Annotated in this window: 43 protein-coding genes and 1 pseudogene; 23 read left to right on the top strand and 21 right to left on the bottom strand. The window is 38.9% G+C overall.

Annotation, left to right across the window (positions count from 1 at the left end; genetic code table 11):
• Positions 1–354 precede the first annotated feature (354 nt).
• Positions 355–924, bottom strand: a complete 570-nt coding sequence (locus BLV99_RS14190) for a peptidylprolyl isomerase (protein ID WP_092691856.1) — start codon at positions 922–924, stop codon at positions 355–357.
• A 101-nt stretch (positions 925–1,025) separates the two neighbouring features.
• Between BLV99_RS14190 and BLV99_RS14185 the strand changes: the two genes are divergently transcribed.
• Positions 1,026–1,694, top strand: coding sequence for an acetoacetate decarboxylase family protein (locus tag BLV99_RS14185; RefSeq protein WP_092691853.1), 669 nt, complete (start codon positions 1,026–1,028; stop codon positions 1,692–1,694).
• A 57-nt stretch (positions 1,695–1,751) separates the two neighbouring features.
• On the opposite strand, the gene BLV99_RS14180 is transcribed toward BLV99_RS14185, so the two are convergent.
• Positions 1,752–2,822 (bottom strand): alpha/beta hydrolase, encoded by a 1,071-nt coding sequence (locus BLV99_RS14180; protein WP_092691850.1) that lies wholly within the window; start codon positions 2,820–2,822, stop codon positions 1,752–1,754.
• Positions 2,823–3,022: 200 nt separating this feature from the next.
• Here BLV99_RS14180 and BLV99_RS14175 point away from each other — a divergent pair, with 200 nt between their 5' ends.
• From BLV99_RS14175 to BLV99_RS14155, 5 genes are all read left to right on the top strand, one after another.
• Positions 3,023–3,520: a hypothetical protein gene (locus BLV99_RS14175; protein ID WP_092691846.1), complete on the top strand. Its 498-nt coding sequence runs from the start codon at positions 3,023–3,025 to the stop codon at positions 3,518–3,520.
• A 615-nt stretch (positions 3,521–4,135) separates the two neighbouring features.
• Positions 4,136–4,684, top strand: a complete 549-nt coding sequence (gene grpE / locus BLV99_RS14170; RefSeq protein WP_092691844.1) for a nucleotide exchange factor GrpE — start codon at positions 4,136–4,138, stop codon at positions 4,682–4,684.
• Positions 4,685–4,804: 120 nt separating this feature from the next.
• Positions 4,805–6,751, top strand: a complete 1,947-nt coding sequence (gene dnaK, locus BLV99_RS14165) for a molecular chaperone DnaK (protein WP_086185415.1) — start codon at positions 4,805–4,807, stop codon at positions 6,749–6,751.
• Positions 6,752–6,993: 242 nt separating this feature from the next.
• Positions 6,994–7,905, top strand: coding sequence for a matrixin family metalloprotease (locus BLV99_RS14160; RefSeq protein ID WP_092691841.1), 912 nt, complete (start codon positions 6,994–6,996; stop codon positions 7,903–7,905).
• A 120-nt stretch (positions 7,906–8,025) separates the two neighbouring features.
• Positions 8,026–8,403, top strand: a complete 378-nt coding sequence (locus BLV99_RS14155) for a hypothetical protein (RefSeq protein ID WP_086185440.1) — start codon at positions 8,026–8,028, stop codon at positions 8,401–8,403.
• Positions 8,404–8,482: 79 nt separating this feature from the next.
• Here the strand turns inward: BLV99_RS14155 and erpA are convergent, their stop codons facing one another.
• From erpA to BLV99_RS14135, 4 genes are all read right to left on the bottom strand, one after another.
• The gene (gene erpA, locus BLV99_RS14150; RefSeq protein WP_086166511.1) at positions 8,483–8,818 is read right to left on the bottom strand and encodes an iron-sulfur cluster insertion protein ErpA; all 336 of its coding nucleotides are present in this window, start codon (positions 8,816–8,818) and stop codon (positions 8,483–8,485) included.
• Between the two features lie 117 nt (positions 8,819–8,935).
• Positions 8,936–9,946: a putative solute-binding protein gene (locus BLV99_RS14145; protein ID WP_092691868.1), complete on the bottom strand. Its 1,011-nt coding sequence runs from the start codon at positions 9,944–9,946 to the stop codon at positions 8,936–8,938.
• Between the two features lie 215 nt (positions 9,947–10,161).
• A complete protein-coding gene (locus tag BLV99_RS14140) occupies positions 10,162–11,172 on the bottom strand; it encodes a putative solute-binding protein (RefSeq protein ID WP_092691839.1) in 1,011 nt (336 codons plus the stop codon).
• A gap of 231 nt (positions 11,173–11,403) precedes the next feature.
• On the bottom strand, positions 11,404–12,411 hold the full coding sequence (locus tag BLV99_RS14135) for a putative solute-binding protein (RefSeq protein ID WP_092691866.1): 1,008 nt from the start codon (positions 12,409–12,411) through the stop codon (positions 11,404–11,406).
• Between the two features lie 237 nt (positions 12,412–12,648).
• On the opposite strand from BLV99_RS14135, the gene BLV99_RS14130 reads away from it, so the two are divergent.
• Positions 12,649–14,583, top strand: a complete 1,935-nt coding sequence (locus BLV99_RS14130) for an ATP-binding cassette domain-containing protein (RefSeq protein ID WP_092691836.1) — start codon at positions 12,649–12,651, stop codon at positions 14,581–14,583.
• A 367-nt stretch (positions 14,584–14,950) separates the two neighbouring features.
• Here BLV99_RS14130 and BLV99_RS14125 read toward each other — a convergent pair whose 3' ends face one another.
• The 5 genes from BLV99_RS14125 to dnaA all read right to left on the bottom strand — a co-directional run bounded on the left by BLV99_RS14125 (position 14,951) and on the right by dnaA (position 21,734).
• Positions 14,951–15,292, bottom strand: a complete 342-nt coding sequence (locus BLV99_RS14125) for a hypothetical protein (protein ID WP_092691833.1) — start codon at positions 15,290–15,292, stop codon at positions 14,951–14,953.
• A gap of 171 nt (positions 15,293–15,463) precedes the next feature.
• Positions 15,464–17,935: a DNA topoisomerase (ATP-hydrolyzing) subunit B gene (gene gyrB / locus BLV99_RS14120; RefSeq protein ID WP_092691831.1), complete on the bottom strand. Its 2,472-nt coding sequence runs from the start codon at positions 17,933–17,935 to the stop codon at positions 15,464–15,466.
• Between the two features lie 53 nt (positions 17,936–17,988).
• Positions 17,989–19,071 (bottom strand): DNA replication/repair protein RecF, encoded by a 1,083-nt coding sequence (gene recF, locus BLV99_RS14115; protein WP_086185421.1) that lies wholly within the window; start codon positions 19,069–19,071, stop codon positions 17,989–17,991.
• Between the two features lie 27 nt (positions 19,072–19,098).
• Positions 19,099–20,244: a DNA polymerase III subunit beta gene (dnaN, locus tag BLV99_RS14110; protein ID WP_092691827.1), complete on the bottom strand. Its 1,146-nt coding sequence runs from the start codon at positions 20,242–20,244 to the stop codon at positions 19,099–19,101.
• A gap of 110 nt (positions 20,245–20,354) precedes the next feature.
• Positions 20,355–21,734 (bottom strand): chromosomal replication initiator protein DnaA, encoded by a 1,380-nt coding sequence (dnaA, locus tag BLV99_RS14105; protein ID WP_086185423.1) that lies wholly within the window; start codon positions 21,732–21,734, stop codon positions 20,355–20,357.
• Positions 21,735–22,396: 662 nt separating this feature from the next.
• On the opposite strand from dnaA, the gene rpmH reads away from it, so the two are divergent.
• From rpmH to BLV99_RS14070, 7 genes are all read left to right on the top strand, one after another.
• Positions 22,397–22,531 carry a 50S ribosomal protein L34 gene (gene rpmH, locus BLV99_RS14100; RefSeq protein WP_000831329.1) on the top strand — a complete coding sequence of 45 codons (135 nt, stop codon included), beginning with the start codon at positions 22,397–22,399 and terminating at the stop codon, positions 22,529–22,531.
• A gap of 29 nt (positions 22,532–22,560) precedes the next feature.
• Positions 22,561–22,950, top strand: coding sequence for a ribonuclease P protein component (gene rnpA, locus BLV99_RS14095; protein WP_086166503.1), 390 nt, complete (start codon positions 22,561–22,563; stop codon positions 22,948–22,950).
• A gap of 9 nt (positions 22,951–22,959) precedes the next feature.
• On the top strand, positions 22,960–23,283 hold the full coding sequence (gene yidD / locus BLV99_RS14090; RefSeq protein ID WP_086166502.1) for a membrane protein insertion efficiency factor YidD: 324 nt from the start codon (positions 22,960–22,962) through the stop codon (positions 23,281–23,283).
• 5 nt (positions 23,284–23,288) lie between these two features.
• Positions 23,289–25,043, top strand: coding sequence for a membrane protein insertase YidC (yidC, locus tag BLV99_RS14085; protein ID WP_092691825.1), 1,755 nt, complete (start codon positions 23,289–23,291; stop codon positions 25,041–25,043).
• Between the two features lie 99 nt (positions 25,044–25,142).
• Positions 25,143–26,498 (top strand): tRNA uridine-5-carboxymethylaminomethyl(34) synthesis GTPase MnmE, encoded by a 1,356-nt coding sequence (gene mnmE, locus BLV99_RS14080; RefSeq protein WP_092691864.1) that lies wholly within the window; start codon positions 25,143–25,145, stop codon positions 26,496–26,498.
• A gap of 207 nt (positions 26,499–26,705) precedes the next feature.
• The gene (locus tag BLV99_RS18750; protein ID WP_425283560.1) at positions 26,706–26,954 is read left to right on the top strand and encodes an Arm DNA-binding domain-containing protein; all 249 of its coding nucleotides are present in this window, start codon (positions 26,706–26,708) and stop codon (positions 26,952–26,954) included.
• Between the two features lie 920 nt (positions 26,955–27,874).
• On the top strand, positions 27,875–28,165 hold the full coding sequence (locus BLV99_RS14070; RefSeq protein WP_092691822.1) for a helix-turn-helix transcriptional regulator: 291 nt from the start codon (positions 27,875–27,877) through the stop codon (positions 28,163–28,165).
• 32 nt (positions 28,166–28,197) lie between these two features.
• Here BLV99_RS14070 and BLV99_RS14065 read toward each other — a convergent pair whose 3' ends face one another.
• Together BLV99_RS14065 and BLV99_RS14060 are read right to left on the bottom strand one after the other, a co-directional pair.
• On the bottom strand, positions 28,198–29,376 hold the full coding sequence (locus BLV99_RS14065; RefSeq protein WP_092691858.1) for an MFS transporter: 1,179 nt from the start codon (positions 29,374–29,376) through the stop codon (positions 28,198–28,200).
• A 121-nt stretch (positions 29,377–29,497) separates the two neighbouring features.
• Entirely contained in the window at positions 29,498–29,764 is a 267-nt protein-coding gene (locus tag BLV99_RS14060) for a metal/formaldehyde-sensitive transcriptional repressor (RefSeq protein ID WP_092691819.1), read from the bottom strand.
• A 56-nt stretch (positions 29,765–29,820) separates the two neighbouring features.
• Between BLV99_RS14060 and dmeF the strand changes: the two are divergent.
• A pseudogene (dmeF, locus tag BLV99_RS14055) lies at positions 29,821–30,794 on the top strand (CDF family Co(II)/Ni(II) efflux transporter DmeF).
• Positions 30,795–30,901: 107 nt separating this feature from the next.
• Entirely contained in the window at positions 30,902–31,603 is a 702-nt protein-coding gene (locus BLV99_RS14050) for a DsbC family protein (protein WP_092691817.1), read from the top strand.
• Between the two features lie 87 nt (positions 31,604–31,690).
• On the opposite strand, the gene BLV99_RS14045 is transcribed toward BLV99_RS14050, so the two are convergent.
• The 3 genes from BLV99_RS14045 to guaD all read right to left on the bottom strand — a co-directional run bounded on the left by BLV99_RS14045 (position 31,691) and on the right by guaD (position 34,205).
• Positions 31,691–31,948 carry a GlsB/YeaQ/YmgE family stress response membrane protein gene (locus BLV99_RS14045; RefSeq protein WP_086166497.1) on the bottom strand — a complete coding sequence of 86 codons (258 nt, stop codon included), beginning with the start codon at positions 31,946–31,948 and terminating at the stop codon, positions 31,691–31,693.
• A gap of 190 nt (positions 31,949–32,138) precedes the next feature.
• Complete coding sequence (gene hpt / locus BLV99_RS14040) at positions 32,139–32,666, bottom strand: hypoxanthine phosphoribosyltransferase (protein ID WP_086166496.1); 528 nt, start codon at positions 32,664–32,666, stop codon at positions 32,139–32,141.
• A 222-nt stretch (positions 32,667–32,888) separates the two neighbouring features.
• Entirely contained in the window at positions 32,889–34,205 is a 1,317-nt protein-coding gene (guaD, locus tag BLV99_RS14030) for a guanine deaminase (RefSeq protein ID WP_092691812.1), read from the bottom strand.
• 104 nt (positions 34,206–34,309) lie between these two features.
• Between guaD and BLV99_RS14025 the strand changes: the two genes are divergently transcribed.
• Entirely contained in the window at positions 34,310–34,882 is a 573-nt protein-coding gene (locus tag BLV99_RS14025) for a nucleotidyltransferase family protein (RefSeq protein ID WP_092691809.1), read from the top strand.
• Positions 34,883–35,030: 148 nt separating this feature from the next.
• Here BLV99_RS14025 and BLV99_RS14020 read toward each other — a convergent pair whose 3' ends face one another.
• Positions 35,031–35,990, bottom strand: coding sequence for a TerC family protein (locus tag BLV99_RS14020; protein ID WP_092691807.1), 960 nt, complete (start codon positions 35,988–35,990; stop codon positions 35,031–35,033).
• Positions 35,991–36,307: 317 nt separating this feature from the next.
• Positions 36,308–37,501: a sugar transporter gene (locus BLV99_RS14015; RefSeq protein WP_092691803.1), complete on the bottom strand. Its 1,194-nt coding sequence runs from the start codon at positions 37,499–37,501 to the stop codon at positions 36,308–36,310.
• A 542-nt stretch (positions 37,502–38,043) separates the two neighbouring features.
• On the opposite strand from BLV99_RS14015, the gene BLV99_RS14010 reads away from it, so the two are divergent.
• Positions 38,044–38,328, top strand: a complete 285-nt coding sequence (locus tag BLV99_RS14010; protein WP_086185431.1) for a GNAT family N-acetyltransferase — start codon at positions 38,044–38,046, stop codon at positions 38,326–38,328.
• A gap of 35 nt (positions 38,329–38,363) precedes the next feature.
• Here the strand turns inward: BLV99_RS14010 and BLV99_RS14005 are convergent, their stop codons facing one another.
• On the bottom strand, positions 38,364–39,434 hold the full coding sequence (locus tag BLV99_RS14005) for a zinc-dependent alcohol dehydrogenase family protein (protein WP_092691800.1): 1,071 nt from the start codon (positions 39,432–39,434) through the stop codon (positions 38,364–38,366).
• A gap of 537 nt (positions 39,435–39,971) precedes the next feature.
• The gene (mpl, locus tag BLV99_RS14000) at positions 39,972–41,336 is read right to left on the bottom strand and encodes a UDP-N-acetylmuramate:L-alanyl-gamma-D-glutamyl-meso-diaminopimelate ligase (RefSeq protein WP_092691798.1); all 1,365 of its coding nucleotides are present in this window, start codon (positions 41,334–41,336) and stop codon (positions 39,972–39,974) included.
• A 254-nt stretch (positions 41,337–41,590) separates the two neighbouring features.
• Between mpl and BLV99_RS13995 the strand changes: the two genes are divergently transcribed.
• From BLV99_RS13995 to BLV99_RS13980, 4 genes are all read left to right on the top strand, one after another.
• A complete protein-coding gene (locus BLV99_RS13995) occupies positions 41,591–41,929 on the top strand; it encodes a DMT family protein (RefSeq protein WP_004650919.1) in 339 nt (112 codons plus the stop codon).
• A 418-nt stretch (positions 41,930–42,347) separates the two neighbouring features.
• The gene (gene purE / locus BLV99_RS13990; protein WP_092691795.1) at positions 42,348–42,872 is read left to right on the top strand and encodes a 5-(carboxyamino)imidazole ribonucleotide mutase; all 525 of its coding nucleotides are present in this window, start codon (positions 42,348–42,350) and stop codon (positions 42,870–42,872) included.
• 15 nt (positions 42,873–42,887) lie between these two features.
• Positions 42,888–44,009 (top strand): 5-(carboxyamino)imidazole ribonucleotide synthase, encoded by a 1,122-nt coding sequence (locus BLV99_RS13985; RefSeq protein ID WP_092691793.1) that lies wholly within the window; start codon positions 42,888–42,890, stop codon positions 44,007–44,009.
• A 664-nt stretch (positions 44,010–44,673) separates the two neighbouring features.
• Complete coding sequence (locus BLV99_RS13980; RefSeq protein WP_092691789.1) at positions 44,674–45,957, top strand: lytic murein transglycosylase; 1,284 nt, start codon at positions 44,674–44,676, stop codon at positions 45,955–45,957.
• Positions 45,958–46,036: 79 nt separating this feature from the next.
• Here the strand turns inward: BLV99_RS13980 and BLV99_RS13975 are convergent, their stop codons facing one another.
• Positions 46,037–47,164 carry an anhydro-N-acetylmuramic acid kinase gene (locus BLV99_RS13975; protein ID WP_086185438.1) on the bottom strand — a complete coding sequence of 376 codons (1,128 nt, stop codon included), beginning with the start codon at positions 47,162–47,164 and terminating at the stop codon, positions 46,037–46,039.
• Between the two features lie 80 nt (positions 47,165–47,244).
• On the opposite strand from BLV99_RS13975, the gene tyrS reads away from it, so the two are divergent.
• Positions 47,245–48,459 carry a tyrosine--tRNA ligase gene (tyrS, locus tag BLV99_RS13970; RefSeq protein WP_092691786.1) on the top strand — a complete coding sequence of 405 codons (1,215 nt, stop codon included), beginning with the start codon at positions 47,245–47,247 and terminating at the stop codon, positions 48,457–48,459.
• Positions 48,460–49,754: the final 1,295 nt, after the last annotated feature.

The following is a 49,754-nucleotide window of genomic DNA, read 5'->3' as shown; positions in this document are numbered from 1 at the left end:
GTAATTTCTACCATCAATCAATGAAAATAATTTCGATTAATCAACCAGTAAAAATCCACACAAGTTGTTCTTCATAATCTCTTAATGATCTTCTTAATACTTCGTCAGTAATTAAGTCGCTCAACTTGATATTCCTTAACAACTCAGCACCTCGTGCTTCGTTTGTTTCCGGCTATCTCGTCGGGATGAGCACAGTATAGGGCAATTTCGTACACACGCAAGCGCTTTTAACTGACTGTTTTATCGAGTGTTGCATTTTTACGCACTATTTTGGCTCATTTTTACTCTATTTCAAGCATAAATATCTAATTTAAAAGCAAAAACATGACCAAAATATTTCTGCTTTATTTTTTATTAATTTTTCACCACTGCTGGTTTAATACTCACACTCACAATTTTTACAGCCTGTTGCGGTACATTTTGGTGCATACCGAAGTTTGCCGTTGGAACTTTGGTAATTTTATCGACTACATCCATACCTTTGGTCACTTTACCAAACACGGCATAACCTGCATTCATCTGACTTTTATTTAAGAAGTCGTTATCTACTGTATTAATGAAGAATTGGCTACTGGCTGAATTAGGATTGTTGGTACGTGCCATCGCTAAAGTGCCACGTACATTTTTCAAACCATTATAAGATTCATTTTGGATAGGAGCTTTAGTTTGTTTTTCTGCCATGTTGGCATCCATGCCACCGCCCTGAATCATAAAGCCTGGAATAACGCGGTGAAAAATGGTGCCATTATAGAAGTTATCTTTTATATAGCCTTCAAAGTTTTTTGCTGAAATAGGTGCTTTGTCATTAAAGAGTTCTATTTCAATATTTCCCATTGATGTTTTCATTTCTACAATGCTATTTGCAGCCATCGCTTGTAAACTTATACATATAGCACCTACAGCGAATAGGGTTTGTTTTAACATTTCTTTACTCTTCTATTTCAAGTTGTCATTGTGAATGACTATATATTAATCTTTCAATATAAATAAAACAGTATCTCTTTTTGGGATAAATGAGAATTACAATGAATGAAGCATTAAGTACAGTGACTTTTCATCATGATCCGCCTTGGCATTTACATGGTGATGCTTTTATTTTGAATTATTGGTTAACGCCAAACTTTATTAAACACAATCACGCTTTTCACATTGCCCCCTCTCCAATTGGTCGAGTGGTACAGATCATATTGATTCGTTATCATGAGTCCCCTATTGGCCCATATGATGAACTGCTCCTTTTAGACCACCCCTTAATCAGTAAAAGACACTTATCTTCGATTGCTAAAATTTATGTGTCGACAGAGGCATCTGTTGTTCATGGTCAATATTTTTGGGGCATTCCAAAACAACTTGCCGAATTTGAATGGATAATCAAAGATGATGTGGTGTATTGCACCATTTCATTTGAACAACAAGAAATGAGTTTGTGTCTGTATAAGTACAAACATAGCCAAACTTTTTATATCAATAGTCATCATTTACCCGCCCGACTGTTAAACATCCAACAAACATGGCAAGGTTTACATTATCAATTCAGTCCTCAATTTCGCGGCAAGCTATGTAAACTTAAACAAGTCGCATGGAAAAATACGCTCGACATCTTCCCTGATTTTTCTCAAGCGAAGTATTTACACAGTTTTTATGTGCCCGAATTTCAACTGACGCTCCCCAAAGCTAAAATTGAAAATAAATAAAAAAGGTGTTTCACGTGAAACACCTTGTCCTATTGAGACATCAATTGAGAAAAAAACTTAAGCGTGTTTATCCCAAAACTTTCTATAGTTCTTACTAATTTCAATAAAGTGTTTTTTAGCGCGAGAAGAAATTGGGGTGAGATTGACAAAACCATGCGCTTGATCATTATATTCTTGGTAATGTACTTTCACGCCACGATGCCGTAGTTTATAGGCGTAAATTTCACCTTCATCATGTAATACATCATGACCCGCTGTAATCACGTATGCAGGCGGTAATTTATCGTGTTTACCATAGGTGGGAGAAATAATCGGATCATCCAATTCCACTTGATGCTGTTCTGCATAATAGTGCGTCACAAAATCAATATCCTCTCCGGTCAGAAGCAAACCATCTTTATAGGCATAGAACGATGGATGACGACTTTTAAAATCAACAACGGGATAGAGCAGCAATTGGGCTTGAGGTGCATAGACTTTATGGGCACTACGCTGTGCAACCACCGTACTAATATTCCCCCCTGCGCTATCGCCAGCAACTGAAATTCTATTTTTTAAAATTTTAAACTGTTTTCTATTTTGATAGACCCATGCCAAGGCATCTTCACAGGTTTGAATTAATTTTATTGGACTGGTTTCGGGTGCTAATGGATAGTCAATACTTAAAACCTGCACTTTCGCATACACAGCAAGTAAACGACACACCTCATCATGACTATCTAGCCCCCCCACGACAAAACCACCGCCATGATAAAACACAATCATCGGCAGTTTTTTACTTGGGGCTGGATGATAATGTCGTGCGAAGATCGTGCCGCTGTGTAAAGGCAAACGTAGATCTTCGACTCGCTTCACAGGGGTTGGTTTGCTTTTAATCGACTGCATTTGCAGGTCAAAGGCTTTACGGGCACGGATCACATCTGCACCAATAAAACCACGATTGCCTTGTTTTAACTGTACAGCCATCATGCATTTGATTAATGGGTCAAGCTCAGGATACTGATAGGGATAGCCTAAAACTTTAACCAAGGATTCTTGAGCAAGGCTCGGCAAGCGATCTAAAGTGCGTGCTGCTACGCCTTGTCCTTTTTCGATCATCGTCTGTAGCGTTTGATTAAAAGCAACCATTCATGCACCTTCCTTTTTTATATTCTTCATATTTTCTACATGATCAGCTCATAAGTGACCATAATCTTATAGAAGTCGAATCATCTATATACACAGTAAAGACATTCATACGCTAATCTTCTTTTTATACCTTGTCATTGACAATTTCCACGTATATTTCGGAGTGTTTTTGCTACTCCTTAAAAAGAAGGATATAGGCTATGGCTAAAAAACTCATGATACTGACTTTAGCGACCACATTTTTAACTGTAGGTTGCGTAGCATTCCCTGAAAATGACGGTTATTACGATGGACGTTATGACAATCGCTCTGACCGTCATTATGATCGAGATTATGACTATCGCTATGATCGCGAGCGCAATCGTCAACATTGGGAATATCAACAACGACAAAACCGTTTAGAACTAGAACGTAAAAAGCGCGAACTTGAACGTCGTCAATGGGAACAAAATCGTCAAAAACAGTCGGATTGGGATCGCAAAAAACGTGAACAAGGTAAGTACGCTGAACAAAATCAACCGAATTCATCGGGTTGGGATGCAAAGCAACGTGAACGCCAACGAATAGAGCAACAGCGCGAAAAATCAGATCTGAAAAATCGTCAAAAAATACAACCGCAAGATAAATCCCAAAAAAACCGTTGGGATGAACCTCGTCGAGATTATGATAAACAGCAACGTCATCGTCACGACGATTAAAATCTTTTTATCTACGCCATTGAATGCCCTTTTTTACTGGGCATTTTTTTATTCATTAACACAAATCACGATCACAAAATTTTAAACTTGTTACTGTTCAAGATGATGCAGCACTCTGTTTCGGAATTAAATTTTTGTTAACAGTAACCACCATAATATTTACCGCGATGAACTCGAAGTGCATCTTTTAATGTGAAGACTTTTTATTTTTGAATTTGTTGCAAGATTTAAGCAGGGTCTGCCAGAGTGGAGAAATTGTCTCTGCTTATAATAAGTATGGCGTGTACTGCCATTTTCGGGTTGCCCTTAAGGTGATCACTCGGCACCTGATGTCCTTGGGCTTTTTCAAGCGGATTATTATTTTATCCATAACATCAAGCTAAGCATCAATAATCCAATCATTTTTACCCAATTGCTCGAAAAACGGTATTTTTTAACGCTTTTCATCAAATTAAACAGATTTAATTGCTTGTCTCGCTTGAATTTTTATCGCTTGCCCCGACCTCTGTATTAATCATGAATTTTATCACTCATGGCAGTTCAGGATTAACCCAGTTAACACTGCAGCCAAAAGGACTGTGCATGTTTAAGAACCCATTTAAACGGAGTAAATCTATGGCAACTGAGCAAAACGAACAAGCTCAAGATCTTGGGCAAGAGCAAGCTGATCAACAAACAGCACAAACTCAAGCTGAAACAGAGCAAATTGCCGTTTCAGTTGAAGATTTACAAACACAAATTAAAAACTTGGAAGAAAGTTTAAAACTTGAAAAAGCACGTACAGCCAATGCTGTATACGAAGCGCAAAAAAGTGTGGAACGTATTCAACGTGATGCTGAAAAGCACAAAGAAACTGTGATTGAGAAGTTCGCGAAAGAACTACTCGACTCGGTTGATAATTTAGAACGCGCAATTCAAGCTGCAGGTGACACGGAATCAGCATTACTTGAAGGTGTGCAACTTACGTTGAAATCCCTGCTACATACACTGGAAAAATTCGGTGTAGTAGAAGTGGATATGCATAACGGTTTTAATGCAGATTTACACCAAGCAGTGGGTATCGCACCCGATGCTAAAGCAGGTGAAATCGGTACTGTATTACAAAAGGGTTATACCTTATCAAACCGTTTACTTCGTCCTGCAATGGTCTTAGTGGGTCAATAAAGTAAAGAAATTCGAGAGTTTTTCTATTTTTTTCGTTTAAAGAACTTGAAAAAATTTGAATGGCTCTCATATCGGATAACAAGCAAAAAACATTGTAAAAAATTTAGAGGAAACATCCAAATGGCTAAAATCATTGGTATCGATTTAGGTACAACAAACTCTTGTGTCGCTGTACTTGAAGGCGACAAAGTTAAAGTAATCGAAAATGCAGAAGGTACGCGTACTACCCCATCAATTGTTGCATACAAAGATGGTGAAATTCTGATTGGTCAATCTGCGAAACGTCAAGCAGTGACGAATCCAAAAAATACCTTGTATGCCATCAAGCGTTTGATCGGTCGTAAGTACCAAGACCAAGCAGTACAAAAAGACATTGGTCTTGTACCTTACAAAATCATCCAAGCAGACAATGGTGATGCTTGGGTTGATGTGAACGATAAAAAACTCGCACCACAACAAGTTTCAGCTGAAATCTTGAAAAAGATGAAAAAAACTGCTGAAGACTATTTAGGTGAAACCGTTACTGAAGCCGTGATTACTGTTCCTGCTTACTTCAATGATGCGCAGCGTCAAGCGACTAAAGATGCGGGTAAAATCGCAGGTTTAGAAGTTAAACGTATCATCAACGAACCAACGGCTGCTGCACTTGCGTTCGGTATGGACAAAAAAGAAGGCGACCGTAAAATCGCAGTTTACGACTTAGGTGGTGGTACTTTTGACGTATCAATCATTGAAATCGCTGACTTAGATGGCGACCAACAAATTGAAGTATTGTCGACCAATGGTGATACATTCCTTGGTGGTGAAGACTTTGATAATGCATTAATCGAATACTTAGTTGAAGAGTTCAAGAAAGAACAAAGCTTCAACTTAAAACAAGATCCACTTGCGTTACAACGTTTGAAAGAAGCAGCTGAAAAAGCAAAAATCGAGCTTTCTTCGTCAAATGCAACAGAAATTAACCTTCCGTACATCACGGCTGATGCGACTGGTCCTAAACATTTAGTGATCAACGTAACACGTGCAAAACTTGAAGGCTTAGTGGCTGATCTTGTTGCTCGTACCATTGAACCTTGTCGTATTGCGCTTAAAGATGCTGGTCTTTCAACAAGCGACATCTCTGACGTAATCTTGGTCGGTGGTCAATCACGTATGCCAATGGTTCAACAGAAAGTACAAGAGTTCTTCGGTAAAGAGCCACGTAAAGACGTGAACCCTGACGAAGCTGTAGCCATGGGTGCTGCAATTCAAGGTGCAGTATTGTCTGGTGACAAAACTGACGTACTCTTACTTGACGTAACACCACTTACACTGGGTATTGAAACCATGGGCGGTGTGTTAACTGCAATTATTGAGAAAAACACCACGATTCCTGCGAAGAAATCTCAAGTGTTCTCAACTGCTGCTGACAACCAACCTGCTGTAGACATTTCTGTGTTCCAAGGCGAACGTAAAATGGCACAGCAAAACAAATTGTTGGGTAACTTCCAATTAGGCGACATTCCACCTGCGCCACGTGGTGTGCCACAAATTGAAGTATCTTTCGACATCAACGCCGATGGTATCTTGAAAGTATCTGCAAAAGACAAGAGCACGGGTAAAGAGCAATCGATCCAGATTAAAGCAAACTCAGGTTTGAGCGATGCTGAAATTGAAGCGATGATTAAAGATGCTGAAATGAATGCTGAAGAAGATCGTAAGTTCGAAGAACTCGCGAAAGCACGTAACGAAGCTGATGCATTAGTGTCTTCTTCTCAAAAAGCAGTGAAAGATCTTGGTGAGCAAGTGACTGCTGACGAAAAAACAGCGATTGAAACTGCGGTTGCTGAGCTTGAAGCGTCTACTAAAGAAAATGATGTAGAAGAAATCAAAGCGAAAACTGAAGCTTTACAAAACATCATCATGCCAATTAGCCAACGTGCTTATGAAGCAGCGCAAGGTGCTCAAGGCGGTGCTGAAGGTTTTGATCCAAATGCATTCCAAGGTGGTGATGCGGGTCAACAACAAAAAGCGGATGACGGCGTTGTAGATGCCGAGTTCACTGAAGTTAAAGATGACAAAAAATAATTTGTCACTTTAATTAAGTTATAAAAAACCGCGCGTAAGCGCGGTTTTTTTATGTTCATTTTTAATGTATTCAATCATGCTTTTTGCTAAAGTCATCAACAAAATAAAATATCTTCAAGAATGGGTAAAATGAATACTTTAATCAAAATATTGCTACTTTCAGAGAAATTAGCTCGTACGCTTATTGACCCAATCCATCTCTCTATTACTCTCAAATCCAGTGATCTAGATTAATCAATTTTATGCGTATGCTCAGCCTGATTCTTGCCGTTATTTGGTTGTTGTTGATAACCTATCAAACACATCAGCACCATCAACTTCGCTATAACGCAGTATCTGATCGACTTAAGCATCCTTTCGATACGCGTCTGCGTTATCGTATTGCCGAAGTTGACCCACGTTTTGGTTTAAGCAAAGACGAGGTCATACAACTGAGTCAACAAGCCACCGATATTTGGAAAATAGGGACAGGCAATGATTATTTTATTTATGACCCGAATGCCAAACTTACGATTCATTTAATCTACGATGAGCGCCAAGATGAATCGAATCAACGCCGTCAACAACTAGGTAATATTGAACAAAATCAGCAAATTTGGTCAAATAAAAATCAAAACCTTAAGCAACTTAAAGATGAAATTGATCGCGCTAATATCCTACTCGACACTAAAAAAATACAACTAGATGCTCAATTACACCAATATAATCAGCAAATTGCCATGATGAATCAAAATGGGAGTATCCATCCCTCACAGCGTGATCTGTTTATACAACAACGTCATCAACTCCAACAACAAATCTTTGCGCTAGAACAAGAAATCAATCTGTACAACCAAAAAATTCAACACTTAAATGATCAGGTGAGCGAACTCAATCAAATTAACAACCAATTAAATCAATCTATTGATCAATTTAATCAACGCTTTCAAGCTCGGTTATTTGATAAAGGACTGTTTAATGGCAAACAGATTAATATTTATGAGTTTTCATCCAAAGATGATTTACGTCTTACCCTCGCACACGAATTTGGACATGCGCTGGGTTTAAAACATAATCAAGACCCCGTTGCGCTGATGTATCCAATGATGAAGGATCAAAATATGCAAAATTTCAGCCTGACCCCTGCCGATTTAGCTTTGTTAGATACCCGTTAAGCAGCAACTGAGATACAATGTAAAAATCCCTTACTTTTTATAAGTATATGCATAATAATAGAACGGAAATAGCACGCATTTCATGTTATTGTGATGTACAGAAATAACAAGATAAAATCTCTGGAGACGCGTGTGAGTTACTACCATATTCTGATTGAAATGAATGATCACATTAGTACGATTGAGCAAACACGTGAGATCGAAATCTTTGATATTCTTGAGATTCAACCTTACCTCCATTCAATTTTATTACCCTTTTTGAATGAACAATTGATTGAATTAGAAGATGAAAACCTTGAATTCAGCGATATTCTTCATTTGGAAATCAAACACACCTTATTGCCCATTCAACATTTGATTGAAGAAGAACAACGCTTACTGCCAAGTGATACAGATGTCACCATTTCAGCACATGAAATTTTCAACAATCGTGATTTAAGCCAAGACGTGACAACCGTTGTTTTTGATATTTTAGAAGCTGCTAAATTAGAAGCCTAATGATTTATTCTTAACGCCATCATACATGCTATTTTCAATAAAAAGCCCTCAAAAATGAGGGCTTTTTTCAAACTTTTTATTAAATCGAGAAAGATGAACCACAACCACAGGTTGTTGTTGCATTTGGATTTTGTACAACAAAACGTGAACCTTCCAAGCCTTCAATATAGTCGACTGCTGAGCCTACAAGATATTGATAGCTTAAAGAATCCACCAGCATTTTTACATCGCCATTGATAAATTCAGCATCATCTTCATTCATGCTTTCAGCGAAGTTAAAACCGTAAGAAAAACCTGAACAACCGCCACCTGTAACATAAACGCGTAACATTAATTCTTGGTTGCCTTCACTATCACGCAATTGGCGTACTTTATTCGCAGCATTGTCGGTCAGCACCAAAGTTTGGGCATTCATGTTGGATTCCTCTGTTCAATTCAGATGTCTTTAAAAGATAAAGACCATAATTCAAGTATATCATACCCAATATATGGTCAGTCTTTGAAGATTTAAAGTTAAATCTGAGTATTTTTATCAAGATTGTTTGTAGTTCTCATCTTGAAGACTACATTCGAAATTTTTTGGGTCTTCCTTACAACGAAATTGCCATAATAATTTCATCATCCGTTTATCATAAATGCCACGTTTGGTTAAATCGACACGTGATTCGCGCATCAATTTTTGATAACCCGGTTTATCTGCGCTAGGAACTTGCATCCAATATTTTTGTGGAATATCTGATTTCATTTTACCTAAAATACCAAAAGCACGAGGCAACTGACTTTTCACCCATTCACGTGATTTTTGCCCATAACCAGCAGGAAATTTATCTGGACGAATAATGAGGTTACCTGTGACTTGTAAAATTGGATAATTCACAATAGCGCCTTTACTGCCTAATCCTTTATGTAACTCTAAAGGTTTAAATACAGCGGCAGGTGCGCCAATAATATCGACCTGACCATTGTTAAATTTGGCACCAAAGTTGGTGACATCCGCACTGACTGCCTGTGCACCAATTTGCTGAACCATAATTTTTTGTGCTTCATCATAATCTAAGACTGCAATTTTTTTGCCTGCTGCTTTCGCCACAGTATTGATATTTCGGTCATTGACCATTAGATAAGCATCACCGACGGGTATCACCCCCACCACTTCATATTTGCCGTGTACCATATGTTTAGCAAAAGTTGGACTGGCTAGGCCTTGCATCACCTTAACCGCAAGTTTTAAATCGGGAATCGCGCCAATCGCATCTAAAGAGCCAGTAAAATCATTGAACTGACGACCGCGCATTCCTGTGACACTAATTGCATCACATTTACCCGCTTTAAAATCTTCAGCAATGACCGCTTCGTTTTGACCCACACGTAATTCAATATCTGCACCCCAATTTTTGGCTGCAAGTTGATAATCTTTCATCAGGGTAAAAACATCGCCACTTTTACCGACTAAATCAAATACACACATTACTTGTTTTGCTTGAGCAACACCTGTTACGACACACAAACTCATACCCAGCAGCAGTGTTTTAGACCATGGCATCATGATTTTTTCTTCCTTGTTTCTTTGTTTTCATTCAATCTGAGATTGAAGCTTTTTGAGTTTTTATTTATCTATTGATCGTGAATCACAAGCGTAATCCTTGATTTCATTTTTAAGACTACGCTTTTTTGAGCTGACAACAATGGCAAAAATAACAGATTTAATTCGACAAAAAAGCCTAGATTTAATCTAGGCTTTATTTTTAAAAATCAATACTATTCACCACCAAGTGAACATTCAAAATTGGCTTTATCGACAGAGCAACGTGCTTTTTTCAATACGCTCATCATGCCAACATCATAAATTCCACGTTTGGTCATATCCATACGACCTTCACGAAGGAGTTTTTGATATTTGGTTTTATCTTCAGCGGTTAAGTTCATTTTAAACTTGGCAGGAATACTGGTCTCAAGACGGTTAATCATGGCAAAACTTTTCGGTAAATTTTTCACGAACCAATCACGCGATTTTTGTCCAAAGCCTGCTGGGAATTGATCTGGACGGATAATAAAATCAGCTGTGACTTGTAATACAGGGAAATTAAACATCGCACCATTTGAGCCTAAACCTTTATAAATTTCTAAAGGTTTATACGCATAAGCAGGTGCTCCCACCATATCCACCTGACCATTGTTGAACTTGGCTACAAAGTTAGAAACGTCAGAAATAACCGCTTGTGCACCAACACGTTGCACCATAATTTTTTGTGCATCGTCATAACCTAATACAGCAAATTTTTTACCCGCTGCTTTTTCAATCGAATCAATCTTTTTATCACGTACAAAAATAAAAGCCGAGCCTAAAGGCGCAATACCAGCAACTTCATACTTTTTACCGCCTAAATTACTGACCATTTTCGGCGCATTACGTTGATCAAGTGCAAAAGTAATCGCACGTTGTGCAATCGTGTTGCTTGGTGCACCACCTAAAGCATCAATAGAACCCACAAATTTATTGTATTGACGTGCGCGCATCGCCGTCATAAAAACGCCATCACATTTACCTGCTTTAAAGTCATTATCAGCAACAGCTTCATCTTGGCGTGGAATTAAATTAATTTCTGCTCCCCATCCTTTGGCAGCAAGCGCCCATTCCTGAGCCATTTGATAAGATTCACCAGATTTACCCAGTAAGTCAAATACACATACATCCACTTTAGCTGCCTGAGCTGTCGTCGCTAAACCTACAGCAGAAAATGCAGCTAATGCGAGAATCGTTTTTTTCATTGTGGCGGTCCTTTTTAGAATCTTGTTGTTTGACGAATGTCCATTCACGCCATAAATATTAAGCAAGTTCACAATAAAAAAATAGAGCATTTGCTCCATTTTTTTATGTTCTGTAGGTCAATTTTTTTTAATTTTATAAATTTAAAATAAAATCATAAACTTATATAATAAAAATTATGACCTAATCCGCAAAAAATTTGCGTTATTTTACAATTCTTTTGCGGAGCAAGTTTATTCGCCCCCTAAAGAACATTCAAAATTGGTTCGCTCTACAGTACAACGGGCTTTTTTCAGTACCGTCATCATCGAAGCATCATAAATGCCTTGCTTGGTTAATTCGATACGACCATCTCTTAATAATTTTTGATATTTTTCTTTTTCTTCTTTGGATAATTGCATGCGATATTTTGCAGGAATCCCCTCTTCTAAGCGTTTCACCATCGCAAATTGACGAGGTAATTGTTTAATAAACCAATCTCTCGATTGAATGCCCAAATTGCTTGGAAATTTTTCGGTATTAAAAATTAAATCGGCAGTCACATTCAGCACTGGAAAGTTAAATAATGCCCCATTCGTACCTAAACCTTTATCCATTTCTAAAGGTTTAAATGCATAAGCGGGTGCACCGACCATCTCAACTTGCCCTTTATTAAACTTACTCACAAAATCCGAAACATCTGACAAAACAGGAGTCGCACCCACTCGTTTGACCATGGCAATTTGTGCTTTATCATATTCTAAAACGGCAAATTTTTTCCCTGCCGCTTTTTCAATCGTATTAATATTGCGATCTTTAACGAAAATGTATGCAGGCCCAATTTGTCCAATCCCCCCCACTTCATATTGCACATTATCAATGCTTGTTTTTAATCTTTTAATATTTCTTTTGTCTAGCACATAAATGATGGCTTTATGCGCAATTGCATTACTGGGAACACCGCCTAAAGCATCAATAGAACCTGCAAATTTATTATATGCACGTGCCCGCATGGTGGTCATATAAATGGCATCACATTTTCCATTTTTAAAATCGTTATCTGCTTTTTCTTCATTTTGATACGCAATTAATCGGACATCCGCATTCCATACTTTTGCAGCGAGTGCCCACTCCTCCATCATTTTATAAGATTCACCCGCTTTTCCCAGTAGGTCAAACACACATATATCTTGTTTTGCTTGAGCCAAACTTGAACAGCTCAATAACAGTCCCGTTGATACCAACCAAATTCCTTTTTTCATCATCTTTCCTTATTCTTTTTTAATTACTCCTCTAAAAATAACTATAGTGTTGTTTTAAGGGCAAAAATAGAGCTTTGATTTCATTTCTGACGAAAGGTTATTTTTTAAACAACTTGTCACATTTTTATTTATTTACGCAAAGAATCCCCTTTATCAAAGAATAATGCCTCAGATTTTTTCTTTTCTGAGTCGCTTCCTTTAGAATACGCGCACCATTCTTCTCATTTAGATATTTCAATGATTCAGTTAGATCAACTTTCTATACGTCGCGGTGGACGTGTTTTATTTCAAAAAGCATCCATGCAGCTACATCCAGGATGGAAAATTGGCTTAACAGGTGTTAATGGTGCAGGAAAATCAACATTATTTAATGCACTCCTTGGCGGCATGGAATCAGACAGTGGTTCTTTAACCCGTCCTGCCGTGTGGACCGTCGCTCATATGGCACAAGAAATCAAAGCTTTAGAAATGAAAGCAATTGATTTTGTTTTGTCTGGTGATGAAGAATATTGGGAAATTCAGAACAAACTGGATCATCCTGACAGCTTAAGTGATGATGAACTTGCCCATTTATATGGTCGCTTTGATGAAATTAATGGCTATTCAGCATCCTCTAAAGCATCACAACTCATGGCAGGTTTAGGTTTCTTTGAACATCAATCACAACTCGATGTTTCAAGCTTCTCGGGCGGTTGGCGTATGCGTCTGAACCTTGCGCGTACCCTCATGAGCCGTTCAGATTTATTACTGCTTGATGAACCAACCAACCATTTAGACTTAGATGCGATTCTTTGGTTAGAAGATTGGTTGAAAGCCTACGAAGGAACTTTGGTTCTTATTTCACATGACCGTGATTTCTTAGATGCAATTACCGATCATATTTTACATATCGAAAATCAAGAACTGATTTTATATACTGGCAACTATTCGACTTTCGAACGTACTCGTAGTGAGCGTTTAGCACAACAACAACAAGCTTATGAAAAGCAATTAGAAACACGTGCACATTTGCAAAAATATATCGACCGCTTTAAAGCACAAGCCACCAAAGCCAAACAAGCGCAAAGCCGAATTAAACAACTGGAACGTATGCAGGAACTTTCTGCTGCACATGTCGATACACCGTTTACCTTTAGTTTCCGTGAACCAACGAAAATGAGTTCACCTTTACTTGAACTTGAAAATGCCGATATTGGTTACGGTGAAAAACTGATTGTGACCAATGTTAGCCTACAAATTACCCCAACCAGTCGAATTGGTTTATTGGGGATGAATGGTGCGGGTAAATCAACCCTGATTAAATCACTGGTTGGCGATTTAAAATTATTACAAGGGACGCGTAAAGATTCTGAACTGCTGAATATTGGCTATTTTGCCCAGCATCAAATGGATGCTTTGGATGGTAATGCCAGCCCAATGTTGCAATTGGCACGTATTGCCGATAGAAAAATCAGTGAAGCGAGCTTACGTTCTTTCTTAGGAAGCTTTGGTTTTAGTGGCGAACGTATGGACACGCCAAGTGAAAGTTTCTCTGGCGGTGAACGCGCGCGTTTGGCCTTAGCCCTGATTGTATGGCAACGTCCAAACGTGTTAATTCTAGATGAACCAACCAACCATTTAGACTTAGATATGCGTCATGCACTGACGATGGCGCTACAAGACTTTGAAGGTGCCGTTGTTCTGGTTTCGCATGAACGTCAATTGATTGCTTCAGTCTGTGATGAGTTGATCTTGGTTCATGGCGGTCAAAGTCGTGAATTTGATGGTGACTTAACCGCTTATGCAGAATGGTTACGCCAAGCACGTATCGACATGATGAAAACTGGGCAACAACCTGCTGCACCCGTGAAATCACAAGTTGAAGTGAAACCGACCATTTCTAAACTGGACAAAGAAGCGCAGCGTAAAGAAGCGGCACGTAATCGTGAACTAAGTCGTCCAATTCGTAAAAATATTGAAAAAAATGAAGTTCAGATTGCCAAAGCTCAGCCACGCTTAGCAGAAATTGAAGTTTTATTGGGGGATACTGCCCTATATGAAGCAAACCGTAAGGATGATTTGCTTAAACTGATGAATGAACAGACTGAATTAAAAGCAAAATTGGCACAGGCTGAAGAGCAAGTGCTTGAATTAATGATGGAATTGGAAGAACTGGAAAGCTCTCTCGAATAAGCCAAAATTAACTCTTAAGCAAAACTAAAGAAATACTTATTTTATTATCGCAGTACAATTTTTCAACCTGTACTGCGATTTTTTAATTTTACTACACAATCTTTTTGTTCTGATTTTACTCAGTGAATCTGTAGAATGATTTAAAAAATCACCAACCCACAGACTTTAAATTCAAATGCCATATTTAAATTTAAAGTGTTGACCAACAACCATAAAAACCCGTTTGAATTTAAAATAAAAACCCACTTTAAGCTGTGGATAAATTAATTTTCACATGCACATCAAACAAGAATAACCCACTCATAAAACTTATCCACATATAAGTACTGAAATAAAACCAGCTTTTTTATTTATTTAAATACCATTTTCAGCTTAAAAATCTGAGTTCTATAATTTTCCAAGCCCCTTGATTGCCCCATAATTCCTGAATTTGTTTCTGATTTTCCAAACCAATGAGAATTTTACAGTGCGTCAAATCTCGATCAAATTCAAACTCTTCAAATTCTATGGCTGGTTTTTGCGGTTTCCACACCCCATTTTTTACAGCATGCGCAATACGTTCATAACGGGTAAAAGTACCTTCCACACGTCCTTCTTGCTCATATACCACTTTGAAATCTGCATGCTCATATTGAGCCAACAGATTAAAATTGCCGGTAAAAAATGCATTCACCCAAATATCTCGGATCTTTTCCAGTTGATTATCCATCGTGCTAACCTCGTAATATTGCATAATGATTTCCTGTGTTTACAAGCATCATGACAGAGCAATAAGTCATTTTAATAAAAAATATGATTAAAATTTAATCATATTTAAATCAAAATAGCATTAAAAAAGCATCCCGAAGGATGCTTTTTTATCACTTAGCGCATCAACACATTAGGCATCAATATCCGCATTTAAAGCATTTTCTTCAATGAAGGCACGACGTGGTTCCACATCATCTCCCATCAAACAAGAGAACATACGATCGGCTTCAATCGCATCATTAATGGTCACTTGCAACATGTTACGGTTTTCAGGATCCATGGTAGTTTCCCAAAGCTGTTCCGCGTTCATCTCACCCAAACCTTTATAACGCTGGATCATCATGCCACGACGTGAGTCGGATAAAATATGTTGCCAAACTTGATGGAAAGTGGCGACATTAATTTTACGCTCACCTTTTTGCAAATAAGCGCCATCTTCAAGCAAGGTGAACCAACTCTTCGAGTTTTGCAGTAAACGCTTGTATTCACTTGAAGCCAATAGTCCAGAATCAAGTAAATAATGATGCGGCAAGTTATGTACATAGACCGTTACACGTGGCCAATAATGCGTCACTTTCTCACCATCTACATGTTCTTTTTCAAAAACTTCTAAGGTGATTTCAGGACGCAAACTTGGTTGGTGTTGTTCAATTGCTGCGCGCAACTGTTCAGACCATTGTTTTACATAATCTTCATCATGATTTTGATCAAGTTTAAATGCATCTAAACCCAGTAAACCATCCAGCAAACTTGCAGGATAACGTAGCGTTAAACGATTTAAACTTTTTTGTGAGGTTTGATAATCAGCAATCACCTTGGCTAAAGACTCACCACGAATCGCAGGTGCCTCAGCACTGATATGCAGTTCAAGCTCATCAATGGCATTCGAAATAAGATAAGTTTCTAAAGCATCATTATCTTTAAGATATTGCTCTTGCTTACCTTTTTTCAACTTATACAAGGGTGGCTGGGCAATATAAATATAACCGCGTTCCACAAGTTCTGGCATTTGACGGAAGAAGAAGGTCAACAGTAGCGTACGAATGTGCGAACCATCGACGTCGGCATCGGTCATGATGATGATTTTGTGATAACGTAATTTATCAGGATTGTATTCTTCACGGCCAATACCACAACCCAGTGCAGTAATTAGCGTGCCTACTTCCTGAGAGGAAATCATTTTGTCAAAACGCGCACGTTCTACGTTTAAAATTTTACCCTTAAGCGGAAGAATGGCTTGCATCTTACGGTTACGACCCTGTTTTGCAGAACCGCCCGCCGAGTCACCTTCGACCAAGTAAAGTTCAGACAATGCTGGATCTTTTTCTTGGCAATCGGCCAGTTTACCAGGCAGACCAGCAATATCTAATGCACTCTTACGACGTGTCATTTCACGTGCTTTACGCGCAGCATCACGTGCACGAGCAGCATCAATAATTTTGCCTGCAATTGATTTAGCCGCTTGTGGGTTTTCTAAAAGATATTCAGAAAAAGACTTGTTCATCGCCTGCTCTACAGCAGTTTTCACTTCACTGGAAACCAATTTTTCTTTGGTTTGTGATGAGAATTTTGGATCAGGCACTTTCACTGAAACAATTGCGGTTAAACCTTCACGGGCATCATCACCTGTGACAGCAACTTTTTCTTTCTTGAGAATATTTTCACTATCCAAATACTGGTTTAAACCCCGTGTTAACGCGGCACGGAAACCAGCTAAATGCGTACCACCATCTTTTTGCGGAATGTTATTGGTAAAGCAACGAACATTTTCTTGATAACTATCATTCCACTGTAACGCGACTTCAACCGTAATGCCTGTTTCCACAACCTCACTGGTAAAATGAAAAATCTCATTTAAGTGAGTTTTACCTTGATTGATATATTTTACAAATTCAGACAAACCACCTTCATAATCAAATACATGTTCAGCATTGATACGTTCATCACGTAATACAATACGAACCCCCGCATTTAAGAATGAAAGTTCACGCAAACGACGCGCCAAAATATCGACATTGAAAATCGTTTGAGAGAAGGTTAACTCACTCGGGTAGAAACGAACGGTCGTTCCAGACTCAGTGGTTTCACCAATTTCACGTAATTTATAAACTGGATCGCCATGATGATATTCTTGTTCAAAAACTTTACCAGCACGACGAATATTCAGTAATAATTTACTCGACAAGGCATTTACAACAGAAACACCTACCCCGTGTAAACCACCGGAAACTTTATAGCTATTATCATCAAACTTACCGCCAGCATGCAGAATGGTTAAAATCACTTCAGCGGCAGATACCCCTTCTTCAGGGTGAATATCCGTTGGAATCCCACGACCGTTATCTGCAACACTTACAGACTCATCTTCATGGATGGTGACTAAGATTTCATCACAGTGACCCGCTAAGGCTTCATCAATCGCATTATCGACCACCTCAAACACCATGTGATGTAAACCTGAACCATCGTCAGTATCACCAATATACATACCTGGACGCTTACGAACAGCATCTAGGCCACGTAATACTTTGATACTAGAGGAATCATAAGCCTTTTCATTGGTTTGTTCTGTTTGAGAAGCAGCTTGATCTTCTGAACTCATGGTTTCTCCCTAGTGAAATAAAGGTCTATCCAAAGATGGGTAAAATCTAAAAACTATTGCACAACAACTTGAACTTGACCGTTTTCAACATTGAATAATTGATAAGAAATAGACAAATCATGTAAATGTTTTTTTACTGATTCATGCTCTAAAGTGGTAATAAAAACTTGACTACCTAGTTGGCTCAATCGCTCAATTAATCGTCGCTGTGCGGTTAAATCTAATTCTGCTGTCAGATCATCTAATAATACCACAGTTTCCTTATTACAGGCATGCAGCATTGCAATCTGTGACAGTTTTAAGGCCATAATCAGCAGCTTTTTTTGCCCCCGTGAAAGTACCACATCAGCATCGCCTAGCGTTGTTTTTAAACGTAAATCTGCACGATGTGGACCATATTCAGTATAACGTCGATCGACATCTTTCTGATGATGTACGGTTAAGTCATTCAGCAAACCCTGTTCGGTATGAAAGCCTGCACTATATTCCAATTGAATCTCTAAATCAGGCAATAAATGCTTTAAATCCTGCTCCAAATAAACTTTCCATTGCTCGACGATTCCACTGCGCTGTGAATGCAACATTTCGCCATATTCCGCCAACATTTTGTTCCACGGTTCCAATTCATTCAAACCGATATTTCGTCTCGATTTCAACAAACTGTTACGTTGTTTTAAAGCACGAGAATAATATTGCCATGCATGATAAAACTCAGGTTCCACGTGGAACATCAACCAATCGATCAATTGTCGCCGTGGTTTTGCGCCATGATCAATAATATCGGTGCTTTGTGGGTCGATGTGTTGTAAAGGCAGAAGTTTAGCCAATTGTCCTTGAGTGGCAATATGATCGCCATTGACTTTAATCAGCTGCTCACCTGACAATAATTTTTGCATCCCAATTTTTTCAGTGGCAGACTGTGCAAAAACAATGGCATTGGCTGTTTCATTTTGAATATAGTTTTTCGGGATATGGGTACGGAAGGAACGCCCTGTCGCCAATAAATGAATGGCTTCAAGAATAGATGTTTTCCCAGAACCATTCGGGCCATAAAAGACATTAAACGGCTGCAACTCTTGAAGTGCAACCGTTTTTAAGTTTCGAACACGTTCTATATTTAAACGCGTAATATGCATCGTTTGATCTTGTCAAAAATCTGCAAATTAAACACGCATCGGCATCACAACATAGGTTTGATCTTGTTGTGCTGGATCGTGTACCAATACAGATTGGTTAGCCTCAGTCATAGTCATCGATACATCATCACCATCTAAAGCACCCAATACATCCAATAAATATTGTGCATTAAATGACATTTCCATCGGTGCATCAGCATATTGTATCGCTAAATCTTCAATTGCCTCATCTTGTTCTGGATTATTGGCACGAAGTTGCAAACAGTCCGCACCAAAGTTTAAAAACACACCACGTAATTTTTCATTACTTAAAATGGCAACACGCTGTAGCGATTGCTTAAATACATCATGTGCAATCAATACATTTTTATCACCACCACGTGGAATCACGCGACGGTAATCGGGGAATTTTCCATCAATCAATTTCGTGGTAAAACGAACCATAATACTGCCTTGTTCTTTGTCACGACTGGCGATGCTAATGGTCACATTTAACAATTCACGACCAATCAGTAAAGACAATTGTTCATCTTCAATACTAAGTAAGCGTTGTAATTCAGCAACCGCTTTTCGTGGAACAATGGCTTGAATGGCTTGAGTCGCAGTTGACGTTGCTGCGGTTTCACATAATGCTAAACGATGACCATCTGTCGTCACTGCACGAAGTTGATTTTGATCAATTTCAAGCAATGTCCCAGTTAAATAAAAACGCACATCTTGCACCGCCATCGCAAAAGCCGTTTTCTCAAATAAGCGTTTTAATTCACGCTGAGTCACCGTCACTTGCGTGCCTTGAGCATTTTCAGTGCTCAATAGCGGATAATCTTCAGCAGGCAGCGTTCCCAACACAAAACGGCTATTGCCCGATTTTAAAATACAACGATCTTCAGTAATTTGCAGGTCTATCAAGGCCGCAGCGGGTAACGATTTACAGATGTCCATCAATTTACGTGCAGGAACAGTTGTTTCACCCACCTGTAAACATGCACCCTCAGCCAAATTGGTGCTGGCAACCAATTCTACTTCTAAATCTGAACCAGTAATGGTTAACGATTCGCTGCTTACTTGAATCTTGACATTAGATAAAATATTTAAAGTATGGCGACGTTCAACCGCTCCTACGACATGTGATAGAACATTAAGTAAGCTTTCTTTCGCGATTTTCAAACGCACGGCATATTCCTCTAACAACTGAAGATTTCAGGTCAATTAACTAATTTTTTAGCAGTGTACTATGCGGCAGAATATGCCGCATTGCAAGAATAGAATTTGATCAAAACAGATCAACTTTGCAGCAAACGCTGCAGGTTTTTATAGTCTTCATTGAAGATCGGATCTTGTTCACGAAGACTCAGTACTTTCTCACAGGCATGCATCACGGTACTGTGATCACGCCCGCCAAATGCCATACCAATTTCAGGAAAACTATCCCCTGTCAGTTCACGCGCCAGCCCCATGGCCAACTGACGTGGACGTGCATAAATACGGGTACGCTTAGGACCCACAATTTCTTTTAATGGAATACGGAAATATTCGCTCACCACGCGCTGAATATTTTCAGTACTGATGGTTCTGGCACGAATTGCTAACACATCTTTTAACGATTCACGCACTACATCCAAATCAATTGGCGTGCCTTTAAAACGAGAAATGGCAACCACTTTATTGAGTGCACCTTCAAGCTCACGTACATTGGCCACGACTTGTTGTGCGACAAATAACGCACAATTACGCGGTAAATCTACGCCATTGCTTTCGGCTTTTTTCAATAAAATTTCAATCCGGGTTTCAATATCGGGTGGTTCTACACCGACCGACAAGCCCCAAGAAAAACGTGAAACTAAACGTGCATCAAGTTCCGTGAGTTCTTTAGGATAACGATCCGAAGTCAAAATAATCTGCTTCGATTCATCAAGTAATGCATTAAAGGTATAAAAAAATTCGACCAAACTGGCTTCTTTACCCGCAAGCAAATGAATATCATCGACCAATAACAAATCTAAAGAGCGACAATTTTTCTTAAATTCTTCAACCTTGCCCTGCTGTAAAGAACTGACAAAATCTTGGACAAAACTCTCTGCCGTCATATACATGACACGCGCATTTGGTTTTGCTTGTAACAAAGCATTCCCCACAGCCTGCATTAAATGCGTTTTACCTAAACCTGTCGGGCCATACAAAAATAAGGGATTATGCTGCGAAGCCCCTAATTGCGTTAAAACTTTACGACACGTTTCTGCCGCCATTTGGTTAGAACGGCCTTCAACAAATAATGAAAAAGTAAATAATGGGTTTAATAAACGTTTACGGCTATTTTTTACCGTTGATTCTTCTTTTTCTTTTCGTGGCCTAACAATTGCAGCAGGAGCAGATTGCAGTGCAGCCGTTGTGGTAGCGGGTTGTTCATTGGCTGACAAAATTGCACCTGGACGAGAATCCACCAAAATTTCAACTTTACGTACACGACCTTCTGACATTTGCTCTGCCAAAATCGTGATTAACTCAAGATGATGTTCTTGAATATAACGTGTCCAATAAGGATTGGGTGCATACAGTCTTAATGTGTCATTAAGCTCTTCAGCAACCAAAGGGCGAATCCACATTGTAAAGACATTCCCCGAAAGCTCCTGTCGCAAACGAGTTAAACAGTCTGTCCAAAGCATGTGAAACCCCTATTTATTCCATTTATTGGTAAAAAATTATTTGAGCCCGACTAAGCGGGTCGCCATTCTATCGAAGTTATCCACATCTGTCATGGCAAAATTAGCGAAATATCGCTTTAAAAAGTAATTTTCAAATTACATTTAAATTTAAAACCTGGTGTGGATAAACTTACCACCAAGCTGTGGATAAAATATAGCACAAAGTTATCCACAATTTAATAAAGTTATAAAAACATGTTTATCCACAAGATAAGTTTATGGTTAATAAAAATAAAAAATGCTTTTCCACAGAAAAACAGCCCCCTAATAGTAATAAATTTAAATTTATAAATTTGAATTTAATTAATAAGAGCACTTTGCTTTGTGGATAACTCTCAATATTTTTAAATTTAAATTCAAAAGTCAGCAAATAAATCTTATCAACACTAAGTTGTGGATAATATTGTGAATATTTCTGTTCATAACTTATGTTGTTTTATTAATCAATAGTTTGTGTTGTGTATAAAATACAAACAGCTTGAAATTAATTCAATAATTCGAATGATCTTGATTTTCTAAAAAAAAGACTTATTTTGCAAGAAAGTTTGTTTTTGATTGACAGCTCATTGAATGAGCACTAAAATCGCGAACCTTCATATAAAGATCATTTTTGGAGTTTCAATATGAAACGTACATTTCAACCATCAGAATTAAAGCGTAAGCGTGTTCATGGTTTCCGTGCTCGTATGGCTACTAAAGCTGGTCGTCAAGTATTAGCTCGTCGTCGTGCAAAAGGTCGTCATAGCTTAACTGTTTAATTAGTTAAGTTATTACGATTTTGGGTGTTATGACACTTTATGGCTTCAGCACAGACGTACGTATACGCTGTGCTGCCGATTATAAAAGTGTGTTTGATGGTGCGCTTTTTAAAGTGCATCAACCCCATTTCTTATTTTTGGCAAAAAATTCCGAACAACCTACAAGTCGTTTGGGTATTGTTGTTGCTAAGAAAAAAGTGCGTCGCGCACATGAAAGAAATAGAGTAAAACGTCTTGCTCGCGAAAGTTTTCGCCTACATCAACAGCAATTAGATTTATTAGATATTGTGGTCATGCCTAAAGTAGGTATTGAAGCAATTCCTAATGCAGAATTGCAGCAGCAATTACAATTTGCTTGGCAGAAATTGCAACGCCTTGCCAATAAGCATAAAAAGATAGCTCCCTCCCCACAAAAGTAGAGATGGCCAATGGTACGTTTACTGCATTGGTTGATTCGATTCTATCAGATCGCGATTAGTCCTTTATTGGGGCCACGCTGTCGTTATATTCCAACATGTTCTCAATACACTTTAGAAGCAGTTCATTCTTATGGTGCTGTGCGTGGTGCGTGGTTAGCTACAAAACGTATTTGTCGTTGTCATCCTTGGGGTGGTTCTGGTTATGACCCTGTTCCCCAGAAAGCAATTCGTTTTATTTCATTTCAGCAAATAGATTCTCAAATGCTTCACGTTGTTGTACCCTTTCGTGATCGTTTATTGAACCGAAATCACTCCTCTAACTACTTGGGATAATAGATATGCAACAATGGGCCAGGTTTGCAATTCTAGGGGCCATGTTTGTCGTCGCATATTTGCTTATTTTGGCATGGCAAAAAGATTATGGTCATGCGGAAACCAAACCTCAGCAAGAAGCTGCGGTTGTTTCGCATGAAGTATCTGCAGATTTGCCAAATGGTCAAACAGCTACTGCAGCGTCTGACATGCCTCAAGCAAATATTGCAACTCAGCAAACAACAACAGATGCTACGGCACCTGTAAGTCAACAGCTTATTTCAGTACACACTGACCTTTATCATCTTTGGATTAATCCTAAAGGTGGTGACATTGTTCGTATTGAATTATTGAACCATGATAAAAATAAAGACAGTGATCAACCATTTGTCATGCTGGAAAGCGATGCAAAACGTACTTATGTTGCTCAGTCTGGTTTGATTGGTTTAAATGGGCCAGACAGTAACCGTAATGGCCGCCCTGTTTATGAGATTGAAAAATCATCTTATAGCTTAGCGGATGCTAAAGCAGAAAAAACTAAAGACGGCAAAGCTGTTAAAGTTTTATCTGTACCAATGGTTTATAAAACGGCTGATGGTGTAGAAATTATCAAGACATTTACCTTTAAACAAGGTGAATATCCGATTATTGTGAACCACAAAATTGTCAATCGTAGTGCAGGCAATTGGCAAGGTCAGATGTTTGGTCAAATCAAACGTGATAATTCAGATGATCCAGGTAAATCAGACCAAGGTATTTTCACCCTAGGAACATTCTTGGGTGGTGCTTGGGGTACGCCTGAAGAACATTACAACAAGCTTAAATTTGCTAACTTCAATGAAGAAAAATTGAATGTAGAAGCAAAAGGTGGCTGGGTTGCAATGGTTCAACACTATTTTGTTAGTGCTTGGATTCCGGGTGATCTCAAACTGACTCAAGCAGGTGGTCAGCCTTATAGTGCGAAATTAGAATCGCGCCAATCAACAGACAACATGAACATTATTGGTTTCACTTCACCGATGATTAATGTGCCTGCGGGTACTGCGGCTGAATTGGATGCAACATTCTATTCAGGTCCTAAAGTTCAATCTGAACTCAAAGATTTGGCTGTTGGTTTAAACCAAACTGTAGATTATGGCTGGTTATGGCCAATTGCGAAATTATTGTTCGTTGGCTTAGAGTTCTTCCACGGATTAGTGGGCAACTGGGGCTGGTCTATTATTTTATTGACTATCTTGGTGAAATTGATCCTTTGGCCATTGTCGTCTAAGAGCTACCGCTCTATGGCGAAAATGCGTGTGATTGCACCTGAAATGCAACGCATGAAAGAAGAGTTCGGTGAAGACCGTATGCGCTTCTCTCAAGAGATGATGGCACTGTACAAACGTGAACAAGTCAACCCGCTTGCAGGTTGTTTGCCACTGTTAATGCAAATGCCGATTTTCTTAGCCTTATACTGGGTATTGATGGAGTCTGTAGAACTTCGTCACGCACCTTGGTTAGGCTGGATTCAAGATTTGTCTGCAATGGACCCATGGTTTATCCTACCTTTATTGATGGGTGCAACTATGTTTATTCAGCAGTCTTTAAATCCACAACCGGCTGATCCAATGCAGGCGAAAGTCTTCAAAATCATGCCAATTGTCTTCACTGTATTTATGTTGTTCTTCCCTGCGGGCTTGGTGTTGTACTGGATTGTCAATAATAGTATTACCATCTTGCAACAAAGTTTGATCAACAAAGGTGTTGAAAAAGACCGTGCCAAACGCGAAGTTGTTTAATCACGACTGATTGCGAATAGCTGAATAAATCCGCTTAAGATGGTAATCTTAGGCGGATTTTTATTTGGCTGTGATTTAGGATTTTTTGAGGTGAATTTTATGCAAAACCGAACAACGATTGCTGCAATTGCGACGCCACCTGGACGTGGCGGTGTCGGTGTCATTCGTCTGTCAGGTCCTAAATCCTATGCTATTGCCGAAGCCTTGACGCAAAAAAATCTACCGAAGGCACGCTTTGCTGGTTTTCGGCAGTTTTATGATGCTGCTGGTGAGGTGATGGATGAGGGCTTAGCGATTTGCTTTCCTAACCCACATTCATTTACCGGTGAAGATGTGGTGGAGTTACAAGGGCATGGTGGTCCTGTCATTCAAAATGCTTTGCTGGCACGTTTGTTGGAACTGGGTGCAATTGCAGCCAAAGCCGGTGAGTTTTCGATGCGTGCTTTTGAAAATGGCAAGTTAGATTTAGTTCAAGCCGAAGCCATTGCCGACTTGATTGATGCAACATCACAAGCAGCGGCTCGTTCTGCGGTACGTTCTTTACAAGGTGCATTTTCAACGCGTGTGAATACCGTGTTAGAAAAACTGATTCATTTGCGTTTACATGTAGAGGCTGCGATTGATTTCCCTGAAGAAGAAATCGATTTTTTGGCTGATGGTAAAATTCTAGCGCTATTGCAAGATGTGCAAAGCTCGGTTGCGGCAGTACAAGCCTCGGCACGTCAGGGTCAGTTGCTACGTGAAGGTTTACAGGTGGTGATTGCAGGGAAGCCCAATGCAGGAAAATCGTCGTTACTTAATACCCTAGCAGGAAATGAACGTGCCATTGTCACGGATATTGCGGGTACAACGCGTGATGTATTACATGAAAAAATTAGTTTAAATGGTTTGCCGATTACCCTTACGGATACTGCTGGTTTACGTGAAACGGGCGACATTGTCGAGAAAGAAGGCATTCGCCGCGCAATTAAAGAAATTGAACAAGCCGACTTGTTACTATTGGTGTATGACTTAAGCCAAGGCGAAGACCCTTTGCAATTGGCACAGAATTATTTTGCTGAGCATCTTGAACCGAAACGCTTAATGTTAATTGCCAATAAGTGTGATTTAACCCATGCCCCAGCCGATATTGGTGATTATCAGGGTTTTCGTCATATCACGGTTTCTGCTAAGCAGGAAACGGGTGTTCAATCGCTTATAGATGCGATTACAGCGCATGCGGGCTTTCAACCAGAAGAAGATACCTTTATCGCACGTACACGCCATTTAGATGCAATGAAGCGTACACAGGTGTATTTGGCTGAAGCGCATGAGCAGTTAGTGGTGTATCAAGCGGGTGAGTTAGTGGCTGAATCTTTGCGACTGGCACAAAATGCTTTGGCAGAAATTACCGGTGAATTTAGTGCTGATGATTTACTCGGTAAGATTTTTGGATCTTTCTGTATTGGAAAGTAATTTCAATTTAAGCAGATATTCCAGTAAGTTTTAATACGTTTTAGTGATAATTAAATAGCATTAAGTTTTAATAACTTAGTGCTTTTTTAATGCCTTTTTATTGTTCCTATATGTTCTATGTATTCATCTAGTGCTATGCTTTTTTTAGTCACTAATAAGTTACAGTCTTAAAAGTGACTATATTTTGTATATGGTGACTAAGTTGTGATGCAAGCAGAAAAGATACTTTTTTCTACTGATAGAGAAATTAAAAATCTAAAAGCTGGTGACAAGAGATATACAGCCAAGGATGCAGTAGCGAAAGGCTTGTTCTTAGATATAACAACGACTGGCGTTAAGTCATGGTGGTATCGTTATTCTTTAAATGTAAAACAGGAAAGACTGGTTATAGGTCGTTATCCTGATTTGTCATTAAAATATAAAATGCCCGATGAAATTCATCAGGCATTTGTTTGAAATAAGTGTCAACCTATTTCAGGACTAGACATAGGTAGAAAGTCAGGCACACATATCAGCCATAACGCATTTAATAGGGCGCAATAACTGATATATCTGATTTTACTATTCATATTTACGCCGTACAGCAAGTACAAATTTAAATGAGCAGGGTTTTAACAGTGATGCAATCGAAGCATGTTTGAATCACACCATGCGAGGCGTTTATAACAAAGCAAAGTATGAAAAAGAACGTATAGATATTATGGAGAAATGGAGTAATTATATTTTTAGTGTGATTTATGAGCCTAATTTGATCTTTTTTAATCAAGTTAGAGGGGCTTAATAAATATTTATGTTAATTAGATTACTTAGTGAACAGCGGTGAAATATATATTTCATTATTTTTCAGTTATTTAATATCAAGTCGCGACAAGATTTAACGCGCTTGTTTTTTAAAGGTTAACTAATTAGAAAAAGATGGTTAAAGTAAGCATAGAAGTTCAATACATTCATTTAGAACGCTTTAAGCGTAGTGAGTATCTAGAAGTTGTGGTATTGAACAAAGAAAAAAGACCAAGTACGTCAATACTTGATCTTTTTTGTGAAACAGGTGGCTTTAGTAACGTCAATTACTAAATGCCATTAACTTTTAACCGCCGTCCGACAAGACACATAGCTAAGAGATATTAGGAATGTAAAACGATTAAAAACTAAGTTTTTTAACTTTGATAGGTAAACCTATCTTTACTAATACTAGTTCAAACATGGCATAAGTCAATAAGTTTGTTTTAGCAATTTCTAATTCATTGAGCTTATTGAGTTGCTATGTATCACTATATTTAATTAAGAAAATTTAGTTTTTTCTAATAATTACATTCTTTTTACACTCTTGTTTTGTGTCTAGGCATCCCCCTTTTAATTTATTGAGGAATGTTTAGATGCTTTTATCTAAAAAGCAACAAATCGGAAATGTACGCCTAATCCGTCGTAAAGAAGTACAAGACAAAACAGGTCTTGGCGCTTCATCTATTTATGCCATGATGGCACAGGGTAAATTTCCTAAGGCTGTCAATATTTCAAAGCGCCGTGTTGCTTGGATTGAGTCAGATATTGATTTTTGGATAGCTGAATGTATTGCACATAATAAGCAAGCAGTAAAGAGATACGGTAAAAAAGTAAGTCATAACATTGATGAAATTGTAGATTCTTTACAGTTAAAACTTTTCTAAAATTGATTAAAAAAATAGCCTTTAAATGAAGGCTATTTTTTTAATGATGAAATTTTCTTATGCCAAACAATTAAAGTTAAGCAGAGTAAACCAACGCCTATACAAAATCCTAAAACACCGGTGGTTAAACCAAAATGATCTGCTAAATAACCCACGGCAATAATTGGCACAATCGTGCCTAAATAACCAATAAATAAATAGGTCGACATCACGGCTGCACGGTTATCTGCGGTAGTCATTTGGTGAATTAAACCAAATGCACCTAACAAGCCTAGGCCATGCCCTATACCCAACAAAATATCGCTGATAAAGAACAAAATGCTCCACTGCATACTCATGCATAAGCCGAGTAAAATAAAACTGAGCAGCAAGGTCATCAACCCTAAAGTTAAGCTTTTAGCCGCAGTCAGATCTTTAGCAAAAAATTGTACTAAAGCAGAAATGAGTAAAATACTCGAAATTGCAGCCCCACTAATCAAAGGCCCATGCCAAGGAATTAAATCTTTAACAAAAGAAGGTGACAGCGATGCGAATAAACTAAAGGCTGCAAAAGCACAAAATGCAGTGAAGCCTGCAATAAAAAATAATGACTTATATTGGGCTTCTGGTGTTTCTAAACGCGGTGCAATGGAAAAAGGTTGAGCTTTAAATTGTGGGACTTTTAACCAAAACAAACCAAAAAAGCATAAAATTGCTGCTGCAATAATCGGTAAATAAGGTGTCGTTAAGGGGGAAGTCGAAAATTGTGCAATCAACCCACCAATAAATGGCCCCAATCCAAAACCAATCACCGTAATGATCGAACTTAACTGAGGTGCATTTGGCTTATGACGCTCTGGAATTGTCGTAATGAGACCCAACATTGCCGAAGTGCTGATCAGTCCTGAAGCAATGCCAATAATAAAGCGCCCAAAAGCCAACCAAGTTGCATTGGGGGAAATGGCGGAAATGGCTAAGCCTAAGATGACAAAAAGGATGCCGATTTGTAAGGTGCGTAGAAATCCTAAACTGTTACTGATACGACCTAAGAAGAGCAATGTTGCCAGACAACCAAACATATAGGCGACAAAGATATAGGTAATATGGCTAGGGAGTAGATGCCAGAGTTCTTGATAAATGGGATATAAAGGACTGGCGAGAGCCGTTCCAATGGTTCCAATACAAAGTGCTAGGCTGACCATGAGAAAGGGTCGCCATGATTGTTGAGTCATCATGTCGGGTCACAAAAATACCCGCTAAATTTAAAATATAGCGAACATTTGCAGAGAAATAAGAAGAGTTGTAGATTAGTTCTTCTTTAACGACCACGTCAATTTATAAGATGTAACTCATTTAACTATAACGCTTTAATAATTTTAAAAACTCAGCAAGTTCATTTTCATTCACTTCAGTTTGTTCCTTAATCACGTGATGGCGCAAATGAGACTCGATTAATTCAGTCATTAAACCGTTTACCGCCCCTTTAATTGCAGCGACTTGCTGTAATACCGTAATACACGAGTTTTCAGGGCTATTTAAAGCTTGCTCTACTGCATTAATTTGTCCTTGTAAGCGTTTAACACGATTTTTAATTTTCTGATCTTGATGTAAATGAGCCAATACAATACTCCAAAAAATCAATATACTGTAGGGGAGTATATTTTAACACTAAGATTATGCAAAAAGCCCCACTCATACGATCACATACTCATCAGTTTGATGAAGGTAATCCCCTCGCACAAAAACGTATCCTCTTCGCGACTATTCTAACGGCAGTCATGATGTTATTAGAAGTGATTGGCGGTTGGATTTACAATTCAATGGCATTGCTTGCTGATGGTTGGCATATGAGTTCGCATATGTTGGCATTAGGCTTGGCTTATTTTGCCTATCGCTCTGCCCGTCATTATGCCAAGGATAGCCGTTTTAGTTTTGGGACATGGAAAATTGAAATTCTAGCGGGCTATAGCAGCGCCATTTTATTGATGGTGGTGGCATTATTTATGGCCTTTCAGTCTATAGAACGACTATTTAACCCTGTTGATATTCACTATAACCAAGCCATTCCAATTGCAATTTTGGGTTTGGTGATTAATCTGATCTGTGCTTGGTTACTGCATGATGGTCACCATCACCATCACCATCACCATCACCATCACCATCACCACCATGAGCATGAAAATGAGCATGCTCATATCCATCATGATTTAAATCAAAAAGCAGCTTTTATGCATGTCGTGGCGGATGCGGTTACTTCAATTTTTGCCATTATTGCTTTGTGCGCAGCGAAGTATTTGGATTGGGGTTTTCTTGATGCCGTATTGGGTATCGTGGGTTCAATTTTGGTTGCAAAATGGGCGATTGGTCTGATACAAGAGACTGGAAAAACCTTACTCGATGCAGAAATGAATCATCCCGTGGTCGAGGAAATTCGTGAAGTGATTGCTGAGTTTCCTCAGGCTGAGATTACCGATTTGCATGTATGGAAAGTTGGAAAGGGAAAGTTTTCTTGTATTTTGGCTTTAGTCACTGATTCCGATTTAAATGCAGACCAAGTTCGTGGGGCGTTATCCATTCATGATGAAATCGTGCATATCTCGGTAGAAATAAATTTTCTGTAAAAAATAGACATGTTCCACGTGAAACCTGAAGTATGCAATATGTTTGGTTTAAGTAATGACGGTTAAAAATGACTAAAGTTCTGCTCGGATTTTGAGTAGAATCAGCTTGAATAATTTGAACCTTTGAGTAAAAAACATGATTAAAAAAACATTGGCATTGGCTTTCGTCAGCTTTATTTCAACCTTAAGTTTGGCCAATGTTGATACGGTCAAAAGCAACCTTACGAAACAACATCCAAATTTGAAGATTGAAAATATTCAAACCACCGAGATGAAAGGTATTTATAGTGGTTCGATGGATGGTCAAGTGGTATATGTTGGTGAAGATACACAGCATATTTTAATTGGTTCAATGTTTCGTTTAAGTGATCAGAAAAATTTAACCAAAGATTTAATGCTCAAGCAAAATACTATTGATTGGAAAAAATTACCTTTACAGGATGCTGTAAAAACGGTGCGAGGTAATGGTAAACGCCAGATTGCGGTCTTTTCTGATCCAAATTGTCCATATTGTAAACAGCTTGAGACTGAATTAACCAAGTTGAATGATGTCACGATTTATACTTTTATTTACCCGATTAAAACGCAATCTATTGCTGTTTCAAAACAGGTTTTCTGTGAAAAAGATCCTGCTTTAGCATGGTCAAATTTGATTGCCAAAGGCATTCAACCGAGCTCGAAAAAAACCTGTGGCAATCCTATTGAGCGTAATTTAACTTTAGGTAAGTCACTGGCTTTAAATGGCACACCCGCGATTATCTTTTCCAATGGTTTTAAAGTGATGGGTGCCTACCCTGCACAAGAAATAGAAAAAATGTGGCAAGAGTTAGGTTTATAGGATATTGCTTGCTGAACTAAAGCATAAAAAAGTACCTTGTAGAAAGGTACTTTTTTTATTTGGGCAGTTACGCATCTTAAAGTGTCTTTAGCCGCCAGATTTTTTTGAAACCAAGTTATAAAGAAATAAGATAATAATGGCGCCAATGACTGAGGCAATAAATCCAGCAGCAGAGTTTTCACCATAAAGTCCGAGCAAACGCCCACCATAAGTTGCTAATAAAGACCCTGCAATACCCAATAAAGCGGTAATCAAAAAACCTGCTTTATCATCTCCTGGATGAATGGCTCGAGCAATTAAGCCCGCAATAAAACCGACCACGATCGCAACGATGAGTGACCACATGTGTCTTCTCCTTTTTATCGTTTGTTTATCTACTTTCAATTCGCTTTCATGTTCATAATTAATCATTTATCGAAAATGAAATAGATCAATCATGCTAATAACTGTTGTTTTTATGTTCGTTTTAAAATGTGGTGAATAAAAAAAAGTGGCCTTCGGCCACTTTAAGTCTCTATTGGTAGCTATAGTGTGCTTATAGACCAATTTCACCAATAAAGGGAATATGGCGATATTTTTGGTCGAAGTCTAAGCCATAACCCACAATAAATTTATCTTCAACTTCAAAGCCTAGAAATTTCACATCAAGTTCGATTTCACGGCGTGAAGGTTTACTGATTAAAGTACACAGTTCAATAGAGTGAGGATTACGGGTGCTTAAAATTTCCAGCACTTTGCTGAGGGTATTGCCCGAATCAATAATATCTTCAATAATCAGAACATCTTTACCGCGAATTTCGCCGTCTAAATCTTTTAAAATTTTGACATCACGTGTTGATGTCGTACCGCCACCGTAACTCGATACCGTCATAAAGTCGAGTTCATGCGGTTTACTAATGGTACGGCATAAATCAGCCATGAAAATAACTGAACCGCGAAGTAAACCAATCAGCACAAGTTCTTTGTCACTATGGGCATAGTGAGCATCAATTTTTGCACCAAGCTCTTTGACTTTAGCGTGAATTTCTTCCGCTGAGATCATTACGCTCATATGAATGGTCATGGGTAGATACCTAAAAGCAAATCAAAAAATAAAAAAGGTGTTGACCAGCAACACCTCAAAAGATGTTCTAATTTTAATACATCTACTCAAGAGATGCATCTTTTTTGCAGTTGAAAATGTATTCAGCCTTGAGTTGTACAGTCTCATACCTGATTTAAAATGCACAATTCAGCACGATTAACATCAGCAATACATTCTTTTTACTGCCTCTTTTTTTTAGTTTTATGCTTTGATATAAACGGGTTCTCCATAAATATAAGTGGCATGGATATTACGATCATCCCCCATGGTCATCAGGGCAAATAAAGCATCTTCTATGCCTTTGGCACGTGCTTGGCGTAGGGCTTGTAAGGCGGTTGCTTTTAAATCTAATACAATAAAATCGGCTTCTTTGCCCAGATTAAAATTCCCCAGTTTATCCGCCAGATCTAAGGCTTTGGCTCCACCTAAAGTCGCGTGATACAAAGATTCAAAAGCAGAAAGTTTATCGCCCTGAAGTTGTTGCACTTTATAGGCTTCATTTAAGGTTTGCAGTTGGTTAAATGACGTGCCTGCACCAATGTCTGTGCCTAAGCCGACTTTGACTTGTTTTTCCCATGTTTTTTTCAAAGGAAATAAACCACTGCCTAAAAATAAATTAGAGGTTGGACAAAAGGCGATGGCAGAGTTGGTCTCATGCATACAGTCCCATTCAGCCTCTTCTAAATGCACACAATGGGCAAAGATCGAGCGCTGTCCTGTTAAACCATAATGATGATAAACATCTAAATAGCCTTGTTGCTCAGGGAATAACTCTTTAACCCATGCAATTTCATTTTTGTTTTCGCTTAAATGGGTATGCACATACACTTCAGGATATTCAGCTTTTAACTGTCCTGCTTTTGCCAGTTGCTCAGGAGTCGAGGTCGGTGCGAAACGTGGCGTAATGGCATACAAGTTACGACCTTTACCATGCCATTTTTCAATCAGTGCTTTAGAGTCGCTATAAGCACTTTCAGCGGTATCACATAAGTCTTCGGGTGCATGACGATCCATCATCACCTTCCCTGCAATTAAACGCATATGATGCCGTTCTGCTGCTTCAAATAATGCATCAACCGATTCAGCATGTACGCTACAAAAAACTAAAGCAGTCGTGGTGCCATTTTTAAGCAGTTCTTGCACAAAAAATTGGGCAATTTGGTCTGCATAATTTTTGTCTTTAAATTGCAATTCTGTTGGGAAGGTATAACTGTTGAGCCATTCGAGCAGTTGCTCGCCATAAGCGCCGACCATTTCGGTTTGTGGGAAATGAATATGGGTATCAATAAAACCTGGCACAATCAGTTGCTCAGGATAATGCTCAAATGGTATATCTTCATTCAGCAAATGCTGCCCATCTTGCCATGTGCCAAACCACGTGATTTTCCCTGCTGTGATGATGACTAAACCATCTTCAAGGTAACGAATGGCTTGAGGAATATCTGCTGCCTGAGAAACCGTGTGTTGAATATCAAGAAAGCGACCACGAACGGCGCGTTGAGCCTGAATGGGAGACATACAATAACCTTTAACGTGTAATTTTTTCGATTGATTGTACCTGAAATTATTCTATTTTTAGGCATATTGAATGCCGATTGTGAAGAGATCTCAAGGAGCAAAGGATGCAGTTGGCTGAAAACTATCAAAATCTGCTGAAGAAAAACCTTTTAAAGCATCGGGATCTTTATGCCAGATTGCTTTTTTTACGACAAGTGAAACCCGAGGCATTTTGCAGTGCAGGTGTGATTCGCAATCTTATTTGGTCTGTATTGCATGATCAGCATTATGAACTTTCACAGACTGAAATTGATGTGATTTTTTATGATGCAGAAGATCCGTCTGGTTTTGAACAGCGGTATTTGGCTGAAATTTTAAAGCAGAAATTTCCTGAAAATGACTGGGATGTTGTCAATCAGGCATGGGTTCACCAATGGTACACCACAGAAAATGGCGCTTCGATTCAACCGTTACAATCGATTCAACATGCATTGTCTTTATGGCCTGAAACGGCGACGGCAGTTGCTGTACGCTTATTGGAAAATAATGAGCTTGAAATTATTGCACCCTTGGGTCTGGATGATTTATTTGAGTTAAAACTAAGATGGAATAATGCGTTGGTTAGTCATCATGTTTTTATGCAAAGAATGGAAGAAAAGCAGTTTTTGCGCAGATGGAAAAAATTACGCTTGTTATGATGAATGCGCCTTTAACCTGTTTATGAGCATGTTCCCGTATTGAACAGTGGCGGATGGCATTTTCGTATATCTGGTCTTGTCTTTAGTTTCTTATTTTAGGAGTAAAAAAGCCCTCCACGTGGGGAAGGCTTTTATGGTTAGTAAGACATTAAGATAGTGATTCTTGCTTCTTGTTATAGCGAATTGATAACCAAGCGGTAATGGCCAAAGTGATGACAATAAAGCCAAGTGAAATCCAAATTGGCATATGGAATACGTCTAGCATTAACATTTTGAAACCAATAAATAGCAAGATTATTCCTAGACCGTAGGGTAAATAGTGCATCTTTGATGCAGCCCCCGCCAGTAAGAAGAACATTGCGCGTAAACCTAAAATCGCCATTAAGTTTGCAGTTAAGACAATAAAGGGATCACTGGTGACTGCAAATATCGCAGGAATAGAGTCGACGGCAAAAATAACGTCCGATGCTTCAACCAAAATTAACACCAGAAATAATGGCGTTGCCCATAACAGACCATTTTGACGAACAAAGAACTTATCCCCTTCTAGCTTAGGTGTGATACGTATGTGCTTACGCAACCACTTTAAAATCGCCATATCTTCAATATTTGGGTCTTCTTCATGTCCTTTTAAGAACTTAAAGCCGGTATAAACGAGGAATGCACCGAAAATATAAAGCACCCATGAGAACTCTTGTACGAACCATGCGCCAATAAAAATAAAGATGGTTCTGAGAACAATCGCGCCAAGTACGCCATAAAGCAGAATTTTACGCTGTAAAGCGGGTGGAATAGCGAAGGCAGCAAAAATCATTAACCAAACAAAGACATTATCAATCGCGAGAGATTTCTCTAATAGATAACCTGCAAAGTATTCCATGACTTTGGTATTTGCGATGGCGATGCCAGCTGTCTGTTGTAGGTAAAACCATAAGCCGCCACCAAATAGAACAGCGACAGAAACCCAAGCCATACTCCAGTACGCTGCGGTTTTAATTTTGACTTCTTGACCTTGTTTTTGTTTAAAGCCTAAAAAGTCGATGGTGAGCATGACGGCAACTAAACCGAAGAATGCTAAATACAGCCATAAACTGCCAATTGTTTCCATGTGAATCCTCCACATCTGACAACCGGCCATAAAAAAACCTTGACCTGTTGCCAGATGATTTAAACATCTGCGTCAACATGATCAAGGTCTTGCCTACATCTGAATACCAATGTTTGGTTATTTCAGATGCTCAGATACCGACTTTTTGCAAAGTGTAATGACGATATTCTGACACGTCAGTCATTTAAAAAGATCAAATGGCTGACGTTTGAAGGAGGCTACTCCCCTTGTTCAACATAATTTAGTTTTGGATTAAATCCAAATATGGCTAAAGAATCGCATATTTATTGTCATTGTGCAAATTTTATCTGTAGTGGTTACAATTTCATAAAGTCTTTGCGCTGGATCAACACTAACGCCAAAACCATGCCGAAAACTGCGACTAAGCCACCCACGAAGCCAATATAACTTAGACCATAACGTGTGGTAACCCACCCACCCAATAATGCACCACAGCCAATGCCGACATTATAAAGACCTGAATAAATAGCCATAGCCACATCGGTTGCATCTGACGCAAGGTTAAGCGTTTTGGCTTGTAGGGCTAAGCTCAAGCCAATAATACCCATCCCCCAAAATAAGCTGAGCATATTTAAGCTGATAATATTTTGTGCTAGAGGAAGCAACAGCAACATGGAAATGGCTAAACATAGACTGCTGAAAGGAATCGCAATTTTAGGATAACGCGCACCAAATTTGCCAAATAAATAAGAACCTAAGAAACCAGCAGCACCATAAATGAGCAATAAAGTGGTGGTTTGTGATGAACTAAAATGTGCGATATTTAGGGTAAAGGGTTCGATATAACTATAAGCGGTAAATTGTGCGCTAATGATAATAATCGTCAATGCAAAGACCAGCATCAAGCTTGGGCGTTTAAATAGGATGGCAATACTTTTAAATGAACCTGAATTGATACTGGGCAGCTTCGGGAGCATTTTTGCCAAGGTCAGACAAACGAGTGCTGCACCAATGGCAATTAAAGCAAAGGTATTGCGCCAACCGTAGGCTTCACCAATCATACGTCCGAAAGGAATACCTAAAACCATGGCTAAAGCCGTTCCTGTTGCAAGTAATCCTAAGGCTTGAAATTCTTTACCTTTAGGTGCGACACGAACGGCTAATGAAGCCGTAATTGACCAAAATAATGCATGTGCAAAGGCAATTCCGATTCGGCTTGTAAGCAGAATCTCAAAACTCCATGCAAAATAAGACAGCACATGACTAACAATAAAAACCACGAATAAAGCAATCAACAAAAAGCGTCGTTCAATATTTTTGGTTATTAACATCATGGGCAATGAAATCAGTGCAACCACCCATGCATAAATGGTAATCATGATACCTACATCTGTGGCAGGCATATTAAAACTGTGGCCAATATCACTCAGCAATGCCACAGGAATAAATTCAGTGGTATTGAAAATAAAGGCAGCAAAAGCAAGGGTAATGACACAAATCCATTGGTGTGATGGATTGGGAGACGCTGTTTCTGAAGATGACATTGACATAAGTCAGGAAACTTAAATGAGCAGCGTTAAATTTTAGGCTTAAGTTGCAGACTTGTTAAGCTAAAATGTAGTGGAAAAGTAATGCTAAAAATAGTTAAAAGATGATCAGTGGAATATTGCTTAGTTAATTTTTCTACTGAATTGCTTGCTTATTTAAATGGGTTTCTTAACTTTTCTTTGTAAATTGACAATACTAGGGCGAGTGCAATAAAAAACAAAAAAATGATCGCAATTAAATCAAGATCCATAAGCGTTAGTCTATAAAATTTACTCACCAATCTAAAGGTTTAAGATTTTGTTTTATATCCCTTTAATTGGGTATTTGTGATTAATGATACTCATGTAAGTGACGTTGTATGGATAATGAATTAGTTTTTATTGATTATATGAGCTTGATTTTTATTGTGAAAAATAAAATATAATGACTTTACCCTTTGACCAAGTTTGTATTCGACAAAGATCCAACTATGCATGCTGTTTTATTTCGGTAAGATATGTTTTGAAGCATTAATCATTTAGAGACGAATAATTTAGAGGACGTTATGCAATTTCAACATTTAGATAATAAACAAAAGGGCGAATTCTTTTTAGACGATGCTCAAGGCAAACGCATTGCAGAAATTAGTTATATCTGGCGTAGTGAAGAGATTATTGTTGCGGATCATACTTGGGTGGATGATTCTTTGCGTGGGCAAGGTGCCGCGCGAAAGTTACTGGATGTTTTGGTTGAATTTGCACGTGAAAAGCAGTTAAAAATTGTGCCGACTTGTTCTTATGTGGATACGATGTTTAAGCGTGATCAGAGCTTGGTTGATGTTGCAGCATAAAAAAAGCCTCTTAAAAGAGGCTTTTTAGGGTTAAATTAGAGATCAATAATCACTTTCATGGCATTTTCATCAGCAGCATGTTTAAACACATCATAGGCTTTTTCAAATTCTGCAAATTTAAAATGATGGGTTGCCAGTTTTTCTAAGGGTAATTTTCCAGAACAACAGGTTTTTAACAACATACCCGTAGTATTCGCATTGACTAAGCCTGTGGTAATGGTGAGGTTTTTAATCCAAAGTTTATTGAGTTCAAAATTCACTGATTTACCATGGACACCAACATTCGCAATATGTCCGCCCTCTTTGACAATATGTTGGCAAGTATTCCAAGTGGCTTCAATACCTACGGCTTCAATGGCACAGTCCACACCACGCCCTTCAGTAATTTCTAATACACGTTGAATTGCATCTTCTCGATTTGAATTAATAGTATGGGTAGCACCTAATTCTTTGGCAAGTTTTAAGCGATTGTCATCCATATCAATGGCAATAATCGTTGCGGGGGAATAAAATTGTGCGGTCAATAAGCAGCCCATGCCAATTGGCCCTGTACCAACAATTGCAATACTATCTCCGGGTTTAACATCACCATATTGCACGCCAATTTCATGTGCTGTCGGTAAGACATCAGATAAAAATACAGCAACTTCTTCATTTAAACCATCAGGGAGTAGATAAAGTGAAGTATCAGCAAATGGAGTGCGAACATATTCTGCATGGGTACCGTCAATCATATAACCCATAATCCAGCCACCGTCATTGCGGCAATGTGCATAAAGTTGTTTTTGACAGTTTTCACATGTGCCACAGCGGCTGACACAGGAAATAATGACACGATCACCTTTCTTGAAATTTTTGACGGCGGCTCCGACTTCTTCAACAATACCAATACCTTCGTGACCTAAGATTCGACCATTGAATTGTCCTATTTTTTGGGTGGCTTGTTCTTCAATTTCTGGGTTTTTACCTTTCCAAATTCCGAGGTCTGTGCCACAAATTGTAGTTTTGGTCACGCGGATTACAGCATCAGTTGGGTCAATAATATGTGGATGAGGGCGTTCTTCAAAGCGGATATCATTTGCACCGTAGTAAACCATGGCTTTCATGGAGTAGTTCCTTGTTATGATTATTCATTGAGTTGGATTGGCGTAAAGCACTTCCTTTTCATAAGGCTTTTCTGTTGATTTTTTAAGCTAGCACTTTTGTAGAATAAACTCAGTAGTAAAAGTACTGGTATTGCACTGTTCTACAATGAGATTTGTATGAAGGTATTTCAAAATTAAAGTAAATTACTTTAGGGCCGTGAATATAAAATGAAGCTGATTTTTTATGTGGAAGTAATATTTGGACATAAGAAAAGTTTTGTAAATATAGCGACTTAGCATTGAATATTAGAATGGGCTCAACGTTGTTGGACTCTTAATTTGATTATTGATGCGATTTGAACATGATGTATATCATTTTGAAGAAATAGCATGATAAAAAATAGCTTTAATCCTTCTTCTATTCTTCAGCTCAAATATAGTTCATGCAGTTGATTACTCAGTTTTATAGGATTAAGTAAAAAAGAATATTGTTGTTATTCATGATTCTAATTTTGAGTGTAAAAAAGCCCGCAAAGCGGGCTTTTTTACACGAATAGATTAAGCTTGTAATGCAGCAATCAATTTCTGATGTAACCCGCCAAAACCGCCATTCGACATAATCACGACAGCATCGCCCTCACCTGCCTCACTGACCACTGTTTGAATAATATCTTCTAGTGAACGAGCCACTACGGCTTTATTTGAAGCGGCTTCAATCACGGGTTGCAAATCCCAGTCTAAACCTTCAGGTTGATACCAAATCACTTCATCAGCTAAACGTGCAGAATGAGCTAAACCATCTTTATGGCTTCCCATACGCATGGTGTTGGAACGTGGTTCAATAATCGCCCAAAGTTTACGTTCGGCAAGGCGTTTACGTGCGCCGTCTAAAGTGGTTTCAATGGCTGTTGGATGATGGGCAAAATCGTCATACACTTCAATGCCACGTACCGTGCCTAATAATTCCATGCGGCGTTTTACACCACCAAAATTCGACAAGGCTTCACAGGCTTGTTCAATCGAAACACCGACATGTTCAGCCGCGGTAATGGTTGCCAAGGCATTGGCAACGCTATGTTGCCCAGTCATATTCCATCTCACGATGCCTTTGACAACACCATTTTCTAACACATTAAAATGTGAACCATCGGCAGAGAGTTGTTCCGCAGAAAGTGCTGCTTTGGCATTGGCTTCTAAACTGGTTCGAACCACAGGTGTCCAACAACCCATTTCGAGCACTTCATCAATATTGCTTTCCGTAATCGGGGCAATAATGCGACCTTCACTTGGAATGGTACGAACTAAATGATGGAATTGTTTTTGAATGGCAGCCAAGTCATCAAAAATGTCGGCATGGTCAAATTCAAGGTTGTTCAAAATCGCTGTTTTAGGATGGTAATGCACAAACTTAGAACGCTTGTCGAAGAATGCAGAATCGTATTCATCGGCTTCGACACAGAAGTATTTACCGCCACCCAAACGTGCACTTTCGCTAAAACCTAAAGGTACACCACCAATCAAAAACCCTGGATTTAAACCCGCTTGATCCAGTACCCAAGCCAACATAGTCGTGGTTGTGGTTTTGCCGTGAGTGCCTGCAACCCCTAAAACGTGTTTGCCTTGTAAAACATGATCGGCAAGGAATTGTGGGCCTGAAATATACGGTAACCCTTCATTGAGCATATATTCAATCGCATCAATGCCACGTTTCATGGCATTGCCCACAATCACTAAATCAGGATGGGGTTGTAAATGGCTACGGTCATAACCTTGCATTAAGGTAATGCCTGCATTTTCAAGTTGGGTCGACATCGGTGGATAGACATTTGCATCTGAACCCGTCACTTTATGACCCAAGTCACGCGCTAACAGCGCCAGTGAACCCATAAATGTGCCACAGATACCCAAAATATGCAGATGCATACACTTAACTCCGCTGTGTTTTAGACACATCACTTTTTTATTGTGCTGTTGTCGTGATTAATTTGATTTGAAAGCAACGATAGCAAGGGTTTCACTGAAAAGATAGTTTTTCTTGTATCTATTCATGGGATTGTAGGATGGGTTTTATCGTGTCGTTCGATGCATGTTGTCGGGAAGAAAAATCAGCATTTAAATGACATGATTTTTTATTTAAAAACCGTAAAATATTCACGAGTGTTCCAGATAAATTCAGCATGTTATTTCCCCTGTTACTTTTAATTGTCTCGAATTGTTTTATGACTTTGGCTTGGTATGGTCATCTAAAATTTTTACATGGTGCGCCACTGTGGCAGGCGATTTTATTTGGTTGGCTGATTGCCCTGCTTGAATATAGTTTTATGATTCCTGCCACGCGATTATTGGCGCAACAAGGTTGGTCATTGGGTGAGATGAAAATCACGCAGGAAGTGGTGACTTTGTTGGTTTTTGTGCCTTTTATGATTTTTCTATTTAAACAGCCTTTTAAGTTGGATTATGTGTGGGCAGGATTGTGTCTTTTGGGCTGTGTCTATTTTGTTTTTAGAAGTCAGTAAAACTTGATTTTATAAAAATGTGGTTTACACAACAAAGCCTTTTCAATGATCCTTTAATTTTGGAAATAACCTTCGGTTCGACTTACTTTTGTTTTGGCAAAAGTAAGCAAAACCATTGTCATTCGCAAAACTCGTTAGATACCACCGAAAACTATATTAATCGCAGAAACATTACTTATTAAGTGTAGTCCTGCCTCAAACAGTTGCGAATGACATTTCCGCGTATCAATTTACTTTTAGGGTTTGAAATCAATTTCTTTATTATTTTCCAAAAAAATAGCGGAAATATAGCAGTACGGCATCTGTTAAATTTTGGCGAGACGAATTTTCAGTCTATAATAGCGAGCTTCTGATTCATGTAAAGCTTGGCTCTCGTCGAGATTTATCCTTCCTTACATTCGTTTATGGAATATTTGCAATGAATGCGGCCGCTGCACAAGACGCTCCTTTAGTTGGAATTATCATGGGTTCTCAATCTGATTGGGCAACTTTAGAACACACTGCCAATATGCTCAAACAGCTTGGTGTCCCTTTTGAAGCTGAAGTCGTTTCTGCCCATCGTACGCCGGATCGTTTATTCGAATATGCTGAAACAGCACGTGATCGTGGTATTCAGGTGATTATTGCTGGCGCAGGTGGTGCAGCACATTTACCGGGTATGTGTGCAGCGAAAACTGATTTACCTGTACTGGGCGTTCCTGTGAAATCGTCTATTTTAAATGGTGTCGATTCATTGCTTTCTATCGTACAAATGCCTGCGGGTATTGCGGTCGGTACATTGGCGATTGGCCCTGCGGGTGCAACCAATGCGGCAATTATGGCAGCGCAAATTTTAGGTCTGACACGTCCTGAAATTGCAAAAAATGTTGCCCAGTTCCGCGATGCTCAAACTGAAAAAGTGGCAAGCAACAATATTCCAGGTCACATTCCGAGCCAAGCTTAAAACGGGACATATGTTATGGATAAAACCATCGGTATTTTTGGTGGTGGTCAACTCGGCCGTATGATGGCGCAAGCTGCCCTACCACTGAATATTCAATGTACTTTCTTTGAAGCAAGCACAGATTGTCCATCGGCTGTATTGGGTCAAGTGATTTCAAGCAAAGCTGAAAATGGTTTACAGGATTTCATCAACAGTGCGGATGTCTTCAGCTTAGAGTTTGAAAACACGCCCTTGGCTGATGTTGATGTATTGATCAAAAACAAAGATTTGCATCCACCTCGTCAGGCTTTAGCCATTGCACAACATCGTTTGTCAGAAAAAGCTTTGTTTGATGAATTAGACATTCCTGTTGCACCCTATCGTGCAGTGGATTCATTCGACAGCTTACAACAAGCGGTTGCTGAACTGGGCTTGCCGATTGTCCTGAAAACCACCACTGGTGGTTATGATGGTAAAGGTCAATTTGTCCTTCGTTCAGCAGATCAAATTGAACAAGCTTGGGCGGAATTGGGGCCAGCGGGTTCCTTGATTGCAGAAAGCTTTGTAACGTTCTCTCGTGAAGTATCAATTATCGCGGTGCGTGGTCAGAATGGTGATGTGAAAACTTGGCCATTGGCTGAAAATCACCATCACAACGGTATTTTGTCGCACTCGATTGTTCCTGCACCCAACAGCGCTGATTTACAGCCTGTAGCGCAGGATTACATCACTCGCCTGCTGAATCATTTGAATTATGTGGGTGTGTTGACGCTAGAATTGTTTGTCACTGACAACGGTTTATATGCCAATGAAATGGCACCCCGTGTGCATAACTCAGGTCACTGGTCGATTGAAGGCGCTATCTGCTCGCAATTTGAAAACCATATTCGCGCTGTTGCTGGCCTACCTCTTGGTTCAACGGATGTGGTTCGCCCGACCGTGATGATCAATATCATTGGCAAGCATCCAAAGTCTGAAGATGTATTGGCGCTCAATGGTGCACATTTACACCTGTATAATAAGACTGAACGTGAAGGTCGTAAGATTGGTCACATCACACTAATGCCAAATGACAGTGCTGAATTGACCACTTTATGTCGTCAATTGGCGAAAATTTTGCCAGAGCCATTAGCACTTACTCAAGATATGAGCATTTAATCCTTCGATTGAATGGAAAAAAAGCGGTCATGCCAATGACCGCTTTTTTTATGCCTGAAGTTCGGGCATGATTGCGCCTCTTTTGAACTAGCACCATATTTATTGGAACAAAATAAAAATAACAGCATGCCATTGATGCAATAGTTCATAAATATTCTGCATAAAAAACCAACACCTGAAAAATATGCTGTATTCAAGTTTTGTTGTGCTTGAACAGGATAGATTTTTTAAATTCAAAAGATAAAAATAAATTTAAAATGATCTTAATTTGAATTCAAAAGCCATAATTTTGAATTTAAAAAAATGAATTCAAGGCGAAATTTGCATTATGAATTCAAACTTTAAATTTAAAAATAAGTTTTGAATTTAAAGTTTTATTAATATAAAAGCAGATAAAATATAGAGAAATAAACTTATCCACAGTAGGTTTGAATTTAAAAAGTATGTTTAAATTTAAATATGCGAATTTGAATTTATATTTTGGTTGGTTTTGAATTTAAATTTTAAGAAAATCAGGTATTGTGGATAACTTTTTAAATTTAAAAGGTAACTATGAATTTAAAATAAAAACAATGAATTTAAATTTACGATTTGATTCAGAAGTTCTGGATTGATGATGGTATGGTAAAAACATAATTTAAATTCAAATACCATTAGGGATACTATGCGTCGCTTAGCTTTCGTTTTAGGTTCAGTTTTTTTAGCCATGACTCAAGCCAAGGCTGAGTTGATTATTAATGGTCAAAGTATTTCTTCTTCGCCATCCAGTTTTAATACAGCATCTACAGCACAAAATGATTTTCAGCAATGTTTGACTAATTTACGTACTCAAGCAATTGGTTCGGGTGTAACGGGTTTGACCTATGATCGTTATACGCAAAATTTAACCCCAGATTATTCAGTGATTGAAAAACTGAACTACCAGCCTGAATTTTCTACCCCGATTTGGGATTATTTATCCGGTTTGGTGGATGAAGAGCGGGTGCAATTGGGGCAGCAAAAATTGGCACAACATCGTGAGGTGCTAAATCGTGTTGCAACCACCTATGGCGTACCCGCTGAAACCGTGGTGGCAGTTTGGGGGGTGGAAAGTAATTTTGGTCAAATTTCGGGAAGTTATCCTTTATTACAAGCTTTGGGCACTTTAAGCTGCGAAGGTCGTCGTCAAAGCTTTTTCCGTGGTGAGTTTTTTACCACGATGCGAATTTTACAACGTGGTGATTTAACTGAGCAGCAAATGAAAGGCTCGTGGGCAGGCGCATTTGGTCATACTCAATTTATGCCTTCAACCTATGAAGAGTTAGCTGTTGATTTTGATGGTGATGGTCGTCGTGATTTGGTGTCCAGTACCTCTGATGCCTTGGCTTCTACTGCAAATTTCTTAAAAAAACGCGGTTGGCAAACAGGTATGCCTTGGGGTTTTGAAGTGCATATTCCAGAAGATCTACCGATTGGTGGAGAAAGTCGTCGCAATAAAAAACCTTTAAGTAGCTGGATGAGCCGTGGTGTGGTTCGTGCGGATGGGAGTGCTTTAATTCAAGGGAATTTATCGAGCAGTAGTGCTGCTGGATTGATGGCACCTGCTGGCGCGAATGGTCCAGTCTTTCTTGTCTTTAAAAATTTCGATGCTATATATAGTTATAACGCTGCGGAAAGTTATGCCTTAGCGATTGCGCATTTGTCTGATCGTTTACAAGGTGGTGGTGGTTTTAGTCAAGCTTGGCCGACCGATGATGCGGGAACTTCACGGGCAGAACGTCGTGAAATTCAGCAGTTTCTGCTCAATAAAGGCTATGATATTGGCGCAGTCGATGGATTGATTGGTGATAAAAGCCGTCAAGCGATTCGTCAGGAACAGATTCGTTTGGGTCTTAGTCCAACAGGGCGTGCTGGACAGCAAATTTTAGCTGCTTTTCGCAATGAAAATGCCCAAAAAATGATGCGATAAAGTTAATGGTTTTAAGATGTTAAGTTAAGAATCAAAAAAGGTCTGTATAAAGCAGACCTTTTATTTTGCGTATTTGTACTTATACCGCAGTAATGCTACCTAAAATTCGATAGCCTGCTGCACCCGTGACTGCGGGTAAGTTGCCACTTTGTTGATTGACAAAGCGCATTGCTAACCAAGCAAAAGCAGTGGCTTCGACCCATGTCGGGGCTAAGCCAATCGCGGATGTGGTTTGAACAGACCAATTGTGTTTACGTAACCGCCAACGCAATTGTTCAAGTAAATGTGAATTATAGGCCCCACCACCACAGACATACACTTCACCGGTATCCATGTTTGAGCGATAAATGGCTTTTTTAATCGCACGCGTGGTGAGTTTGAGTAAAGTCGCTTGAATATTTTCAGGGATATCTTCTAATTCGTTATATTCAAGATCATTGTGCCAGTCGGCAATTTGTTCATCCAGCCATTCTAGGTTGAAATCTTCACGGCCTGTGCTTTTCGGTGGTTCTTTAGAAAAGTATTCGTGTGCTTGTAAGCGGTCGAGCAAGCTACGAATCGGTTGACCGTAGGCTGCCCAATTGCCATTTTCATCATAGGGTTGCCCAGTATAACGATGGCACCAAGCATCCATTAAAATATTGGCGGGGCCAGTATCAAAACCAAACACACCGTCTGGGTTGCCTGCGGGTAACATACTGACGTTGGCAATGCCACCGAGGTTTAAAATGACACGGTGAATACTGGAATGTTGAAATAAGGCTTGATGAAATGCAGGCACTAAAGGTGCGCCTTGACCACCAGCCGCCATATCACGACGTCGAAAATCTGAAATTACAGGAATTTGCGTCATTTCAGTAATGATATTGGGGTCACCAATTTGCAAGGTAAAACCATGTTCAGGACGGTGACGAATGGTTTGTCCATGTGAACCGATCGCTTTAATTTGGCTACGATCTAAATGATTGTTTTCAATCAGCTCATTAATGCCGCGACCAATCATTTGAGCCAAAGCAACATCCGCTTTACCCATACGATCAATTTCATTGTCATTCGGTAAGGTCAGCGCCATCAGTTCATCACGTAAGTCTGGATCAAATGGCAAGGTCAGGGTGGCATGAAGCTGCAAAGGATCAAATGAAGCAGCAACGATGTCAACGCCATCCATGCTGGTGCCGGTCATTACCCCAATATAGATCGCTGTCATGATGATAGTTAAGCCTGCATTGTGCTGAAAAAGTGTTAGTATATCGCACAAATTGTATAACTGATGTATTGGGTTTTGTGATGTCAAATTTCCTGCCGGCTGAAGAACAACTTGCCCTCATTCAACGAGGCACTCATGAAATTATTTCTGAAGAGGATCTGTTAAAGAAACTTAAAGAAAATCGTCCCTTAAAAATTAAAGCGGGCTTTGATCCAACAGCACCGGATCTGCATTTAGGTCACACTGTATTGATTAATAAGCTAAAAGTGTTCCAAGATTTGGGGCATGAAGTGACGTTTTTGATTGGTGATTACACCGCGATGATTGGTGATCCAACAGGTAAAAGTGCAACCCGTCCACCCTTGTCACGCGAACAGGTGTTGGAAAATGCCAAAACGTATCAAGAACAAGTGTTTAAAATTCTTGATCCAAATAAAACCAAAGTGCGTTTTAACTCTGAATGGTTTGCCGAAAAAACGGCTGCTGACCTGATTCAATTGGCTTCACAGCAGACGGTTGCCCGTATGCTTGAGCGCGATGACTTTACCAAGCGTTACAACAATCATCAACCAATTGCGATTCATGAATTTCTGTATCCTTTGGTTCAGGGTTATGACTCAATTGCTTTAGAGGCTGATGTAGAGTTGGGCGGTACAGACCAAACCTTTAACTTATTAATGGGTCGTACGCTGCAAGGTCGTTATGAGCAAGAAGCACAAGTCTGCATTACCGTGCCGATTCTTGAAGGTTTAGATGGCGTCAATAAAATGTCTAAATCTTTGGGTAACTATATTGGGGTATTTGATGCTCCAGGTGCAATGTATCAAAAAGTACTTTCAATGCCTGATAGTTTGATTGAACGTTATTTCGAGCTTTTAAGTTTCAAATCACTCGATGAAATTGCCGTGTTATTGAAGGATGTGGCAGAAGGTCGTAATCCTCAAGAAGTGAAAAAGATTCTTGCGCTTGAATTGGTTGAGCGTTTTCATGGTGCAGATGCTGCTGCCAATGCGCATAAAGGTGCAGGGAACATCATTACGGAAGGTGAATTACCTGAAGGCACACCTGAAGTCACGATTTCTCGTGGTGAATTTGGTGGTGAAATGTTTATTGCTTCTATTGTGCGTGCAGCCGGTTTAACTAAAAATGCAGCCCAAGCCAAAGATGCCGTTGCACGTGGTGCAGTGAAAGTCGACTGGGCAGTGGTTGATGTTAATTTTTCTGTTACTGAGAACAAAACTTATATTATTCAAGCAGGTAAGAAAGCGATTGCGAAAGTTACATTTGTTGACTAAATCGGCATACTTGTATTGAAATAAAAGCAGGCTTCGGTCTGCTTTTTATTTATCAAATTCTTAATAAGTTATGTAGATAAGTAAATTCAAAAAACCTTATAAAAACAAGAGTTAAATTTTTCCATTCGTATTGCATTTCTATATGCTTATGTATAAGATTTATTCATCTAGCTGTTGTGTAGAAAGCATGGTTAGAAAGTGATTTTATAAAAAGCTGCACAGTTTTAAGTCTTTCCCCCGAGAGACTTTTTTAACGATATATGTAGATAACTATAATAATGACATCTATGGATCTAATAATGATCTAACTCCAAGGGAGAGATTTTGGGAGAGATCTCTTTCTTTTTTTCTATCTAAAATTTAATGAAGTCTAATTTAGGCGAATCATTTTGACTAAGCTGTTGACACATAACACAGCAATAATGCTTCCTTCACGAATACTCAGCATATTGTTTAGATATCTGACTGTATTTACCTTCATAAAATAGACATTTAACGCACTCATTTTTCAGCGCTATAAATTCCCGAGAGGGAGTTTCATTTTTAAAACACGATATATGGGTGATTGTAGTCTCTAATTCAGATTGGTAATAGCTGAAGTGCTGCTCTAGTATTGAGCATAATTCAAAGCATGCAGAAGCTAATTTTGGCTGTACTTTAATATGTTTTGTAATGCGAGTCTGTGGAATTAAAAAGTGGGTATGCAATAACTGTTGAGATATTTTACTTGAGGTGATTAGAGAATCTCTTTTTGACCGTTGCGAACCTTGGCATGTTTGCTGGTAAAAATTATGCGTGGGAAAGTTCTTTGAGTGGTGCTGTAATATTTGAGTAATGTTAAAGCAGAATAAATTAGGCATCTAACCAGCCTTATTTTTCAACTCAATAAAAGTGGCTTAATCTATATGCTGTTTAAGGGCGAGAAGGTCTTTAATAACAAGCATACTGAAAATTAATTTTTATAAAAAAGCATTTTTTAGGGTTAAAACATCTAAAAAATAGCCAGAAAAGCAGTTTTCTTGCAGTTTTTGCTGAAAAAAAAGACATACGTGAAGAATAAGTGAATTTAGGGGTTGCGCAAGATAATAAACTGTATAGAATACGCAGCATCCCGACGAGATAGCCGGAAACAAACGAAGCACGAGGTGCTGAGTTGTTAAGGAATATCAAGTTGAGCGACTTAATTACTGACGAAGTATTAAGAAGATCATTAAGAGATTATGAAGAACAACTTGTGTGGATTTTTACTGGTTGATTAATCGAAATTATTTTCATTGATTGATGGTAGAAATTAC

This window comes from Acinetobacter kyonggiensis, assembly GCF_900107285.1.
GTDB lineage: Bacteria > Pseudomonadota > Gammaproteobacteria > Pseudomonadales > Moraxellaceae > Acinetobacter > Acinetobacter kyonggiensis.
The sequence above is the reverse complement of the archived record's forward strand: the minus strand, read 5'-3'. Positions and strand labels throughout refer to the sequence as shown.

Bases quoted from the DNA above. Each gene is read 5' to 3' on its own strand.
- BLV99_RS14190 (WP_092691856.1), bottom strand. From the start codon at position 924: ATGTTAAAACAAACCCTATTCGCTGTAGGTGCTATATGTATAAGTTTA.
- BLV99_RS14185 (WP_092691853.1), top strand. From the start codon at position 1,026: ATGAATGAAGCATTAAGTACAGTGACTTTTCATCATGATCCGCCTTGG.
- BLV99_RS14180 (WP_092691850.1), bottom strand. From the start codon at position 2,822: ATGGTTGCTTTTAATCAAACGCTACAGACGATGATCGAAAAAGGACAA.
- BLV99_RS14175 (WP_092691846.1), top strand. From the start codon at position 3,023: ATGGCTAAAAAACTCATGATACTGACTTTAGCGACCACATTTTTAACT.
- grpE (WP_092691844.1), top strand. From the start codon at position 4,136: ATGGCAACTGAGCAAAACGAACAAGCTCAAGATCTTGGGCAAGAGCAA.
- dnaK (WP_086185415.1), top strand. From the start codon at position 4,805: ATGGCTAAAATCATTGGTATCGATTTAGGTACAACAAACTCTTGTGTC.
- BLV99_RS14160 (WP_092691841.1), top strand. From the start codon at position 6,994: ATGCGTATGCTCAGCCTGATTCTTGCCGTTATTTGGTTGTTGTTGATA.
- erpA (WP_086166511.1), bottom strand. From the start codon at position 8,818: ATGAATGCCCAAACTTTGGTGCTGACCGACAATGCTGCGAATAAAGTA.
- BLV99_RS14145 (WP_092691868.1), bottom strand. From the start codon at position 9,946: ATGCCATGGTCTAAAACACTGCTGCTGGGTATGAGTTTGTGTGTCGTA.
- BLV99_RS14140 (WP_092691839.1), bottom strand. From the start codon at position 11,172: ATGAAAAAAACGATTCTCGCATTAGCTGCATTTTCTGCTGTAGGTTTA.
- BLV99_RS14135 (WP_092691866.1), bottom strand. From the start codon at position 12,411: ATGAAAAAAGGAATTTGGTTGGTATCAACGGGACTGTTATTGAGCTGT.
- BLV99_RS14130 (WP_092691836.1), top strand. From the start codon at position 12,649: ATGATTCAGTTAGATCAACTTTCTATACGTCGCGGTGGACGTGTTTTA.
- BLV99_RS14125 (WP_092691833.1), bottom strand. From the start codon at position 15,292: ATGGATAATCAACTGGAAAAGATCCGAGATATTTGGGTGAATGCATTT.
- gyrB (WP_092691831.1), bottom strand. From the start codon at position 17,935: ATGAGTTCAGAAGATCAAGCTGCTTCTCAAACAGAACAAACCAATGAA.
- recF (WP_086185421.1), bottom strand. From the start codon at position 19,071: ATGCATATTACGCGTTTAAATATAGAACGTGTTCGAAACTTAAAAACG.
- dnaA (WP_086185423.1), bottom strand. From the start codon at position 21,734: ATGCTTTGGACAGACTGTTTAACTCGTTTGCGACAGGAGCTTTCGGGG.
- rpmH (WP_000831329.1), top strand. From the start codon at position 22,397: ATGAAACGTACATTTCAACCATCAGAATTAAAGCGTAAGCGTGTTCAT.
- rnpA (WP_086166503.1), top strand. From the start codon at position 22,561: ATGACACTTTATGGCTTCAGCACAGACGTACGTATACGCTGTGCTGCC.
- yidD (WP_086166502.1), top strand. From the start codon at position 22,960: ATGGTACGTTTACTGCATTGGTTGATTCGATTCTATCAGATCGCGATT.
- yidC (WP_092691825.1), top strand. From the start codon at position 23,289: ATGCAACAATGGGCCAGGTTTGCAATTCTAGGGGCCATGTTTGTCGTC.
- mnmE (WP_092691864.1), top strand. From the start codon at position 25,143: ATGCAAAACCGAACAACGATTGCTGCAATTGCGACGCCACCTGGACGT.
- BLV99_RS18750 (WP_425283560.1), top strand. From the start codon at position 26,706: ATGCAAGCAGAAAAGATACTTTTTTCTACTGATAGAGAAATTAAAAAT.
- BLV99_RS14070 (WP_092691822.1), top strand. From the start codon at position 27,875: ATGCTTTTATCTAAAAAGCAACAAATCGGAAATGTACGCCTAATCCGT.
- BLV99_RS14065 (WP_092691858.1), bottom strand. From the start codon at position 29,376: ATGACTCAACAATCATGGCGACCCTTTCTCATGGTCAGCCTAGCACTT.
- BLV99_RS14050 (WP_092691817.1), top strand. From the start codon at position 30,902: ATGATTAAAAAAACATTGGCATTGGCTTTCGTCAGCTTTATTTCAACC.
- BLV99_RS14045 (WP_086166497.1), bottom strand. From the start codon at position 31,948: ATGTGGTCACTCATCGTTGCGATCGTGGTCGGTTTTATTGCGGGCTTA.
- hpt (WP_086166496.1), bottom strand. From the start codon at position 32,666: ATGACCATTCATATGAGCGTAATGATCTCAGCGGAAGAAATTCACGCT.
- guaD (WP_092691812.1), bottom strand. From the start codon at position 34,205: ATGTCTCCCATTCAGGCTCAACGCGCCGTTCGTGGTCGCTTTCTTGAT.
- BLV99_RS14025 (WP_092691809.1), top strand. From the start codon at position 34,310: ATGCAGTTGGCTGAAAACTATCAAAATCTGCTGAAGAAAAACCTTTTA.
- BLV99_RS14020 (WP_092691807.1), bottom strand. From the start codon at position 35,990: ATGGAAACAATTGGCAGTTTATGGCTGTATTTAGCATTCTTCGGTTTA.
- BLV99_RS14015 (WP_092691803.1), bottom strand. From the start codon at position 37,501: ATGTCAATGTCATCTTCAGAAACAGCGTCTCCCAATCCATCACACCAA.
- BLV99_RS14010 (WP_086185431.1), top strand. From the start codon at position 38,044: ATGCAATTTCAACATTTAGATAATAAACAAAAGGGCGAATTCTTTTTA.
- BLV99_RS14005 (WP_092691800.1), bottom strand. From the start codon at position 39,434: ATGAAAGCCATGGTTTACTACGGTGCAAATGATATCCGCTTTGAAGAA.
- mpl (WP_092691798.1), bottom strand. From the start codon at position 41,336: ATGCATCTGCATATTTTGGGTATCTGTGGCACATTTATGGGTTCACTG.
- BLV99_RS13995 (WP_004650919.1), top strand. From the start codon at position 41,591: ATGTTATTTCCCCTGTTACTTTTAATTGTCTCGAATTGTTTTATGACT.
- purE (WP_092691795.1), top strand. From the start codon at position 42,348: ATGAATGCGGCCGCTGCACAAGACGCTCCTTTAGTTGGAATTATCATG.
- BLV99_RS13985 (WP_092691793.1), top strand. From the start codon at position 42,888: ATGGATAAAACCATCGGTATTTTTGGTGGTGGTCAACTCGGCCGTATG.
- BLV99_RS13980 (WP_092691789.1), top strand. From the start codon at position 44,674: ATGCGTCGCTTAGCTTTCGTTTTAGGTTCAGTTTTTTTAGCCATGACT.
- BLV99_RS13975 (WP_086185438.1), bottom strand. From the start codon at position 47,164: ATGACAGCGATCTATATTGGGGTAATGACCGGCACCAGCATGGATGGC.
- tyrS (WP_092691786.1), top strand. From the start codon at position 47,245: ATGTCAAATTTCCTGCCGGCTGAAGAACAACTTGCCCTCATTCAACGA.